General features: G+C 68.4%; 48 protein-coding genes and 2 pseudogenes (1 of these 50 only partly in view). 22 read left to right on the forward strand and 28 right to left on the reverse strand.

All coding sequences use genetic code 11. The features are described 5' to 3' along the window. Positions 1-764, reverse strand: a 764-nt coding sequence (locus tag DL990_RS33010) for a DUF222 domain-containing protein (protein ID WP_125801048.1), incomplete at its 3' end; no start/stop codon positions are given. 206 nt (positions 765-970) lie between these two features. On the opposite strand from DL990_RS33010, the pseudogene DL990_RS33015 reads away from it, so the two are divergent. After that, a pseudogene (locus DL990_RS33015) lies at positions 971-1,717 on the forward strand (transposase family protein); the annotation flags it as partial. A 91-nt stretch (positions 1,718-1,808) separates the two neighbouring features. On the opposite strand, the gene DL990_RS33020 reads toward DL990_RS33015, so the two are convergent. The 4 genes from DL990_RS33020 to DL990_RS33030 all read right to left on the reverse strand — a co-directional run bounded on the left by DL990_RS33020 (position 1,809) and on the right by DL990_RS33030 (position 5,436). After that, on the reverse strand, positions 1,809-2,252 hold the full coding sequence (locus tag DL990_RS33020; protein ID WP_125801049.1) for a GreA/GreB family elongation factor: 444 nt from the start codon (positions 2,250-2,252) through the stop codon (positions 1,809-1,811). A gap of 90 nt (positions 2,253-2,342) precedes the next feature. Then, positions 2,343-2,519, reverse strand: a complete 177-nt coding sequence (locus DL990_RS41580) for a hypothetical protein (RefSeq protein WP_199746711.1) — start codon at positions 2,517-2,519, stop codon at positions 2,343-2,345. Positions 2,520-2,525: 6 nt separating this feature from the next. Next, complete coding sequence (locus DL990_RS33025; RefSeq protein WP_125801050.1) at positions 2,526-3,788, reverse strand: FAD-binding oxidoreductase; 1,263 nt, start codon at positions 3,786-3,788, stop codon at positions 2,526-2,528. A 109-nt stretch (positions 3,789-3,897) separates the two neighbouring features. After that, entirely contained in the window at positions 3,898-5,436 is a 1,539-nt protein-coding gene (locus DL990_RS33030) for a CdaR family transcriptional regulator (protein WP_125801051.1), read from the reverse strand. A 181-nt stretch (positions 5,437-5,617) separates the two neighbouring features. Here DL990_RS33030 and DL990_RS33035 point away from each other — a divergent pair, with 181 nt between their 5' ends. From DL990_RS33035 to DL990_RS33045, 3 genes are all read left to right on the forward strand, one after another. Then, positions 5,618-7,186, forward strand: coding sequence for a discoidin domain-containing protein (locus tag DL990_RS33035; RefSeq protein ID WP_125801052.1), 1,569 nt, complete (start codon positions 5,618-5,620; stop codon positions 7,184-7,186). An 89-nt stretch (positions 7,187-7,275) separates the two neighbouring features. Continuing rightward, positions 7,276-8,835, forward strand: a complete 1,560-nt coding sequence (locus DL990_RS33040) for a discoidin domain-containing protein (protein WP_125801053.1) — start codon at positions 7,276-7,278, stop codon at positions 8,833-8,835. 17 nt (positions 8,836-8,852) lie between these two features. Further along, the gene (locus DL990_RS33045; RefSeq protein WP_125801054.1) at positions 8,853-9,884 is read left to right on the forward strand and encodes a hypothetical protein; all 1,032 of its coding nucleotides are present in this window, start codon (positions 8,853-8,855) and stop codon (positions 9,882-9,884) included. Positions 9,885-9,891: 7 nt separating this feature from the next. Here the strand turns inward: DL990_RS33045 and DL990_RS33050 are convergent, their stop codons facing one another. Further along, positions 9,892-10,884, reverse strand: a complete 993-nt coding sequence (locus tag DL990_RS33050) for an Lrp/AsnC family transcriptional regulator (RefSeq protein ID WP_125801055.1) — start codon at positions 10,882-10,884, stop codon at positions 9,892-9,894. Positions 10,885-11,044: 160 nt separating this feature from the next. Between DL990_RS33050 and DL990_RS33055 the strand changes: the two genes are divergently transcribed. The 3 genes from DL990_RS33055 to DL990_RS33065 all read left to right on the forward strand — a co-directional run bounded on the left by DL990_RS33055 (position 11,045) and on the right by DL990_RS33065 (position 14,734). Then, positions 11,045-12,553: an AbgT family transporter gene (locus DL990_RS33055; protein WP_125801246.1), complete on the forward strand. Its 1,509-nt coding sequence runs from the start codon at positions 11,045-11,047 to the stop codon at positions 12,551-12,553. 50 nt (positions 12,554-12,603) lie between these two features. Next, complete coding sequence (locus DL990_RS33060) at positions 12,604-13,698, forward strand: M20 family metallopeptidase (protein ID WP_125801247.1); 1,095 nt, start codon at positions 12,604-12,606, stop codon at positions 13,696-13,698. A gap of 91 nt (positions 13,699-13,789) precedes the next feature. Continuing rightward, the gene (locus tag DL990_RS33065; RefSeq protein WP_125801056.1) at positions 13,790-14,734 is read left to right on the forward strand and encodes a universal stress protein; all 945 of its coding nucleotides are present in this window, start codon (positions 13,790-13,792) and stop codon (positions 14,732-14,734) included. A 391-nt stretch (positions 14,735-15,125) separates the two neighbouring features. Here DL990_RS33065 and DL990_RS33070 read toward each other — a convergent pair whose 3' ends face one another. Then, entirely contained in the window at positions 15,126-15,512 is a 387-nt protein-coding gene (locus tag DL990_RS33070) for a hypothetical protein (RefSeq protein WP_125801057.1), read from the reverse strand. A 413-nt stretch (positions 15,513-15,925) separates the two neighbouring features. On the opposite strand from DL990_RS33070, the pseudogene DL990_RS41995 reads away from it, so the two are divergent. Next, positions 15,926-16,124: pseudogene (locus DL990_RS41995) on the forward strand (DUF6480 family protein). 27 nt (positions 16,125-16,151) lie between these two features. Here DL990_RS41995 and DL990_RS33085 read toward each other — a convergent pair. Beyond that, positions 16,152-17,045 carry an alpha/beta fold hydrolase gene (locus DL990_RS33085; RefSeq protein ID WP_125801058.1) on the reverse strand — a complete coding sequence of 298 codons (894 nt, stop codon included), beginning with the start codon at positions 17,043-17,045 and terminating at the stop codon, positions 16,152-16,154. A gap of 110 nt (positions 17,046-17,155) precedes the next feature. Between DL990_RS33085 and DL990_RS33090 the strand changes: the two genes are divergently transcribed. Next, positions 17,156-17,677, forward strand: coding sequence for a CGNR zinc finger domain-containing protein (locus DL990_RS33090; RefSeq protein ID WP_125801059.1), 522 nt, complete (start codon positions 17,156-17,158; stop codon positions 17,675-17,677). Between the two features lie 325 nt (positions 17,678-18,002). Here the strand turns inward: DL990_RS33090 and DL990_RS33095 are convergent, their stop codons facing one another. The 13 genes from DL990_RS33095 to DL990_RS33155 all read right to left on the reverse strand — a co-directional run bounded on the left by DL990_RS33095 (position 18,003) and on the right by DL990_RS33155 (position 32,581). Continuing rightward, positions 18,003-19,253, reverse strand: a complete 1,251-nt coding sequence (locus tag DL990_RS33095) for an ATP-grasp domain-containing protein (protein ID WP_125801060.1) — start codon at positions 19,251-19,253, stop codon at positions 18,003-18,005. Beyond that, entirely contained in the window at positions 19,243-20,541 is a 1,299-nt protein-coding gene (locus tag DL990_RS33100; protein WP_125801061.1) for a cation:proton antiporter, read from the reverse strand. The genes DL990_RS33095 and DL990_RS33100 overlap by 11 nt, the downstream gene beginning before the upstream one ends. Beyond that, the gene (locus DL990_RS33105) at positions 20,534-22,327 is read right to left on the reverse strand and encodes an ABC transporter substrate-binding protein (protein ID WP_125801062.1); all 1,794 of its coding nucleotides are present in this window, start codon (positions 22,325-22,327) and stop codon (positions 20,534-20,536) included. The genes DL990_RS33100 and DL990_RS33105 overlap by 8 nt, the downstream gene beginning before the upstream one ends. Positions 22,328-22,332: 5 nt before the next feature. Then, positions 22,333-22,677: a hypothetical protein gene (locus DL990_RS33110; RefSeq protein WP_125801063.1), complete on the reverse strand. Its 345-nt coding sequence runs from the start codon at positions 22,675-22,677 to the stop codon at positions 22,333-22,335. A gap of 132 nt (positions 22,678-22,809) precedes the next feature. Continuing rightward, a complete protein-coding gene (gene ddaH / locus DL990_RS33115; RefSeq protein ID WP_199746712.1) occupies positions 22,810-23,616 on the reverse strand; it encodes a dimethylargininase in 807 nt (268 codons plus the stop codon). Then, a complete protein-coding gene (locus DL990_RS33120; protein ID WP_125801064.1) occupies positions 23,613-24,863 on the reverse strand; it encodes an ATP-grasp domain-containing protein in 1,251 nt (416 codons plus the stop codon). The genes ddaH and DL990_RS33120 overlap by 4 nt, the downstream gene beginning before the upstream one ends. Then, positions 24,760-26,406, reverse strand: coding sequence for a class I tRNA ligase family protein (locus DL990_RS33125; protein WP_125801065.1), 1,647 nt, complete (start codon positions 26,404-26,406; stop codon positions 24,760-24,762). Before DL990_RS33125 ends, DL990_RS33120 begins: the two co-directional genes overlap by 104 nt. Beyond that, a complete protein-coding gene (locus tag DL990_RS33130) occupies positions 26,407-26,775 on the reverse strand; it encodes a cupin domain-containing protein (protein ID WP_199746713.1) in 369 nt (122 codons plus the stop codon). Between the two features lie 2 nt (positions 26,776-26,777). Continuing rightward, positions 26,778-28,100: a lysine N(6)-hydroxylase/L-ornithine N(5)-oxygenase family protein gene (locus DL990_RS33135; RefSeq protein ID WP_125801066.1), complete on the reverse strand. Its 1,323-nt coding sequence runs from the start codon at positions 28,098-28,100 to the stop codon at positions 26,778-26,780. Between the two features lie 16 nt (positions 28,101-28,116). Continuing rightward, complete coding sequence (locus DL990_RS33140) at positions 28,117-28,386, reverse strand: acyl carrier protein (protein ID WP_233599028.1); 270 nt, start codon at positions 28,384-28,386, stop codon at positions 28,117-28,119. Next, positions 28,370-30,223, reverse strand: coding sequence for an HAD family hydrolase (locus DL990_RS33145; RefSeq protein WP_125801067.1), 1,854 nt, complete (start codon positions 30,221-30,223; stop codon positions 28,370-28,372). Before DL990_RS33145 ends, DL990_RS33140 begins: the two co-directional genes overlap by 17 nt. Before the next feature lie 10 nt (positions 30,224-30,233). Next, on the reverse strand, positions 30,234-31,262 hold the full coding sequence (locus DL990_RS33150) for a 3-oxoacyl-[acyl-carrier-protein] synthase III C-terminal domain-containing protein (RefSeq protein ID WP_125801068.1): 1,029 nt from the start codon (positions 31,260-31,262) through the stop codon (positions 30,234-30,236). A gap of 275 nt (positions 31,263-31,537) precedes the next feature. Continuing rightward, positions 31,538-32,581 carry a ParB N-terminal domain-containing protein gene (locus DL990_RS33155; protein ID WP_233599027.1) on the reverse strand — a complete coding sequence of 348 codons (1,044 nt, stop codon included), beginning with the start codon at positions 32,579-32,581 and terminating at the stop codon, positions 31,538-31,540. Between the two features lie 482 nt (positions 32,582-33,063). Between DL990_RS33155 and pepN the strand changes: the two genes are divergently transcribed. Then, a complete protein-coding gene (gene pepN / locus DL990_RS33160) occupies positions 33,064-35,550 on the forward strand; it encodes an aminopeptidase N (protein WP_125801069.1) in 2,487 nt (828 codons plus the stop codon). A gap of 6 nt (positions 35,551-35,556) precedes the next feature. After that, complete coding sequence (locus DL990_RS33165) at positions 35,557-36,588, forward strand: FAD-binding oxidoreductase (protein WP_125801070.1); 1,032 nt, start codon at positions 35,557-35,559, stop codon at positions 36,586-36,588. 257 nt (positions 36,589-36,845) lie between these two features. On the opposite strand, the gene DL990_RS33170 is transcribed toward DL990_RS33165, so the two are convergent. Further along, a complete protein-coding gene (locus DL990_RS33170) occupies positions 36,846-37,271 on the reverse strand; it encodes a VOC family protein (protein ID WP_125787264.1) in 426 nt (141 codons plus the stop codon). Positions 37,272-37,356: 85 nt separating this feature from the next. Here DL990_RS33170 and DL990_RS33175 point away from each other — a divergent pair, with 85 nt between their 5' ends. Further along, positions 37,357-38,715, forward strand: coding sequence for a dipeptidase (locus tag DL990_RS33175; protein ID WP_125801071.1), 1,359 nt, complete (start codon positions 37,357-37,359; stop codon positions 38,713-38,715). Here the strand turns inward: DL990_RS33175 and DL990_RS33180 are convergent. Beyond that, entirely contained in the window at positions 38,705-38,941 is a 237-nt protein-coding gene (locus DL990_RS33180; protein ID WP_233620650.1) for a hypothetical protein, read from the reverse strand. The genes DL990_RS33175 and DL990_RS33180 overlap by 11 nt on opposite strands. 252 nt (positions 38,942-39,193) lie before the next feature. Here DL990_RS33180 and DL990_RS33185 point away from each other — a divergent pair, with 252 nt between their 5' ends. Continuing rightward, positions 39,194-41,128, forward strand: a complete 1,935-nt coding sequence (locus tag DL990_RS33185; protein ID WP_255431412.1) for an AfsR/SARP family transcriptional regulator — start codon at positions 39,194-39,196, stop codon at positions 41,126-41,128. A 3-nt stretch (positions 41,129-41,131) separates the two neighbouring features. On the opposite strand, the gene DL990_RS33190 is transcribed toward DL990_RS33185, so the two are convergent. The 4 genes from DL990_RS33190 to DL990_RS33205 are packed head-to-tail and all read right to left on the reverse strand — an operon-like array spanning position 41,132 to position 45,638. Then, positions 41,132-41,827 carry an NIPSNAP family protein gene (locus DL990_RS33190; RefSeq protein WP_125801074.1) on the reverse strand — a complete coding sequence of 232 codons (696 nt, stop codon included), beginning with the start codon at positions 41,825-41,827 and terminating at the stop codon, positions 41,132-41,134. A 27-nt stretch (positions 41,828-41,854) separates the two neighbouring features. Then, on the reverse strand, positions 41,855-44,059 hold the full coding sequence (locus DL990_RS33195) for a xanthine dehydrogenase family protein molybdopterin-binding subunit (protein WP_125801075.1): 2,205 nt from the start codon (positions 44,057-44,059) through the stop codon (positions 41,855-41,857). Then, positions 44,056-45,036, reverse strand: a complete 981-nt coding sequence (locus DL990_RS33200) for a xanthine dehydrogenase family protein subunit M (protein ID WP_125801076.1) — start codon at positions 45,034-45,036, stop codon at positions 44,056-44,058. Before DL990_RS33200 ends, DL990_RS33195 begins: the two co-directional genes overlap by 4 nt. Continuing rightward, positions 45,036-45,638 carry a (2Fe-2S)-binding protein gene (locus DL990_RS33205; protein WP_125801077.1) on the reverse strand — a complete coding sequence of 201 codons (603 nt, stop codon included), beginning with the start codon at positions 45,636-45,638 and terminating at the stop codon, positions 45,036-45,038. The genes DL990_RS33200 and DL990_RS33205 overlap by 1 nt, the downstream gene beginning before the upstream one ends. Before the next feature lie 114 nt (positions 45,639-45,752). On the opposite strand from DL990_RS33205, the gene DL990_RS42500 reads away from it, so the two are divergent. Beyond that, a complete protein-coding gene (locus DL990_RS42500; RefSeq protein WP_125787256.1) occupies positions 45,753-46,001 on the forward strand; it encodes a DUF1272 domain-containing protein in 249 nt (82 codons plus the stop codon). A 359-nt stretch (positions 46,002-46,360) separates the two neighbouring features. Here the strand turns inward: DL990_RS42500 and DL990_RS33215 are convergent, their stop codons facing one another. Further along, on the reverse strand, positions 46,361-48,682 hold the full coding sequence (locus DL990_RS33215) for an immune inhibitor A domain-containing protein (protein WP_125801078.1): 2,322 nt from the start codon (positions 48,680-48,682) through the stop codon (positions 46,361-46,363). A 224-nt stretch (positions 48,683-48,906) separates the two neighbouring features. On the opposite strand from DL990_RS33215, the gene DL990_RS33220 reads away from it, so the two are divergent. The 8 genes from DL990_RS33220 to DL990_RS33255 form a co-directional block, all read left to right on the forward strand. Next, positions 48,907-49,143 carry a ferredoxin gene (locus DL990_RS33220; protein WP_125795773.1) on the forward strand — a complete coding sequence of 79 codons (237 nt, stop codon included), beginning with the start codon at positions 48,907-48,909 and terminating at the stop codon, positions 49,141-49,143. A gap of 54 nt (positions 49,144-49,197) precedes the next feature. After that, positions 49,198-50,424, forward strand: coding sequence for a cytochrome P450 (locus DL990_RS33225; RefSeq protein ID WP_125787254.1), 1,227 nt, complete (start codon positions 49,198-49,200; stop codon positions 50,422-50,424). Positions 50,425-50,534: 110 nt separating this feature from the next. After that, positions 50,535-50,981, forward strand: a complete 447-nt coding sequence (locus DL990_RS33230; RefSeq protein WP_125801079.1) for a hypothetical protein — start codon at positions 50,535-50,537, stop codon at positions 50,979-50,981. Between the two features lie 85 nt (positions 50,982-51,066). Continuing rightward, complete coding sequence (locus tag DL990_RS33235; RefSeq protein ID WP_125801080.1) at positions 51,067-52,293, forward strand: amidohydrolase family protein; 1,227 nt, start codon at positions 51,067-51,069, stop codon at positions 52,291-52,293. 95 nt (positions 52,294-52,388) lie between these two features. Further along, on the forward strand, positions 52,389-52,637 hold the full coding sequence (locus DL990_RS33240) for a phosphopantetheine-binding protein (RefSeq protein WP_125787251.1): 249 nt from the start codon (positions 52,389-52,391) through the stop codon (positions 52,635-52,637). Then, on the forward strand, positions 52,634-54,190 hold the full coding sequence (locus tag DL990_RS33245; protein ID WP_125801081.1) for an amino acid adenylation domain-containing protein: 1,557 nt from the start codon (positions 52,634-52,636) through the stop codon (positions 54,188-54,190). Before DL990_RS33240 ends, DL990_RS33245 begins: the two co-directional genes overlap by 4 nt. 19 nt (positions 54,191-54,209) lie before the next feature. Continuing rightward, positions 54,210-56,627 (forward strand): condensation domain-containing protein, encoded by a 2,418-nt coding sequence (locus DL990_RS33250; protein WP_125801082.1) that lies wholly within the window; start codon positions 54,210-54,212, stop codon positions 56,625-56,627. Between the two features lie 13 nt (positions 56,628-56,640). Next, on the forward strand, positions 56,641-57,414 hold the 5' portion of the coding sequence (locus DL990_RS33255; protein ID WP_199746714.1) for an MFS transporter. 516 nt of this gene lie beyond the right edge of the window; the window shows 774 of its 1,290 coding nt (coding positions 1-774); its start codon is at positions 56,641-56,643; its stop codon lies beyond the right edge, outside the window.

Genomic DNA, 57,414 nt, shown 5'->3' on the forward strand with positions numbered 1-57,414 from the left:
GGCTGGTCCGGACAGGCGATCGCAAGGTCGAGGATGTCGACCCAGGCGTCTCCCATGCGTTCGCATTTCATCCGCAGGTCGGCTTGACCGAACTCGCCCACCGGCCGCGGCGCCGCATACGCCTCCAGCGCCGCCGCTGTGCGGGCACCGGTCTCGTCATCGAGCAAGCCGGTCAGTTTCCAGTAACCGTCTTTGCGGCGTTCCAAGGTGATTTCCCGGCGCGGCTCAGTAGGTTCGGGGTCTTTTGGTTCGTTACCGTCGGGGTCGAGCCAGGCGAGGAGGTTCTGCTCGGCGTCGACGAGCTGGCGGGGTCCGGCGTCGCGGGCGAGGTTGGCGAGGATCTTCTCCGCGCTCGCCCGATCCTCAGCAGAGGTATCGGCGGGGAGCTTTTTCAAGATCTCCAGGATCTGGTCGAGCCGCTCGTCCCCGACCAGCCCCTCGGCGGCGACAGCGGCGGTGGCGGGCGCGACAGCAGGAACTTCGGTGCCGTCCAACGCCCGGGTGGGGTTCAGGGCGATGGCCCGGTTCACCACCGCACGCGCCTCGCCGACCGACAATCCCGCTATATCGGCGAACCAGTTGGCCGTGCGGCCATACCCGTACAGGTCTTTGACGCCACGAGACTCGATCTCCGCCAAATACCGCCCCAGTCCGGCGGTGGCCATCCTGATCACCTGCAACGACTGTTGCACGCCGTGGGCAAGCTCCAGCTTGCTGGCGCGCCACAGTTCTTGCGGCAATTCGGGAAGGAAGGTCTCGGACACCCCTCAAGAATACCGCAAAACAATCGAACAGGCGTTCGTAATTTTAAGCAACAATGAAATCGAACGAACAACACTGAAGGGTGATTATGTAGCGAGCCTTTTTCATCCTGGTAGTGGGGTGGGTGTGTTGGGGCTGTGAACGTGGCGAAGCTCCCGGTAGATGGATCGTCGACCAAGATCAACCCAGGAGCCACCAGGAGCTTCGCGTGCTGTTCTATCCCTCGGCGATCGACTTGTCCACCACCACGCTGCGGTATGTCGTCAAGGTAATCCGTGATCACCTGAAGCGGATCGGATCGCCTTGGCGGCGGCTGAACCCGCATCAGCAGGCGTTGCTGGTGCTGGCGCAGCTGCGCAACGGTGACACCTACGCCCGGCTCGCGGCAGGGTTCGGTATCGGCGTGGCCACCGCGTTCCGGTATGTCCGCGAAACCACCGAACTGCTCGCTGCCTCTGCACCCACGCTGACCAGTGCGTTATGGCAACTCGCGTGGAGTCACAACAACTACGGCATCCTCGACGGCACGGTGATCCGGATCGACCGGCTCGCCGCGAACAAGCCCTACTACTCCGGCAAACACCGCTACCACGGCATCAACCTGCAAGGCTTAACCGATCCCTACGGGCGGCTGCCGTGGATCTCAGAAGGGCTACCCGGCGCCATCAACGACACCGCCGCCGCCCGCCACCACGCAATTCCCGACCTCGCCGCCCAGGCCGACATCCGGCTGCTGGCCGCCGCCGGCCATCACCACATCACCGAGGACGTGCTCACCCCCTACAAAGGACGCAAACACCTACCCCAGCACTACCTCGACGCCAACACCGAACACTCCCGCATCCGCTGCCGCGGCGAACGCGGCTTCGCCACCCTCAAAAACTGGGCCATCCTCCACCGTGCCCGCTGTAGCACCGACCGCGTCACCATCCTCGCCAAAGCCATCCTCACCCTCGAACACCAAGGAAGAAAAAGGCTCAGCGAAACAGCGATTACTCGAAGGCAAGTAGGAACCGCGAGCCCCTGCTGGCCTCGGCGCCGAACCGTCAGTGAGCGCCCTCCCGATGGCGGCTGTAAGGCTTGGCGTCGAGAAGCGTGACGCCCACGGCCCCGCCGCTGGGTACGCGATACTCCCGCCGGTCGCCCGGTTTCGCGCCGTGCAGTGCGCGGCCGAGCGGGGAATCGGGGGAGTAGACCTCGAGAGCGCCGTGTCCTGCCTCGTCGCGAGTGCCGAGCAGGAAGGTTTCGGTGTCGCCGTCGTCGTACTCGACTGTGAGCACCATGCCGGGCTCGGCGACGCCGTCGTCGGGAGGGTCTTGTCCGACGACGGCGCCGCGCAGCATGTCCTCGATCTGCCGGATCCGTGCCTGCCGGTGGAGGAGGTGTTCGATCTCGTCGTCGGTGCCGGGGCGCCGCAACGTCGCGAGCTCGCGCACCAGGCGTGCGTGCGCTTCCGGGGTGAGCCATGGGCCTGACGAGACGATGGTCATGAGGATGATCGCCTTTCGATCGTTACGTCTGTGGGGGCCGGGCGTGGAAAGGACCCGGCCCCCACAGACCTTCGGTGAGTCCCGCGTCGGTCAGCGGGTCTCTGGCTTGTCGTGCCGCCGCTGGAAGGCTCCCGCGTCGGTGGCGAACCCGATCGCGGCCTTCAGTAGAAGGTCCTTCTCGGTGCGCAGCAGGGTGTTCTCGGCGCGGAGCCTGTCCACTTCGGACTGTTCGGGAGGTGGGGTTTCGTTGTCTGGAAGCATCGTCATCCGAAATCAGCGAAGGGGATCGAAGGGACGCAGGGCCTCGGGCTGCTTCCCGGTGGTGATGTGCTCGGCCAGGAGGCGTCCGGTGATCGGGCCGTGGGTCAGTCCCCACATCCCGTGCCCGCCCGCGACGTAGAGGCCGGGTGTGCTCGTCGCGCCGATCACGTGCCGCCCGTCAGTGGTGACCGGGCGGGAGCCGACCCATTCGTCGGTGCGCCGGTCCCAGTCCAGGCCGGTGAGGAACGGTCGCGCCGAGGCGATGATCGCGTCGATCCGGGCGGGATCCAGTGGTGCGTCCGGTTTCCGGAACTCCATCGTCCCGGCCACGCGGAGGCCGCCCCGGTATGGCGTGCACGCCACGCGGATGTCGGGCAGGTAAAGCGGCCCGGGCACGGGACGGTCGGTCGGCACGGTGAAGGAGTAGCCGCGTCCGGCGCGCACGGGGACCTTGACTCCCCACTTCCGCCCCAGGTCACCCAGCCAGGCCCCGGTCGCCAGCACGACCGCGTTGGCGTTCACCGTCTGGCCCGTCTTGGAGCGCACGCTCAGCGCGTGGCGGTGCGCGCGCAGGGACGCGACTTCGAACCGGTGACGGATCGTGCCACCCCTGCCGACCACCGCTCGTGCCAGCGACTCGACGAATCGGCCCGGGTCCACGTAGCGCTGCCCGTCGATCCGGACACCGGCGCCGAGCCTCGCCGTGGCCTGGGGGAATCGCTCGGCGAGGTCGGCCGCGGTGAGCCGGGTGTAGGAGATGTCCTGTCCGGTCTCGCCGATGTGCCGCAGTTCGGTGATCAGCCCCGCGGCCTGGTCGGCGGTCTCGAACGCCGCGGTGATCGGCGCTTCGATGGTCGGCGCGTCCACCCCGTTCGCGGTGAGGACGTCGAAGGCCTCGAGGCATTCCTCGTTCAGTGGTGAGTTCGCCTCGACAGCGCGAGTCCACGAGCGCCCGGTGCAGTTCGCGGCGAAGCGGGCGAGGAACGACCAAAGCCGAGGATCGGGGGACGGCGGAACGTGCAGTGGTGCTTGCCGGTCGAGCAGCGTCCGCAGCCCGTAGCGCAGGACGCCGGGTTCGTTGAGGGGGATCGAGAGCCCGGGGGAGAGCCAGCCGGCGTTGCCCCACGACGCGCCCGCCGCGATTCCTTCGCGGTCCAGCACCGTGACGCCGACGCCGCGTTCCTGCAGGAACCACGCGGTCGACAGGCCGACCACGCCGGCGCCGATCACGATCGCCGAACGCGGGACGCCGTCGATCCGGTCGAGATCGCCCATGAATTCCTCCGCTGCACGAGTGGTGCTGTCGCGGTCAGGATGGCTCGGAAACGGAACGCGGCGATTGTCCGGATCCGACAAACAGGGCGGGCGGCTTTGGCCGGAACGGTCAAGTGCCAGGTTCGGACACGGCCAGCTCGATGATCATCGCCAGCCGTTTCGCGGGCTGGTCGAGCCGGAGTTCGGTCACCTCGGCCATCTTCCGCAGCCGGTAGCGGATCGTGTTGGGGTGCACGTCGAGCCGCTCGGCGGCTTCGGCGAGGTCTCCCTGCGCCTCGAGCCAGGCGCGCAGCGTCGCGACGTAATTGGTGGCGTTCGCGCTGTCGTGCCGTCGCAACTCGGTGATCGGGCCGCGGGCCGGTGCACGGCCGGACGCGGCGGCGGCTCGCAGCCGTTGCACCAGGATGTCGTCCCAGGCCTCGTCGTAGGCGATCGCGGACTTCGTGCCGGGCCGGACGTCGTGCAAGGCGAGACATTCGTCGGCTTCCCGCCTGCTCGCAGGCAGTTCCACGGACGTCGCACCGGCTCCGATCCCGGCCAGCATCGTCACCTGGCGGGGCAGTGCCTCGCGGATCGAACCGACCCACGCTCTGGCCGCCTCGACGTCGTCCCCTGGCAGGAGCGTGTAGACGGTGTTGCTGAACAAAGTGCTGCGCCCAGGCCGTGACCAGCCGAAACCGGTGGTCGCCCGCTCGAACGCGAGCAGGAGCGCGGCGTGGCGTTCGTCGCCGATGTGGGCCTGGAGTGCGATCACGCGGAATCGGCCGGGCGGCAGGCCGAGCCTGCTGAGCACGGCTGCCGCGTCCGGCGTGCCCTCCACCAGCCGGATCACCAGATCGGACTCGACCTGCCGTTCCAGGTCCGCGCTCGCCCGGGAGCGCAGCAGATGCAGGCCGACCGTGCGCGAGCTGTCCCGCAGGACCGCACGCCGGGTTTCGATCAGCGGCCGGTCGCATTCCACCCAGATCGAGCCCAGCGCCTCCCGGCCCGCGCGGACCGCGACGACCATGCGCCCGGTCAGCCCGTGCTCGGGATCGGCTTCGACGAACAGTGGCTCGTCGGACTCGGCGAGATGCCGGAACACGCCGCGCCGCTCGAACAGTTCGCGGACCGGTTCCGGGACCTTCCTTCCCAGGATCGTCTCCAGCCGCGCCCGGTCGGCCTGGTGCTGGCGGCTGGAGTAGGCCAAGACCCGGGAGAGCCGGTCTTCGATGGTCACCGCGCTGCCGAGCGCGTCGGCGAGGCTGTCGGCCAGCGCGAACAGGTCGGTCGGCCCGCGGCCGGACTCGGTCTCGCGACCTTCCAGCACCAGCCCGTAGACCACGCCGGCGAGCTGGCCCCAGGACACGTCCGGCTCCACCAGCAGCACCGCGACACCGCCGCGCTCTGCCCGCTCGGCCGCCTCCGGGTCCGGCGGCGCCGATCCGCGGACCAGGACGACCGACGCCTGTGCCGCGGCGGCGAGGTCCACGGCCGTCGTGACGGAGGCCGTGCCGACGGCGAGGTACACGTCCCCGCGCAGGTCGCGGGGGTCGGCGGCATCGTGCATCACCACGTCGCGCAAGGCCGCCTCGCGCGATACCGGGCAGCACCACAACCGCGCCCCGTATCCACCGAGGACGTTCACGAGCCGATCCAGTGTCACCATGACCGCGACCTTGCCACCAAATGGTGCCGGCCACCGGGCGCTCACCCGTTGACTGTGAGTTTAAGAACCTTTTACACTGCGATCGTTAGGAAACTTACTTAACTAATGTCAGGACGACTCCGGCCGACACGACGCCGCCCACCGCCGGTACTCGCCGACTCCGCAACGTCGAGGAGTTCGCATGAAACGGAGAACACCCCTGGCCGGTGTCGCGGTGGCGACCATGGTCCTGCTGGGGCAGACGCTGATCTCTTCCGGTACCGCCGCGCAGGCGGAATCCCTGCTGTCCGCGGGCAAACCGACCACGACATCGTCGGTCGAGGGCCCTGACTTCGCCGGCGGCAACGCCGTCGACGGCAACGCCACGACCCGGTGGGCGAGCGAGGAGATGGTGGATCCGCAATGGATCGCCGTCGACCTCGGCGGTACCGCGACCATCACCAAGGTCAAACTGAACTGGGAAGCCGCGTACGCCAAGACCTACAAGATCCAGGGCTCGGCCGACGGCAAGACCTGGACGGACATCAAGTCGATCGTCGGCGGTGACGGCGCCATCGACGAACACCTCGGCCTCAACGCCTCCGCGCGTCACATCCGCGTCCACGGGACTGCTCGCGGCACGACCTACGGCTATTCGTTGTGGGAACTCGAAATCTACGGCGACCGCGTCGGCGGCGGCGACACGCAGGCACCGACGGCGCCGACCGGCCTCGGCGCGACGGCCACCACCACCGACAGCGTCACCCTCGGCTGGACAGCGTCCACCGACAACGTCGGGGTGACCGAGTACGAGGTGCTCCGCGATGGGAACGTCGTCGGGACCACGGCGACGACCACCTACACCGACAGCGGGCTGGCGTCCGGAGCGGAATTCGGCTACTCCGTGCGGGCACGGGACGCGGCGGGCAACGTCTCCGCGGCGAGTGCGGCGATCAGGGCGGCGACCAAACCCGGCGGCACCGGGCCCATCACCATCGCGCTCGCGGGAGACATCGCCAACCCGGAGCTCTTCTCGACGCATCAGGCGACCGCGAACCAGGTCGCGAAGATGAACCCGCAGTACGTGCTGACCGTTGGCGACAACCAGTACCACAAGGGCACCATTTCCGAGTACCGCGCGCACTACGACAAGACGTGGGGCAGGTTCAAGAGCATCACCAAGCCCACGACGGGCAACCACGAGTGGGAAGACAGTCTCAAGGGGTACAAGGAGTACTTCGGCGCGATCGGGTACCCGCAGGGCCTGCCGTACTACAGCTACGACATCGGTGACTTCCATTTCGTCGCGATGGACTCGAATCCCATCTACAGCGGGGGCGGTTCCGAGCAGGTGACGTGGCTGCGCAACGACCTGGCGAAGAACACGAAGTCGTGCGTCATCGGGTACTGGCATCACCCGCGTTTCAACTCGGGGAATTACGGTGACAAGAAGCAGATGGCGCCCCTGTGGAACGAGCTGGCCAGTGCGAAGGCGGACGTGGTGTTCGCCGGGCACGACCATCACTACGAGCGGACCAAGCCGCTGGATGTGAACGGGCACGTCGACGAGGCCAATGGCGTGCGGTCGGTCATCGCCGGTATCGGCGGCGACTACCTCTACACCGACTACAAGGCGCGTGAAGGGGTGGAAAAAATCTTCGCCAAGCACGGCGTGATGAAGCTGGTGCTGAACGGGAAGTCCTACTCCTGGGAGATCTACGACACGAACGGGAATGTGCTCGACAAGGCGGGTCCGTACACCTGCCGCTGACGGCCGGGGTCCGGTGCCGTACGCGGCGCCGGACCCGGGTGTGTTTGTCCACGAAGACGTAGGTCCATCCAGGAGTACAGGTGAATCGAATGGTGAAGCCGGGCACCGCCGCGATCGCGGCGATCGTCCTGCTCGCTCAACCCGTGACCGCTTCCAGCGCCACGGCCGGACCGGTGGAATCCCTGCTGTCGGTCAACAAACGGACCACGACCTCCACCGTCGAAAACGAGAGCTTCAGTGGTGCTCTCGCCGTCGACGGTGATTCGACGACCCGCTGGGCGAGTCTGGAGGGGGATCGACAGTGGATCGCGGTCGACCTCGGCGGCCCCGCGGACATCAGCCGGATCAAGGTCTTCTGGGAATCGGCCCACGCGAAGGATTACCAGGTCCAGGCGTCCGACGACGGCCAGAACTGGCGGGACGTGAAAACCGTCGTGGGCAGCGACGGCGGCCTCGACGAGTTCACCGGCCTGAACACCTCCGCGCGGCACATCCGGATCTTCGGCACGGCACGGGCGACCGTTTACGGATACTCGCTGTGGGAGCTGGAGGTCTACGGCGTCCGGACGGGCGACGGCGACATTCAGCCGCCGTCGGTGCCGACCGGGCTCCGGCAGGCGTCGTCCACCACCGAGAGCATCACGCTCGGCTGGACCGCGTCCGCAGACAACGTAGGGGTCACGGAGTACGAAGTCCTGCGCAACGGCAACGTCATCGGCCGGACCGCGACGACGTCCTACACCGACACGTCGCTGGCGTCGGGCTTCGACTTCCAGTACGCGGTGCGGGCACGGGACGAGGCCGGGAACCTGTCCGGGGCGACCGTGCCGGTGAAGGCGGCCACTCGGCCGTCGGCGTCCGAGGGCATCGTCATCGCGCTCGCCGGCGACATCGCCAAGCCGGAGCTGCCGTCCGAGCATCAGCGGACGGCGGAGCTGGTGAGCAGGATCAAGCCCCGATACGTGCTGACGGTCGGCGACAACCAATACGTCGACGGCACCATCGAAGAGTTCCGGAATTACTACGACAAGACGTGGGGAAAGTTCAAGAGGATCACCAAACCCACGCCGGGCAACCACGAGTGGAACAACGAGCTGGCGGGGTACAAACAGTACTTCGGCAAGATCGCGACACCCAAGGGAAAGCCGTACTACAGTTTCGACGTCGGAGCCTTCCATTTCGTCGCGCTCGATTCGGACCCGGTGTACAACGGCGGTGGCGCCGAGCAGGTGGCGTGGCTGCGCAAGGACCTCGCGAAGACCAAGAAGTCCTGCATCGCCGGGTATTGGCACCATCCGCGCTTCAATTCGGGGAATTCCGGAGACGCGAAGAGCATCGCGCCACTGTGGAACGAGCTGGCCATGGCAAAGGCGGATGTCGTGTTCGCCGGGCACGATCACCATTACGAGCGGACCAAGCCGCTGGATGTGAACGGGCACGTCGACGAGGCCAACGGCGTGCGCTCGGTCATCGCCGGCATCGGCGGCGACAGTCTTTACCTCGATTACAAGGCCCGTGAAGGCGTCGAGAAGATCCTGGGCAAGCACGGAGTGATGAAGCTGGTACTCAAAGGAAAGACCTATTCCTGGGAGATCATCGGCACCAACGGGGAACTGCTCGACAAGGCGGGCCCGTTCCGCTGCCGGTGACGGGGAAAGGAGACCGGGTGAAGCTCCCGATGAAGTTCGTCGTGGCGCTGGCGGGTGTCGCCGCCCTCGCCGCCGCCTCGGTGGTGTACGTCGTGCAGGCCAAGGCGAACAGCCCTGAACGGCGGACGGCCGACGCGACGGTCGCGGTGGATTCCGCACGGCCGGTCGTACTGGGGGAGACGGGGCGGCTGCTGTTCCGCAACGGCGCGGCGGGGCCCGGCTACGGGAACGTCGCCTCGGTCCCCGTCTCCGATCCCGGGGGTCCGCGTCGGGTCAGTTCGCTGAGTTGCGAACGGTTCTACACCGCGGCGGACGGCGGCCTGTGCCTGGCGAAGGAACCCACGCCCATGCCCGGCGCGGTCGCCAGGTTCGTCGACGCCGCGCTCGGCGAGGTCAAGCGGGTCGACGTCCCCGGCATCCCCAACCGCGCGAAGCTCTCGCCCGCCGGCCGGATGGGGAGCTGGACCACCTTCGTCACCGGTGACTCGTACTCGACGCCCGGCACCTTCTCGACACGTACGGCCATCATGGATCGCGAACGGAACGAGCTTTCGAGCAATATCGAGGGCATCCCGCTGCGGATCGGCGACGCGGTCCACCGCGGCGAGGACGTCAACTACTGGGGCGTCACGTTCGCCGCCGACCAGCGGACGTTCTACGCCACGGTCGCCACCGGCGGGCGGGCCTACCTGGTGCAGGGCGACAACGAGGCCTGGAACGCGCGCACGCTGCGGGAGAACGCGGAATGCCCGTCGCTGTCGCCGGACGGCACGAAGCTCGCGTTCAAGAAGCGGGTGGCGGACGGCGACGTCCGGCCATGGCGGGAACACGTGCTGGACCTGGCCACGATGCGGGAGACCCCGCTCGCGGAAACGCGCAGTGTGGACGATCAGGTGGTCTGGCTCGACAACGACACGATCGCCTACGGCCTGCCGCGCGAGAACGGGAAGGAAAGCGACATCTGGTCCGTGCCCGCCGACGGCGGCGGCGCGGCTCGCCTGCTGGTCCCCTTTGCCTCGTCGCCGTCGGTCACCACGGCTGCTCGCTGAGCCGGGTTCAGTCGCTGTCCGGGGCGAATCTGCCATCTTCCCGATACAGCCAGTACCGGCGCAGCATGCGCAGCACCACCGAAACCTGCAGTGCGGTGATCCCGGGTAAGGGCGCGAGGTCGCGGGTGAGGAAGTCGGCCATCTCGTCCTCGTTGCGGAATACTCCCTGGTGGATGACCGAAGCGGTGCCGGCGACGATCGACACGTACCGCGCCGACGGATGCCGCGCCAGTTCCGCGGCCACGGCCTGGATGGCGCCCGGGGTGATGGTCAGCGCGATGACCGCTTCCAGTTCGTAGCCGAGCTGTGCTGGTTCGACCTCGACCCGCGGCCGGACGATGCCGCGCCGCAGCGTCGACTGGATCAGCCGGTAGGCGGTGGACTGGCTGAGGTCGAGGATCCGGCCTGCTTCGGCCGCGGTGATCCGGCCGTTCCCGGCCAGCAGCCCGATGAGCCGCCGCTCGTCCGGGCCCACTTCGTCGGCGTCGAATCCGTCCGGCGTGCCTGGCACCACCTGTTCGCGGGCGAGGATCTCCTGCTGTTCTTCGCTCAGCCGGTGCAACCGCCAGGAGTCGGCCCTGGTCAGCGCCCGTAGCACCAGCTCCGAATGCGTCCCGGCCACACCGGCGACCCCGGGGATGCGCTCGGCGAGCAGTTCGCGCGCCTGAGCCCGGTCCGGGACGTGCACGGCCAGGTAGACGTCCGAACGGCCCGCCGTCTCCGCCGCGAGCTGGACCTCGGGAAACCGTGCGAGCGCCTTCGCCGCCGAACCGGACGCGCCCGGTTCGGTCGTGACCCAGACGTGCCGCGGGTTCCCGCGAGCCCTCGCCCTCCACTCGACCTGGCCGATCACCCGGAGGATCCGCTGTTCCTCGAGGCGGGTCAGCCGTCGCCCCACCGTGCTGGCCGAAACGTCGAGCGCCTCGGCGAGCGCGGCGACCGACGCGCGTGGGGCGACCTGAAGCGCCGCGATCAGATCGAGGTCGGGTTCGGTCAGCATGAGGTGAATGTATCAGTCACTGAGTGCGCTCATGTGACTGATCCGAGCGGTATCGCATTCAGGGTTGCACTATTCGGTCGCTTGAGTTTGTAATGGGCCTCCGATCGCGAAAGGAGCCGCGCCGGTGAGTTCCAGCCAGGCCAGAACCACCTCACGTCCGATGAACCTCCTGCTGCGCGCGCTCGACGGGGTCGACCTGCTCGGCAACAAGCTGCCGCATCCGTTCTGGCTGTTCGTCCTCCTGAGCGGAGTGCTGGCGCTCGCCAGCTGGGGGCTCAGCGCGGCCGGAGTGTCGGCGGTGAACCCTGCGACGGGCAAGACCGTCGAGGCGAAGAACCTGTTGTCCGCCGACGGCGTGCGGATGATGGTGACCGACGCGGTCAAGAGCTACACGTCGTTCCCGCCGCTGGGCACGATCCTCGTGGTGATGCTCGGCGTGGCGGTCGCGGAGCGGTCCGGTCTGCTCGCGGCCGTGCTCCGGTCCGGTGTTTCGAAGGTGTCGCCGCGGTGGGTGACCTTCGCGCTGGCGTTCACCGGAATGGTGTCCCACGTCGCCTCCGACGCGGCCTACGTGGTGCTGATTCCGTTGGGAGCCTTGGCTTTCCGTGCGGTGGGGCGCAGCCCGATCCTGGGCATCGTGGTCGCGTTCGTGTCCATCTCCGCCGGTTACGACGCGAGTCCGCTGATCACGCCGACCGACGCCATCCTTTCCGGGCTGACCACGGCGGCGGCGCAGACGATCGATCCGGCTTACTCGGTCACCCCGCTGGCCAACTACTTCTTCTCGCTCGCCTCGTCGGTCGTGCTGGCCGCGGTGATCACGCTCGTGACCGAGAAGGTCCTCGCGCGACGCGCCGAGGCGATGCCCGTCGACGACGACGCGGAGGAAGACGATCTCGGCTCACTCAAGCTCAGCCGTGAGGAGCGGCGGGGCCTGCTCGCCGCGCTCATCGCGTTGGCGGTCTTCGTGGTCGCCTTGGTGCTGGCGGTGCTGCCCGCGTCGTCGCCGTTACGCGGCAAGGGCGGGAGCATCATCGAGTCGCCGCTGCTGACCTCCATCTCGATCTTCCTCGCGCTCGGCTTCCTGGCGGCGGGCTGGGCCTATGGCAAGGTCGCCGGGACGGTGACCAGCAGCCGCGACATCCCGGGGTTCATGGCCCACGGATTCCGCGAGATGGCGCCGATCCTGGTGCTGTTCTTCGCCATCTCCCAGTTCCTTGCCTACTTCAAATGGACCGGCATCGGGGAGATCACCGCGATCAACGGCGCCGGGCTGCTCAAAACCTCCGGCGTCTCCGGGCCGGTCATCATGCTGGGCATCCTCGTCGTGGTGACCCTGGTGAACCTGATCGTCACCAGCGGTTCCGCGCAATGGGCGCTGATCGGCCCGGTGTTCGTACCGATGCTGATGTTGCTGGACATCCCGCCGGAGACCACGCAGGCGCTGTACCGCATCGCGGATTCGTGCACTAACGCGATCACCCCGATGAGCCCGTACTTCGTGATGGCGCTGGGCTTCTTGCAGCGCTACCGCCGTTCGGCCGGTATCGGCACGCTCTTCTCGATGACCGTCCCGCTCGCGTTCTCTCTGCTGGTGGTGTGGACGTTGCTGTTCTTCGTGTTCTGGGTGTTCGGCATCCCGCTCGGCCCCGGTGCCCCCATTCGCTAGAAAGGATTCTCGTGTCACACACGGATTGGTCCCGGCAGGCGCTGCCCGGCATGCTCGACGATCTGCGGACGATCGTCGAGCTGGAGACCCACAGCTACGACAAGCCGATGCTGGACAAAGGACTCGACACCATCCGGTCCTGGGTCTTCGACCGCCTCGGCGCACCGGATACCGAGGCCCGGCACACCGACCTGGTCCGCGGCGACGTGCTCGAACTGAGCTATGCGGGTACGGCGCCGGGAACGGTGCTGCTCCTGAGCCACTACGACACGGTCTGGCCGACCGGGACGCTCGCCGAATGGCCGTACGCCGACGAGGACGGCCGCATCACCGGGCCAGGCGCGTTCGATATGAAACTCGGGCTGGTGCAGTCGGTCTGGGCACTGCGAGGCCTCCGCGAACTCGGCCTTCCGCATCCGTCGGTGAAGTTCCTCTTCAACGGTGACGAGGAGATCGGCAGCCCCCACTCGCGGCCGTACATCGAAGCGGCGAGTGAAGGCGCGCTCGCCACGCTCGTCTTCGAGGCGTCGCTGGACGGCAAGCTGAAGACCGCGCGCAAGGGGGTCGGCTTGTTCGACGTGACCGTCACCGGCGTCGAGGCTCATGCGGGCCTGGACCCGTACGCGGGAGCGAGCGCGATCCACGCCCTCGCCGAGGTCGTCGGACGGCTTGCCTCCGCGGGCTCACGCGAACACGGGACCACGGTCAACGTCGGCACCATTTCCGGTGGTACCGGTCGCAACGTCACCGCGGGCAACGCCGTCTGCGGCGTCGACGTCCGCGTCGCCGAACCGTCCGAAATGGACCGGATCGACGAGGTGTTCGCCGGACTGGCCGCCACCGATCCTCGGGTGACCGTCGCGGTGGAAGGGGAGTGGAATCGTCCGCCGATGACGCCGAACGACCCATCGCGGGCCCTGTTCGCGGCCGCGCGGAAGGTGGCCGCCGAAGCGGGCTGGGACCTGGACGAGACCGCCGTTGGCGGTGCGAGCGACGGTAACTTCGTGTCCGCGCTGGGCCGCCCGGTGCTCGACGGGCTCGGCGCCGTCGGAGGCGGCGCTCACGCGCGCTTCGAACACGTCCTCGCGACACACATCCCGGAACGGACGGCGCTGGCGATCGGCCTGATCACGGCACTGGCCTGACCGCGCGGGTCGATTCGCACGTCGTGTGTGAGTCGCGGCCGGAGTGGGTACCCGGATGGGTTCGCGAGCAGGGACCACTACGGGAGCAGCGATGTCAACACCGGAATCCACAGTGGACAAGGGAGCCGTCGTCGTCGGCTATGACGGCTCCGAGCAAGCGCGGAAGGCCGTGCGCTGGGCCGCGGGGGAGGCCGCCGCCCGCGGCCGCGGACTGGTCGTCGTCCATGTCGTCGGGTTCCCGCCCATGGCCGAGGCGGTGCCGGGTGGCGGGGCGTGGCCCCGTCCGGGGTTCCTCGAAGCCGGTCAGGAAACGGCGCGGCGCCACGCGGAAACGCTGCTCGGCGATGTCGCGCAGGAATGCCGCCGGACGTGGCCGGATCTGGCCGTCTCGACCCGGTTGCTGTCCGGCCGCGCCCCCGATGCGCTGGCCGACGCCGCGGCGAACGCGGAGCTGCTGGTCATCGGGTCATCCGGGCTCACCGCGCTGCCAAGGCTCCTGGTCGGGTCGACGGCCAACGAACTCCTGCACGACTGCCACCGGCCGATCGTGGTGGTGCGCGACAGCGACGAACCGTCGGCGGACGAAGAGAAAAAGGTCGTGGTGGGCGTCGATGGATCCGAGACCAGCGTCGAAGCCATCGGTTTCGCCTATGACTTCGCCGACCGGCACGAGTGCGTGCTGGTGGCCTTGCACGTCTGGTCCGACCTGCCACTCGAAGCGATGGCGGTCAACCCCACCGAGCACGACAGGGAGATCATCCAGGAACGCGGAAAGCCCCTGCTCGACGAATCGTTGGCAGGCTACCGGGACCGGTATCCGGACGTGCCCGTCCGTCGGGTGATCGCGATCGACCGGCCCGCCCATGCGCTTTCAGAGCAGGCCGAGGGGGCCACGCTGCTCGTCGTCGGCAGTCACGGACGCGGCCCGCTACGGCGTGCTCTTCTGGGATCGGTCAGCCGTGCCGTGGTGCACCACGCACCCTGCCCCGTCGCCGTGGTCCGTCACCACAAGGAACGTCATCCTGATGGCCGGTAAGTCTTACGCTTTGACGCGGCCGTGGCGCAGCCCCAGTTCGCCCGCGTAGTCCTCGACGAGATATCGGTCGTTCCGTACGGCGGAGACGTAGAGATGTGGTCGAGTCGGTGGCGGGAGTGGGGGTCGCGGGGATTCGCTCGCGGCCGTGGGCACCCAGGTGTCGCGAAAGTGGCTTTCGCGACGCATCTCGACCATGGGTTCAGCGAAGCCCCTCTTCGCTACCGAACCCCTGCCCCCGACGTTGCGAAAGCCACTTTCGCAACGTTGAACGTTGCGAAAGTGGCTTTCGCAACCCGCCACCTTTGCTTTACCCCTCAAGGCAAAGTCAGGCCGATGACCGGCCAGTCGACGAGCTCGGGCGAGGACTTGAGCTGGTGGCTGCCCAGCGTAATCAAACGGCGTCTTTCAACCAGCGGTCCGCCCGTTGCCAGATGACTCGCGAATCGACGTCATCGGTGCTCCAGGTGGTTGCGCGGGTGGTACCGAGTTCGCGGTACTTACGCATGATCGCCACGTGGGCAGGCAGCCCGACGAAACCGCGCATACCTTCATGGTCACGCCACACCGAGACCGAGCCCAGCCGCCGGCGCAGCGGTTCGGCCCACAGCCACTGGCCGACCGCGCCGGGCAGCCGGGGCCACGCGCGGCTGAGCAGGTACCCCGCCCGGTAGGCGCCCGGCGTGCTCCGAAAGTCGTCGAGTGTCAACGCGGTGACGCTGACCAGCACCTCTCCGGCGAAGTCCGCGGCCTGACCGGGGATCCACTTGACTCTGATCATGCTCGCTCCTCGCGTTACCTCAGCCCAAAATAGCTGCGTCCTGCGTATGATACGCATATGCGTATCATTGTGCGTCACCGGTTGGCGTGCGAATGAATTCAGCAGGAGCGGGTGAATGATCAAGTGCATGCTTCCCGGTGACAGCGACCCGGTGAGGCTGCCGGTCGCGTCGTCGCGTCGACAAAAATCGGTCCGGACGGCGGGTTCTGGGCTCTGCAAAAGCGACGGCGCGGCGGTCGGCCCCCGGCCGCGATCTGGTCGCAGAACTGCTCGCCGACGGACGGACCCTGACCGGTCCGCGCGTCGAACTCCTGCGTGCCGATCTAACCTCGGAGAAAGGGGGTGGTCGAGGCGCCGTCGGTGGTGAAGACACCGAGCCGGTACTTGCTGTACTACTCCGCCGATACGAGAAGATCCCCGACCTCGAACCGGGAGGCGGTGTGTCGCCGGGTGACACACCGCCCGACTCGGCTCAGACATCCGCTCTCGCATCCGCAGCCCATGCCGTCCAAAGCGATGCCTGTCGCCTGACTGGTGCTCATCGGCGTCCTCGTCGTGCTGGCGACCGGTTTCGTCATCGCGCTGGGCTGGGCTGACCTCAAGCTGGGCTGATCGGGCACGGAGTAGCCCAGATCGAGGTCAGTGCAAAGTACGGCCGAGGAAGTCTCGGATGAGGGTGGCGATTTCCGGGCCGTGTGTCTCCAGGGCGAAGTGTCCGGCGTCGAGAAGGTGCAATTCGGCGTCGGGCAGGTCGCGGAGGAAGGCTCGGGCACCGTCGGCACCGAAGATCTCGTCGTGCTCGCCCCAGGTGATGAGCGTCGGCGGGCGGTGCTCGCGGAAGTACTGCTGGACGGCCGGGTACACGTCGAGATTGAACTGGTAGTCCCAGAACAGCTGCAGTTGCACCTCCTTGTTGCCGGGGCGGTCGAGCAGGGCCTGGTCGAGGGTCCAGGTGTCGGGAGTGAGCCGGTTCAGCCGGTCGGCGGGGACGCCGTGGGTGTACTGCCAGCGGGTCGCCGCGGGCTCCAGGAGTTTGCGTACGGCCGCTTCGTGGGTTTCGCGGTCCTTGGCGTGCGCGAACAGAACATCCCAAAACGGGGTGAAGCCGTCGACGTAGGCGTTGCCGGATTGCACCAGCAGCGCGCTGACCCGCTCCGGTTGCCGGCTCGCGATGCGGAGCCCGATGGGCGCCCCGTAGTCCTGGATGTAAAGGGCGAAGCGGTCCAAGCCGAGTGCGTCGACGAGGCCGATCGTGATCGCGGTCAGGTTCTCGAACGAGTAGTCGAACCGGTCGACGGGCGGGGCGTCGGAGTGGCCGAACCCGATGTGGTCGGGGGCGATGACGTGGTAGCGGTCGGCCAGTGCGGGGATCAGCTTGCGGAACATGTGCGACGACGTGGGAAAACCGTGCAACAGCACGACGGTCGGCGCCGTGGGGTCGCCGGCTTCCCGGTAGAACACGCTGTGGCCGTCGACGGTCGCGGTGTGGTGGAACACCTCTCCGGATCTGGCAGGACGGGTGGCTTCGGACATGGAGGTACTCCTTGAGACTTGATCTAACCGGCTAAAGTCTTGAGAACGGTTAGAGACAAGCATGCGAGAACCTAACCTGTCAAGCGATCGACGAAGGGTAGGATGCCGGTGTGCTGCAACGTCCTCTGTCCGGCGAGCCCATCGCCTTGGATCTGCTGAACACCACGTGGCCCGATCGTGGTGTTCAGCAGGACGTCTTCGACGAACCCGGAGGGATCGGCGTCTGGCTGGCCGAGTGGGGTCTTCCGGATCAGCCGGGCGCGGAGGAACCGTTACGTCACACGCGTTCCGTCCTGCGCGAGCTGCTCGAAAGGCCCGGTGATCCCGCTGAACGCGCCCTGAACGCGGTGCTGGAGCGAGGGCGATTGCGGCCGGAACTGCGGCAGGGCGGCCCTGAAGAGGTGATCGAGGTCGGGGAGCCGTCCTGGCGCCCCGCGTGGCTCGCGGCCTACGGCTACTTGACTCTGCTGCGCGCGCGCCCGGAACGGATCAAGCGGTGTTCGGCGTATCCGGTGTGCACGCTGTACTTCGACGACACGACCCGTAACGGGACCAGGCGGTGGTGCTCCATGGAAACCTGTGGCAACCGGGCGAAAGCCGCTCGTCACTATCGCCGCGAACGTTCGACTTAGTGAGGAAAGGCAGAGGCGACGTGTCGGCTGCCGAAGGTCCGTGAAGGCCTCCTTGAGGGACTCTGGGTCCCTCAAGGAGGCCTTCATTTGTGTACCTACGTCTGACCTGCGGGTTGGTGGGTGGGTCGTGAGGTGATGCCACCACCAGGTCGATGGACGTCGCGCGTGACTGGACACCGATCTCGCGTGATTGAAGGCGGAACTCGCGTGATTAGCCTTCACGGACTTGAGTGCTCGAGTCAGCACGAAAACCGCCGGACCAGCGCCTTTGATTTCCTGGCATCGACCCCACCACCAGCCTCCCCGCGAACACGACACGTTCGACTTAGCCACGACGTGCGGTGGTGATGCGCAGTGAGGCCTGGGCGGCGTCGAGCGTCCGGGCGCATTCACCGATCGAGTCGGCGACCGCGGTGACGTAGGCGACGCGACCCCAAACGGTGCCTTTGGGCGGCGGGGAAACCACGGCGCCGGGCGCGGCGATGGTGACCGCGTGGTCCACTGTGGACGGAAGCGTCGTCGGGTCGAAATGGATCGAGGCGATGGTGGTGTCGTCGCGGTCGACGTAGCAGAAGCGGATACCCGCCACCCGCCGCCGGGTGAGACGCACGTCGAGATCGTGACCGCAGGCCGCCGCGGCGGCGAGGGCGCCGGGGTCGATGCCGGTCGCCAGCTTGCCGAGACACGGGATCAGGTCGCCGCCGAGCCTGCCGTTCACCTCGATGAGTTTCGGGCCCGTCCCGGTCAGCATGTACTCGGTGTGCGTCCACCCGTCCCGGAAGCCCAGCGCGGTGTGGGTGTCCTGCAGGAGCGCGGTGAACGTGGAGTCGGCGAGCAGCGGATCGTCCGCGTCCACGTAATGGCCGATCTCTTCGGCGTAGGGCGGGAAGCCGACCACCTTGCGGGCCAGGAAGAGCGGTGTCACCTTCCCGTCCTGGACGACCGAGTCGACGCTGATCTCCTCGCCGGTCACGCACTGTTCGACCAGGACCGGGTGATCACTGGCGTAGACGACCGGGTCGGGTGCCTTGGTGTCGCGGGTGAAGGCGAACATCTCGCGCAGCCGCTCGGGGTCGTCGACCCGGACGACACCGAGGCTGGCGCCGAGACCACGGGGTTTGAGGATGGCCGGGTATCCCACCTGCTCCGCCGCGGCCAGTGCCTGGGGGAGGGTGCGGACCTTGACCGACCGGGGCTGTGGCACGCCGGCCTTGGCCAGCGCGGCGCGGGTCTGCGCCTTGTCCCGCAGCCGCCAGATCATCGCCGGGTCGCCGCACCGCAACCCGAGCGCCTCCGCGACATGGGCGGTGGCGTGGATACGCCCTTCGTCCCAGCAGAGCACGCCGTCGATCGGCTCGGCTTCGTTCAGCCGGAGGGCCTCGCGGGCCATCGCGGGACCGTCGATGGTGCTGGGCAGCACGGACCAGCCGGTGATGTACTCCCGTTCCCATTGCGGTTCGGCGGTGTGGAACAGGTGGACCCGGTACCGGGCGCTGATCGACCGCAGCAGGTACTCCCGGAACACCTGCCAGCCGGTCGCGATCAGCAGCAGCCGCGGTCGCGTTTCACTGGACATGGAACCTCTTCTCCCGTACGCGTTCCTCGTCCGTGACGGCGATACGCCGCACCGCGTAGCGCAGTGTCGGCGGCGCCATCAGCGACGTCACGATCGCCACCAGCACGATGATCGTGTAGGTGGCGGTGCTCAGTACGCCGAGCCGCAGCCCGACGATCGCGACGATCACCTGGATCACGCCGCGCGCGTTGAGACCGCTGCCGAGCGCCAGTCCCTCCCAGTGACTCAGCCTTCCCACCCTGGCACCGAGATAGGCACCGGTGAACTTGCCGACGACCGCGACGACCAGCACCAGCACTGCCGAGCCGAGCACCGCGGGATCGCGAAGCGCGGTGAGGTCCATCCGCAGCCCGGCGGTGGCGAAGTAGATCGGGGTGAGCACCGCCAGCACGATCGTGCGCAACGGCGCCAGCCGCGCGATATCGATGTGCCGGGACGAGCCGATGAGGAGTCCGCACAGCAGCGTGCCCAGTACCGGTTCCATGCCCAGCGCGTGGGTGCCCGCGGCGGCCAGCAGGAGCAGGACCACGACCGTGGCGATGCCGGGGCCGGCCTCGGAGGAACGGGCCGCCAGTCGCAACGACGCGTTGACCAGCGGACGTCCGACGACGACCGTGAGCACCAAGACCACCAGCAGACCGCCGACCGACAGCGCCACCTGGCCGACGACCAGCCCGGTGACGGCCAGCGCGGACACCACCGAAAGCAACAGCCAGCCGATGATGTCGTCCACGGCCGCGGCGCTCACGATCAGCTGGCCGATGTCGCGGTGCAGCAGCCGCATCTCCAGCAGGGTCTTCGCGATCACCGGGATCGCGCTCACGCCCATCGCGACACCCATGAACAACGCGAACACCGCGCGGTCGATCCCTGCCGGGACCAGTGAATCCGGCAGCGCGAAGCCGAGCCCGATGCCGAGGCCCAACGGCACCAGCAGGCCGCCCGCGCTGGTCCAGGCCGCGGGTTTGCCCTTGCGTCGCACCAGCTTCAGATCCATGTGCAGACCGGTGATCCCGACAAGCAGCAGTACGCCGAGCTGCCCCACGGCGTCGAGCAGGTTGAGCTGCGCGGCCTCGCGCGGCAACAACCAAGCCGAGAGGCCGGGTGCCAGCTGGCTCAGCACCGACGGTCCGATGAGGACACCGGCGGTCAGTTCACCGACCACCGCCGGCATCTTGAGCCGGAGCGCGAGCCGTCCGAGCGCGAGCGCGAGCCCGAGCAGCAGTCCCAGCTGGAGCAGGAACAGCAGCATGGAGTGCGCGCCGATGGGGGCGACGGGGCTAGGCATCGACGTAGTACCAGTTCTCCGGGCTGATCATGCCGAACGGGTTGACCGGCTCGAAGCCGCGCAGGTTGTCGGCGACCTCGAACAACCGGATCGGGAAGTTGGGGTTGAAGACGACCGGCACCTGCTCGGCGATGTAGTCCTGGTACTCGTACAGGATTTCCGGGTCGTCGGTGGTGACCGTGCGCTCGATCAGCTCGTCGGCCATCGGGTCGTGGTAGTGGCCGAAGTTGCCGCCCGCGTCCGTCCTGAACAGGACCTCGCCGGTCGGGTGGTGATAGACCCAGCCGCCGTTCCAGCAGCACATCTCCCACTGGCACGGGGTTTCGTCGGTCGGGTAACAGGGCGCGTCCTCGGCGACCAGTATCGAACCGTAGACCTCCTGCAGCCGCAGTTCGATCCCCGCCGCGGCGGCGTCGTGCCGGTATTGCGTCATCAGCCTGGTCAGCGCCGGTCGCCCTTCGACGTAACGCAGCAGGAAGCTCAGCTTGGTGCCGCGCGGGATCCCGTCGCCCGCCCGCTCCGGATCGACGCACACCGCCGGCGTGACGCTGGTGTCCCAGCCGTGCTCGGACAGCAGTTCCCTGGCCCGGTCGGGATCGAACGGCAGTGGCCACGCCCCGCCGCGCTGCGGCGGTGACACCAGATCGGTGACCGGGAGCATGGGCATCGGGCCGTTCTGCCGGTAGGCGTAGCCCTGGTAGATGTCCCGGACAGCGGAGTCCTGGTCGAGGGTGCACTGCAGTGCCTGCCGGAGGTAGGTCTGGGCGAACATCTTGCCGACCACGGTGGGATTGTTGAAGTTCAGGCTGGTGTACCGGATGCAGTACGCCACCTGCGGCACCATCGTGTAGCGCAGGGCCAGCGGGTTCACCCCGCCCTTGGCCGGATCGTCGGTGTGACCGGTGGCGAAGCTGAGCGGCAGGTAGCCGACCTGGACCGCGTCCTCGCCGTCCGGCCCGTTCTCCAGCCGTCGGTACTCCTCCTCGTCGGAGGAGAACGGGATCTGCCGGAACTCGTCGAGACGCGGTTTGTTCGGGCCGGAGTAGTGCTCGTTGGGCACGAACGTCACCACACCGTCCAGGGTGTAGCTCTTCAACCGCCATGCTCCGCTCACGACACTCCAAACAGGACTTTCGGCCCAGCGGGTGCGGTGTTCGTTGCGCTCGTCGATGATGTCGCCCTGTTCGGCCATCAGGTAGTCGTAGACCGCCTCGACGTCGGCGAGATCGCCGGAGGCGTTGGCCGGGCCCTCCGCGGTGCGGTCCCATGCCTTCGGCAGCGGAATGATCAGGCTGAGCTGGTTCATCAGCACCCAGCGCCGGGAGTAGACCTTGTCGAAGGTGAAGTAGCAGGTGTCCTCGGACAACTTGCCGTACTCGGTGCAGTTGTCGGGGAAGTAGCCGGGGGTGTACTCGCCGTACCGGTCGCCCTTGACCTTGAGCAGGTTCACCCAGAACAACACGTTGTCGGCGCACAGAGTCTCTCCGTTGGACCATTTCCACGGCTTGATCTTGACCGTGACGGTCAGCCCGTCCTCGCTCCACACGGGCGGCTCGCCGATGCTCGTGGCGTAGTCGACCTCGGGTGTGCCGTCGCTGCCGAAGAAGTACAGGGTGCGGTACATCAGGGCCTGGAACTCCAGGACGTTGCGCATGCCCATGCGTTCCGCCGGGGTGAACGGGAAGATCACCGCCGGCGGGAAGCCCGGCGCGCAGGCCCAGGTGACCGTGCCGCCGCGGCGCGCCTTCTCGCCTCGAGTCGCGGGTTTCGAGGTGGTCCGGGTCATCGCCATCACCGGATCTCTTGGAGGCGGGAGACCCCGACGGACTGGTGCGGGCCGTAGCGCTGCCACACCTCGTCGAGCTGGATCCGGCCGTCGTCGAGGATCCGCGGGACGCTGGTGCAGTGACCGGAGATCACCTCGCCGCTCTCCAGGACCATGCAGTACGCGAAGTCGAGTTTGCCGTCGGGGCCACAGGTTCCGGTCAGCGAGCCGCGCCGGGCTCTGCCGCCGGTGAACTCACCCCAGATCAGGTCGCCGTTCTGCCGGTAGACCGCGACCCGGTCGCCGCCGTCGTCGTCGCCGGTGTCGTCGACGGCGACCGGACGGAACCGCCGGCCTTCGTAGTTGATCATGTTCACTCCTTTGTGGAGGGATGCACGGTTCCCTCGTGAGTGGCAAAGAGGGTTAGTGAGGGGGTGAGGCGAAGGTGGCGTGGTCGGTGCAGGGTCGTGAGTGGCGTTTCGGGTTCTAACCCGAAACGCCACTCACGACCCGCGGAGCTCCAGCGCGCAGCATTTCGCCGCGCCACCGGCCTTCAGCAGTTCGGACAGGTCGACGTTGATCGGCTCGAAACCTGCCGCCCGCAGGCTTTCGGCGAGGTGAACGGCCGCCTGGGGGAGCAGCACATGCTTGCCGTCGGAGACGGCGTTGAGACCGAAGACCTCGGCGTCGGCCCGGTCCGCCCGGATCGCGGTCGGGTACAGCTCGCGAAGCAGGGCCTGGCTGTCCGGCGAGAACGCGCCGGGGTAGTACATGATCTCTTCGTGGTCGAGTACCGCCAACGCCGTGTCCAGGTGGTAGAAGTACGGGTCGACCAGGCGCAAGGTGACCACCTGCACGCCGAAATGGTCGGCGGCCTCGGCGTGCGCGCGCTCGTCGGTGCGAAAGCCCGTGCCTGCCAGGATCCGGGTGCCGGTGGGCAGCATGTCGCCTTCGCCCTCGTTGACGAACCGGGCGCGCCGGACCGGGTAGCCGTGCTCGGCGAACCAGGCCTGATAGGCGGGCGCCTCGCCGAACCGTTGCGGATGCCGGTACCGGGCGGCCAGCACCTGACCGCCGAGCACGGTGGCCGCGTTCGCGGCGAACACCATGTCGGGCAGGCCGGGCCGCGGCGGTACCACGTCGACCTGATGGCCGAGCGCGACCAGCCGGGCACGCAGCCGGTCCCACTGCATGATCGCCAGTGGCGTGTCGGTCGGCTTGTCCGGCTCCATCCACGGGTTGATGGAGTAGCTGACCTCGAAATGGTCGGGCGGGCACATCAGGAACCGCCGGGGGCTGGCCACTCTCATCGGTCACGCTCCAAGGTGACGGTGATCTTGTTCGCCAGTTCGGTCATCAGCTCGTAAGCGTCCTCTTTGGACGTACCGGTGGTGCCGAGGAAGCCGAAGATGGTGTTGCCGTCGGGCGGCCGGAGGATGACGTCGCCGGGGCGGGCGGTGATCTGCAGCAGGAAGACCCGGTCCGATTCGCTGACCTCCGGCGGCACCTCGATGTGCTCGACCACACCGCTCTCGCAGATCAGGCACATCGCCGTGATGTGTGTCCCGGTCGGCCAGTAGTGGCGGACGGGCGGCTTGACCCCCCGGCCGACGTCGACCACGGCACGGATCGGATCGTGGTCCGCGGTGAGCCGGGCGATGGTGTCCAGCCCGCCGCCGCCGACCCTGGCCGCGATCTCCAGCAGATGCGGTTTGCCGTCGTGGTAACGCACTTCGGCGTGCATCGCGCTGCGCCGCAGTCCTTGCGCGCGGGCGGCCGCCTTGACCACGTGGTGCACCCGGGCCAGTTCTTCGGCGGGCAGGGAGGTCGGCGCATGGTGCACGTCGTCGTCGAAACTACGGCCCTCCGCGGTGATCCGGTCGACCACCGAACCGAGGTAGAGCTCGTCGTCCCAGGCGAGCGCCTCCATCAGGTACTCCGGTCCATCCAAAAAGGACTCGACGAGCAGCCCGATCGGGCCGAGGTCGACGTCGTCGGCCTCGGCGTTGATCCAGAACATGTTCCGAAGTCCTTCGCTGGCCGTGGTGAAGTCACGGGTGAGCTCCTCCGGGCCGTCCACTCGGTACACCAGGTGACTGCCGGCACCCAGGGTGGGTTTGAGGATGACCGGGTAACCGAATTCGGCGGCCGCCGCGAGCGCGTCGTCCAGTTCGGTGACGAACCGGAAGGCGGGAATGGGCACCCCCGCCCGTTCGTACGCCTGGCGCATCAGCAGTTTGTTGCGGCTGTTGCGGGCACCGTCGACGCCGATGCCTGGCAAGCCGAGGGCTTCCGCCACCGAGGCGACCGCGATCACCGCCGCCTCGGAGAAGGTGATCACCCCATCGAAATGCTCGGTCGCATGCCATTCCTCGGCGCAGGCGATCATCTCGTCGATCTTCTTCGAGCCGACCAGCCGGTAGTGGTCGGACGGCCAGAAGTCGGCCGTCCCCTCACCGTTCATCACGTACAGGTCGACGCCGAACGCCTGCACCTGCCGATAGCGGGAGTGGTAGTAGGTCAGGTACTGACGGGTCTCGATGGTCAGCAGCTTCATGGCTCGCCTCCTCGGGCAGCCGGGGGAGTCGGAACACGGGAACGGATGCGGGTGGTTCGGCGGTGAGGGACAGGTCGACCCCGTCCTCGCCCGCCGCCTCGGCCGCGTCGATCAGGATCGGGGCGGCCCCCGCGAGCAACGTGCGGGTCTCGAGCACCAGATCACCCGGGGTGATCGCCGAGCCGTCGTCGAGGCCGCGCAGCCGGTCAAGCTGGGTGAGCACCGTCTCGGCGGCCCGGTTCATGCTGTAGCCGGGCAACTCGTAGCAGCCGCGGAACCGCGCCAGCATGGCCGCGGCTCGTCGCCGTCCGGCGGGGGACACCGGCAGCGTGCCGGAGAGCCCGTGCAGCGCCGACGACATCGCCTCCGCCAGCGCGTTCCACGGCGCGCTGAGCCGCCGGTACCCGGTGTCACGCAACCCTTCCCGGCTGAAGTCGGTGCGCGCCTGCTCCGGTGCGGTGTGCGCCAGATGGAACCGGACCAGGTCGCGCGGGACCTCGGCGAGCAGCTCGGCCGCCCGGATCAGATGACCGCGGCTGGTGGAGAACTTCTCCCCGGCCATGTTGTAGAACTCGTTGCAGACGTTGGCCGACGGTGTGACGTACCGGTCGCCGTGGGCCAGCAGGAACACGAGATCCATCAGGCCCCAGTGGTAGACGTTGTCGTAACCGTGGAAGTAGACGACGTCGGCGTCGTGTTCGGCGCGCCAGTGCTCGTCCACCGGCACCGTGGTGTCGCCCGCCGACCACCAGGTGCTGTACATGACCGCGGGCATCGCCTCGATCCACGGGTACAGCATCTGGCCGGGTGTCTCCGGGAACGGCGCGGGAACGCCCCACCCGGCCGGGATCGTCACGGGAATCTCCGGCAGCGGCCCGGCCAGCAGCTCACCGATCAGCTGCGTCGCGTGCGGACGCCACCGTCCCGCCTGCGCGGCGTAGTAGGCGGTGAGCCGTTCCCGATACTCCTCCATCGGCAGCACCAGGATCTCCGTGTCCCGGTAGGACACCGGGTCGTCCGGGTCCATTGTGGAGCGTGGATCGAGCAGCTCGTCGTAGTTGTTCGGGTGCCCGCAGGCCTCGCAGACCCCGCCGCTGCTGACGGCCAGGCAGACCGGGCAGGTGCCGGTGACCAGTCCGTCGAACAGGTACGTGCCGGACCGCGTCGCGACCGGCAGCCGCACCGTACGTTTCCGGAACCGGCCGGCCTCGTACAGGGCGGTGACGAATTCGAGCACCGTGCGCCGGTACACGTCGTCGATCGGCGGGAGACCGGCCATCGAGATGCCCATCGCGGAAAGCGAACGCCCGATCGCCGCGGTGGAGCCGTCGCACAGCGCCCGCGGGGTGGTGCCCGATCGCCGGGCGGTGGACACCACGTAGCTCTGGCTGTCGTCGGTGCAGGTCGTGTAGATCACCGAGGCGCCGGTGGCCCGCAGGTACCGGGCGTACACGTCGCCCGCCAGGTAGGGCCCGGCCAGATGTCCGATGTGCAGGTCGCCGTTGGGCGTCGGGGTCGCGGCGACCACGATGGTCGTGGACATCTACACGCCGGCCTCGTCGCGGGTGGCGAACCGCCCTGCCATGTCCCTGTCCCACCAGACCGCGTACATCCGGAACTCCTCGGTGCCGGTGTTCACCACCTGGTGCCGCGACCCCGGGGGGAAGTGCACGATGTCGCCTGCGGCGAACGGCACCCGGCGTCCGTCGCAGACGATCTCCGCGGCCCCGGTCATGGCCACCCAGATCTCGTACTCGTGGTGGCTGTGCGCGCCGGACTCCGCGCCCGGCGCCACCACACACCAGGAGCCCTCGAACGGTGCGTTCAGCTCCGGCCACGGCAGCAGCCGGGTGGCGGCCAGCCCGTTGTCCGGCTTGAGGTTCGCGGGATCGAGCCTTCGGATCTCCATCATGGTCACTGCGCTCCTTGGGTGGCGGCGAGCAGGCGGGCGGCGGCTTCGGTGATGGCGGGCAACGGCGGCGTCCGGCGTTCGGCGAGCAGGTCGGTGACGATCTCCGCCGCGCGCGCGGCCAGCACACTGAGCAGAGAGTCGGCGATGCCGTGGGTGGCCTCGTTCACCCCCTGCAGGTGACAGGTCCCGCTGAACGACGGGGGCAGGCTCATCCGGTAGCTGCGGTTGACGGTGATCTCGTCGATCCCGACGGCGGAGGCCATGTCGTCGACGATCCGTGGCATCCGCTTGGTGAAACCGGTACCGAGCAGCACCACGTCACAGCGGAGCGTGGAGCGATGGCCGGATTTGCGGTCGACGAGAGTGAGCACGATCTCGCGGCCGTCCATCTCGGCCTCGGCCACGTCGACCATCGGGATCATCTCGATGCGTTCGGTCCCGGTGAGCCGTTCGATGTACATCTGCCGGTACAGGGTGTCGAGCATGTCGGTGGTGAGACCGGCGTAGTTGGTCCGGTGCATCTCGCGCAGCAGCTGCGCCCTGGCCTCCGGCCGCGCCGAGTGGAACTCGTCCACAAAGGACGGGTAGAACAACTCGTTCGTGAACTTGCTCGTCTCGTAGGCGTTGAGGCCGATCGAGCGCATCACCATCGTGCACTGTGTCCCGGGGAACGTCTGGTGTGCCGTCCAGAGCATCTCGGCCGCGCTCTGCGCCCCGCCGACGACCACGATCCGGCGTGTCTGCTCGGGGTCGATCTCGCCGATCCGCGCCGCGAACTCGGTGCTGTGGATCATCAGCTCGCGCGGGATGGCCGCGAAGGTCTCCGGGATGTACGGGTCCCGCCCGGCCGCGACCACCAGGTGACGGCACACCACGGCACTGCCGTCGGCCATCTGGACCAGCCACTCGCCGGTCCCGTCCGCGATACCGAACGGCCGGACCGAAACGCAGCGCCGTCCGTAGTCGATCCGCACGTTCGGCAGGGATCTCGCGACCCAGCCCAGATAGCCGGAGATCTCCATCCGGTACGGCGTGAAGCTGCCGAGGTTGATGAACTGGTCCAAGCGGCCGACGGAATGCAGGTAGTTGACGAAACTGAAGGGGCTCCGCGGGTTGCGCTGGGTCACCAGGTCCTTGAGGAAGGAGACCTGGCTCTGCGTCCACGGGATCAACATGCCGCGCTGCCAGACCACGTCGTCCTGCTGTTCGACGATGAGCGTTTCCTTGGCGAGCTCGGACTTCGCGAGCTCCTCGACCGCGTCGGCGAGCGCGAGGCCCGACGGGCCCGCTCCGATCGCCAGCAACTCTACTTCTTGAAATCGCACCGCAAATCCTCCCCGGCTATTCGCGCCGACCGGCGCCCGTGTTGGTCGTCGCGGCGACCGCGACGAGATCGATCAGGGCCGTCACCGTGTGCGCGGCGTGGTAGCTGCGCAGATCGAGCGTTACCGACAGCCTGCTTTCCAGCTGGGAAAGGACTTCCAGCGACGAGAGGCTGTCCCAGCCGTGGGTGGCGAGCACGGGGCGGGCCCGCAGGTCGCCGTCCGGTTTGTTCAGCACTTCGCTCAGCGTGTTCAGCACGACGGACGCCGTGTCATCCATGTCGGTCATCACTCGTCTCCGGGTAGGCGATCCAGGTGGGCAGGCAACTCGGCGCGGTGGCGGGCACCACGGTGTACAGGCCGTCCTCGTCGGACGGGGTGAAACCGGCCTTCTCCCAGAAGCCGTCCGCCACCTTGTTGCGTCCGGTCGGCACGTAGCGGCCGGCCAGTGCGGTGGCCCCGGCGTCGCGGGCCCGCCGCACGATCCAGTCCGTGATCGCGAACTCGATGCCCCGGCCGAACACCCGGCAGCTCAGCACCAGGTTCAGTACCCGCCAGACCTGTCCTCGGCACTCGATCCACGCGGCGCCGACGATCCCCTCGTCGCCGAACCGGTCCGAGACGGCGAACGAGGCGACGAGCCGGTCCGGATCGGCGCACATCGCGGTGGTGGCGGCTTCGTCGAACCGGTGCCCGGTCAGGTTGAACTGGTTGGTACGGGCGGAAAGCTGGGCGACCCGGCCCACCTCGAAGGTGGTGGCCGGATGCGCTGTCACCCGCGTCCGCAACGCGTGCAGGTAGTCCTCCGAGGAGGCGAACCCGGTGGAGAAGTCGGTGCGCAGCGCGCGTGAGCGGTACAGCGCCGGACGCTTCAGGTCGGTGCCGGTGAGTTCCGGAACGTCGAACCAGCCGGGCCGCAGCAGCGCGCGGACCAGGTGGGCCGGGTCGCCGTCGGCCGCCACCAGCGCGACGTCGGGTAGTTCGGCGGCCACGTGCCCGCGTTCGAACGGGGAGTCGTCCATGAAGACGAACGCGTTCCCGGCCAGGTTGAGCGTCTCGGCGGCTTGCCGCAGGTTCTCCGCCTTCGCCGACCAGTTCACCGCGCGGACCGCGAAGTCCTGAGGGCGCAGCAGCATTTCCGGATGACCGATCAGTACCTCGTCGACCGCGCCGGCGTCGTTCTTGCTGGCCAGTACGAGGACGACCCCCTGCTCACGCAGCCGGCGCACGGCCCGCTGCAGGTCCTGATAGCAGTTCCCCGGGTACAACCCGCCGAGTTGCAGCCCGGCCTCGCCCGCTTCGCCGAGCACACCACCCCACAGCGTGTTGTCCAGATCGACCGCGAGCACCTTGCGGGACAGGCCCGACCTGGCCGCGACCACCCTGGCGACCTGCCGCGCCAGCGCGAGCAGCGCGCCGTCGGTGTACGGCAGGTCCGCGTACCGGTGCAGTCGCTCGTCCCTCGCCGTGACCGCGAGGTCGGCGAGTTCACCGGCCAGGTCCACCACCGTGATCCGCCCGTCGTCCTCCGCCAGTCCTAGAAGGTCCGCGTTGAGCCGGTGCCAGGCCCGGCCGATCGCGGCCCGTGCCCGCCAGCTGATCACCGAATCCCGCAGTTCGGCGGGCATCGGCACGGTGTGCAGCACGAACGCGCCCGGTGTGCGCCGCAGGCAGGCGAGGATCAGTCCTCGCAGTTCGGCGAACCGGGCCGTCAGGTGTTCGGTCAGGCCCGCCGTGTCGACGGCGCTCCAGTCACGGGGCACGAAGTACCGCTCGTCCAGCAGACAGGTGACGACGTCGGGGGAGCCGTCGATCTCGCCCGCGGCCAGTGACAGCTCGAATGTGCCGTAATCACCGAGGAGAAGGGTGGGCCGGGTGCCGGTGGTGACCAGCGCGGCGCGGAGCAGATGTTCGAACGGGCCGATCGTGCAGGTGGCCAGCACGGCCACCCGGACCGGTCGCAGGTCCGGCCCGGCGGGCGGGAGATCGGCGAGGATGCGACCCGCCCGGCGGACCGTCGCCGGATCCTCGACCTCCCCGAGCCGCTGTCGCACGCCCGGCGACGGCGTCGAGTGGGTGGCCATCGCGGCGCGCAGGCAGCCGAGCAATTCCGTGAAATCCTTCATCGACCCCTGCCTAGACTCGGAAAATCGTGCAATACCAGCGCATACCGATGGAGATTCCGGCCAGCGCGACGAGATCCCCCGAATTCAGTTCGCCGCGATCGAGGTACGTCCCGAGCGCGACCAACTGATCCGCCGCGCCCATATGGCCGTGGTCGCTCGCCAGCTCGTGGTTCGTCCTGGCCAGTGGGAAATCGATCGAACCTGCGACGTCGGCGATGCCGTCCGGGTCATTGATGTAGATGAACCGGGCGAGATCTTCGCGCCGTACAGCTGCCCGGCGGCAGGCCCGCTCGACCACTTCGACGACTCGCGCGTTGAGCTGTTCGCCGAATTTCTGGAGCTGCCGGGGGTCTTTCCGGAAATGGGCCTGCACGCGTTCGGTCCCGCTCGGCGCGTTCGCACTCGACCATCCGGGTGGCGGTATCGGCGTGACGCTGCCGCCGATATCGGTGCGGAACCAGTCGCAGAAGTCGGAATCCGTGAACTGCTCGGTGGCCAGCCAGGTGGTGCGGTCGTGGCCTCGGCGCAGCACCACGGCGACCGCGCCGTCGCTGTGCACGGCGTTGTTGACGTTCATCCGGTTGCGATGGAATTCGCTGACCCGGTTGACGGCGGTGAACAGCACCGTGTCGAGCTCCGGCTGGAGCGCCAGCTGCCCGGCGACGGCGCCGAGTCCGGTCACCCCGCAGGCGCAGCCTTCGGTCAGCAGCATCGTCTGCCGCTCCCGGATCTTCAGCTCCCTGGCGAGCGCCGCGGAAGAGTCCCAATACGGGTACTCCGCCAGTTCGGAATTGGCCAGTACCACCAGATCGACATCCGCGGGGTCCATCGCGACCCTGGCCAGCGCGGCGCGGGACGCCTCCGCCGCCAGCGCGGTCGACGTCACCCCGTCCGCGGCACGGTGGAAGGTCCGATAACCCCACTGGACGACACGCTCCGGGTCCGTGACATAAGTGCCGGCGACGTGTTCGACGTCCTGGTCTTCGCCGAAGGCGTAACCGAAGCCGGCGATACCGAATTCGGCGAGCGGTGCTGCCATTACTTCTCCTCTTGCCGAATCCGGTCGGCGACAGGTTTTCCGCGGAAATCATGAACCGATGTCGATGGCGGCTTGATTCGAATCGATCGGGCGACGGCCGCTTTCGGCGATGACGGTCACTCGCCGAGGTCCGGTCCGATGGAATTCGCGAATAGTTCTCGGCCCCCATGGCGTGCTGCGTGGGAATACTGCCGCACACTTCGCCCTTCGACAACCGCTCGTCGTTCAACTGAGTTCCGATGCTCGGTTGAACACGTTGTCGTATTCACGGCGGGCTACGACTTCTGTGAGCCGACTCGCTGTTCCAGTTGGTGCGCGAACTCGATCCACTCGTTGGCGCACCGGCGTGCCAGTGCGGCGAGGACGTAGACGCTGTGCGGCGGGACCGTGTCGACCAGTTCACGCCACTCCTCCTCGGCGATCACCCGGTGGACGAGCCAGCGCAGCGTCCGGGTACCGGTCTGGGCGAAGCGCAGGGATGGATCGCGCTCGAGGTTCCGAAGGACCGCGTTGCGCTCCTTCGTCGAGAGACGTTCGGTGTGGTCGTGAGCGGGCTGGCTGGTCTCGCGGCGTTCGGTGCGGCCGTCCCGGACGGTGCGTGGCCGGCGCGGTGGCACCGGGTCCTCGCCGCGCTGGATCCGCTCGCGCACATCACGAACGGTGGCCGGGGCGATGCCCGCCGCGCGTGCGATGGAGCGCAGTGACGCGTCCGGAAAGGCCGCGATCAGCCGGCTCGCGACACGTCGTCCGTCGGTGCTGTCCAGCGGGCGGACCTTCCCGTCGCGGCCGAGCCGGGCCGTTCCTTGCGGAAGCCCGTCGATCCGGCCGCGAACCGTGGCGACGGTGCGGGGGCCGAGTCCGGCGGCCGCGGCGATGGCGCGATCGGACCAGTCGGGGTGGGAGATGACGATGCGGGCGACCGCGGCCTCGCGGTCCGCGTACGACAACGGCAGGCCGTGCGCGACGTTGGCCTTGACCGCCAGTACGAACGCGTCTTCCTCACTGCCGTCGAAGAAGACCACGTCGATGGTGTGCTGGCCGCGCAGGCGGGCCGCGCCGAGCCGGTGCATCCCGTCGATGATCCGCATGGTCGAGCGGTGGACCAGGATCGGCGGCAGCGCGCGATCCGGTTCGGCCAGCACCCGGATGTGCTCGGCGTCCTCACCGATCAACCGCGGCGAGTCCGCCGGTCGCAACGCGGCCAACGGAACGGCGCAGGTGACCTGGTCCGCCTTCGGATACTCGGTCGACGGTTCGTCCAGTTCTTTCGAATCAGCCGAATGCCCCTGGCTGGAGCCGTGGTCAGCTTGCCCGGTCAATGGGCACCCCCGTCGGGTTGTGGATGGCAAACCTGCGACTTACCCTGAATGAGTCCTGGCGCCCCGCCCCGATTACCGACTATCGACTCTTCGCTGTTTTCGGGCGTCGTCGCCTCAGACCTGAATTACGATTTGTGCGGCAGCACGAGGATGCAAAACCGTCGCCGACCGCGTCCCCCATTAAAATGTCCCCATTGAACCAGGCGTCGTTCAACTCATGAACTGCGTCATCACTGTTACCCTCCCCGTCTCCTGGTCAGAGGGTAGGTCGTCGATCGACCACGAACTAGGTGTTCAAGCGAGTTCCAGTGCGCCAAGGGGCCGCCGACGGAACCAACGGGCGGTCCGCGCCGCCCGTTCAACTGCTTCACAGGACGCGGTTGAGCGTCGAATGCGCTATTCGGCGGCTCGGAAGATTGTCTGCCCGGCGGCCGCCTGAGCTGTTCGGCGGCGGCGATACAGCTATTTGGAGGGTCGTGGAAATGCCCAGTCTCACGCAGGCCGAAGCGCAGGGGCGCGGCGCATTGCTGCGGGTACGTTCGTATCGGGTCGATCTCGATCTGACACTAGGGGACGAGATATTCCGATCGACCACGAGAATCGTTTTCGACGCGCGTTCCGAAGCTGACGGCACGTTCCTCGACGTGCGTCCCCGCGCGCTGCGCTCGGCGAGCCTCAACGGGCGTGAACTGGACGTCGCCGCGCTCGAGGACGGACGGCTCACGCTCACCGGCCTCGCCGATGAGAACGAGATCGTCGTGGTCGCCGATATGGCCTACTCACGGGAGTGCGAAGGCCTGCATCGGTACACCGATCCCGCGGACGGCCGGGTCTACCTGTACGCCTTCGTGTTCATCGACAACGCGCCCCGGATCTTCGCCTGCTTCGACCAGCCGGATCTCAAGGCGCCCTTCACCTTCACCGTCACCGTTCCCGACGACGATTGGCAGGTGCTCGGCAACGCACCGGCGACCAGGCTCGGCGCGGGGCGCTGGCGACTCGCCGAGACCGCGCCCCTGGCGACCTACCTCACCACGCTGGCGGTCGGTCCGTACGAGTCCTTCCACGCCGAGCACGACGGAGTGCCGCTGGGCCTGCACTGCCGGGCCTCGTTGGCCGACGGGCTCAAGGACGACATCGACGAGGTCTTCGAGATCACCGGGCAATGCCTCGACGAGTACGGGCGGATGTTCGGTGTGCCTTATCCGTTCGGCAAGTTCGACCAGGTCTTCGTCCCGGAGTTCAGCGTGCTCTCGCTCGACCACCCCGGTTGTGTGCTGCTGCGCGAGCTGTACCTGTTCGGCTCCGCCGTGCCGGCGAGCGAACGGGAGACCAGGGCCGTGGTCATCGCACACGGCCTGTCCCTGATGTGGCTCGCCGGACTGGTCACCAACACCTGGTGGGACGACCTCTGGCTCGGTCAGGCCTTCGCCGACTACATGGCCCACCGGGTCACCAGCGACGTCACGAGGTTCTCCGGGCCGTTGACCACGTTCGCCGTGCGGCGCAAGGCCCAGGCCTACGTCGCCGACCAGCGGCCGTCGACCCATCCGGTGAGCCTTGCCGGGCCGGACGTGCGGACGGTGTTGCTCGAACTGGACCGGATCTCCTATTTCAAGGGCTCCTCGGTGCTGCGGCAGCTGGCCGCCCGCGTCGGCACCCCGGCCCTGCGCGAGGGCCTGCGCGTCTACTTCACCCGCCACGCGTACGGCACGGCGACGTTCTCCGACTTCCTCGCCGCGTTGAGCGAGGCCACCGGAACCGATCTGACCGAATGGGCCCGGGTGTGGTTCTCCACCTGCGATGTCAGCACGGTGACCCCGGAGCTCACGGTGACCGACGGGGTGATCACGGCGGCCGCCGTGCGACAGGACGTCCCGTCGGGCCACCCCGTGACGCGGCCGCACACACTGGACGTGGGCTGCTACGGCGACGAGTCCACGACGGTGCGGGTCGCGATAGAGGGCCCACGGACCGAGCTGCCGCAGCTGGTCGGCCGTCCGGCGCCGAAGTTCGTCCTGCTCAACGATGGCGACCTGACCTACGCGAAGATCCGCTTCGACGACCGCTCACGCGCCGCGCTGCCCGAGTTCCTTCCCCGGTTGTCCCCGGTCAACCGCGCCATGGTGTGGTGTGCGCTGCTCCTGGCGGTGCAGGACGGCGCCTACCCGGCCGCCGACCACCTCGACCTGGTGACCGGGATGCTCGCCGTGGAGCCGGAACCGTCCATCGTCGTCGAGGTGCTCGAACAGGCCCGCCTCGACGTCGCCGACCGCTTTCTTCACCCGGCGCGGCGGTCCGTCGCGCTCGCCGCCATCGCCGGCGCGATTCGCGACCGCATGGCCGAGGTCGCGCCATCCGACGAGATCTGGCTGTGCCTGTGCAGGGGGCTCGTCGAGTTCAGCGCCGACGTCGTCGAGCTTCGTGGCTGGCTGGACGGCACCCGGCTGCCCGCCGGGCTCGTGCTCGACGCGGATCTGGCCTGGCGGACCAGATACCGGCTCGCCGTGCTCGGCGGGCTTTCCGAGGACGAGATCGACGCGGCGCACCGGGCGGATCCCAGCACCCGGGGTGAACAGTTCGCCGCGAAATGCCGGGCGGCCAGACCGGATCCGGCGGCCAAGAGCGCGGCCTGGGAGGCGATCCTCGGCGACACCGGGGTTTCGAGCTACGGCCTTTGGGCCCTGGCCGAGGGATTCTGGCAACCGGAGCAGGCAGACCTGACCGCGGAGTACGTCCCGCGGTTCTTCGCCGAGATGCCCGCGGCCGCCAGGCTGCGTGGTGACCTCGTGCTGGACGTGCTGGTGCGGTTCCTTTACCCGCGTTACGCCGCCTCGCCGGAGACCCTGCGGCTGGCCGACGAGCTGCTGGCCCGTGCCGACGTCGAGCTCCCGCTTCGCAGACGGGTCGCGGACTTCACCGACGACCTGCGCCGGGCGGTGGCCGCCCGGTCCGACGGCACCGATTGAGTCGCCATGCGCGTGGGAATCGCCGGTGGCGGCGTCGCGGGCACGATGCTCGCCTGGCGGCTCCTGCGGTCGGTGCCGCGGATCGCGGTCGACCTGTACACCACCCGGTCGGCCGACGGCGACGCGACCAGCGCGTCCGGCGGTCTCGTCCGCGGTTTCGAGCGGACCGCGCCGGAGTGCCTGCCGGCCGCGCGCAGCCTCGCGGAACTGCGCGGAGACCCCGCGCTGCGGACGGCGTCGGACTACCGGGAGGTCGGAGCGGTGTACCTCCTGCCCGCCGGAGCCGAAGTGACCGAGCCGGTCCGGGTGCTCGAAGAGGTGCTGCCCGGCTCGGCGACCTTGCTCACCGGCCCCGAGCTGGCAGGCCGATATCCGTTCCGCGGCCTGCCCACCGGGGTGACCGCGGTCGTCGAACGGCACGCGGGTTACCTGTCGCCCGCCGGGTTGCGGGCCGCCGTGCTGGGCTGGCTCACCGACCGCGGTGGGACCGTCCGGCGGCTCCCGGTGACCACCGTGGGTCCAGGGCCGGCCCTGCGGCTGGCCGACGGCACGACCGCGGGATACGACGCGGTCGTGCTCGCCGCCGGCGCGTGGACGCCCGCCTTGCTGGCGGCGAGTGGGTTGCCCGCCGACGGGATGCGCGTCAAACAGATCCAGTACACCGTGTACGAGGGGCGGCCCGCCCGGCTGGGCGCGTTCGTATGGGAGGACACCGGCATGTGGGGCCGCCCGGCGGGTGACGCGGGGTTCCTGCTCGGCCTGCCGAGCGACCGCTGGGACGTCGACCCCTCCTGTCCGCGGCCGGGCGCCGCGCTCGCCGAGCGGGTCGCGGAGGAGGCCCGCCGCCTGCTGGGCCATCCACCGGCCGCCCACTGTCCACATCGGACCACCGCGTCGTCCGACTGCTACCACGACCCGCCGGGCCTCGAACTACGTGAGGCGGGCCCAGGGGTGTTCACCTTCACCGGCGGCTCGGGCGGCGCCGCCAAGACCGTGGTCGCGGCGAGCCGGGTGGCGGCGGCCGCCTTGGTGCGCTGACTGGGTACACGGACCAACGCAAGACGGCCCATACACCTCAGGTCGGCGGGGAGGGATGTTGCGAAAGCCACTTTCGCAACCTTGAACGTTGCGAAAGTGGCTTTCGCAACGGCGGTGGAGGCGGTCGTGAGGGGCAGGTCGAGTGGTTCGCGGTCCGGCGGTTTTCGTGCTGACTCGAGCAGGTAAGTACGTGATGGCCCCCTTCCTTGCGCTAGACGCAAGGAAGGGGGCCATCACGTACTTGAGGATATCGCCACTCACGACCCGCACGCCTCGTACTGGACCAGCTCCAGCAGCAGTCCGGCGGGCCTGGCCAGGTACGTGAAGGCGACCAGCATCCCGGGGCGGGCACCGGCGCAGGGCTCGCGGTCGACCATCGTGAACCCGGCTTCGCGCAACCGGTTCAGCTCCGGCTCCAGGTCGTCCACCTCGATGGCGATGTGATGCAGTCCTGGCCCGAAGCGGGTGAGGTGGCCGTCGAGTGCCGAGCCGGGGCCTGCCGGGGAGACCAGTTCGATCAGGGGTTGGCCGTCCCGTCCCGCCGGCTGCCAGAACTCGCACGCCACGCGATATCCGGCGGCGGTTCCACTATCCAGTTTGGACATTCCGAGCGCGGTCATGGCGGGGCCGAGAGCCGAGGGTTCTTCGGTCACGAGTCCGATGTGGTCGATTCCGAGCAGCATGGTCCGAGCGTAGCGCCGTGGCGTTCGATTTCACGCGCGGTTGACCGGCTCCTTTTCTCATCGGCCGCGCCGTACGATCCGGGTCATGACGACCAAGGACCTGACGGAAGCCGAATTGAGGACGGCCGTCGAACGGGAAATGTCCCGTGCGCGAGCCGATCTGGAAGATCTGGTCCGAATTCCCGGTATCGCCTTTCCCGAATTCGACCACGCGGAGGTGGACCGTTCCGCGGAAGCGGTGGCGGCCTTGGTGCACGGCTGCGGGCTGGACACCCAGATCGTCCGTGCCGGTGGCAGGCCGGCGGTCATCGGCCGCAGGCCCGCGCCGCCCGGCGCGCCGACCGTGCTGCTCTACGCGCACCACGACGTCCAGCCGCCTGGGGACGAGGCGTTGTGGGACAGCGACCCGTTCGAGCCGGTGGAGCGTGACGGCCGGCTCTACGGACGCGGCGCGGCGGACGACAAGGCTGGGCTGATGGCGCATGTCGTGGCGCTGCGGGCGCTCGGTGACGCTCTGCCGGTCGGGGTGGTGGTGTTCGTCGAAGGCGAGGAGGAGTACGGCTCGGCGTCGCTCGCCGAACTGCTCCGGCTGCACCACGACAAGTTGCGCTCCGACCTCATCGTGATCACCGATTCGGCCAACTGGGACATCGGCGTTCCCGCGCTGACCACCTCGTTACGCGGAATCGTCAACTGTGTGGCCGAGATACGCACCCTGCACGCCGCCGTCCACAGTGGAATGTTCGGGGGAGCCGTCCCGGACGCGTTGACCGCGCTCGTCCGGTTGCTGGCAACGCTGCACGACGAAGCGGGCGACGTCGCGGTGGAAGGGCTCGAGACCGGCCGCGAGTCCACACTGGAGCTTTCGGCCGATCGGGTGCGCGCCGAGGCGGGGATGGTCGACGGTGTCCGGTTCACCGGCACCGGTTCGATAGCGGACCGTTTGTGGACCAAGCCGTCTCTGTCTGTTCTCGGTATCGACGCCCCGTCGGTTCTCGAGTCGGGCAATGCGCTCGTTCCGGTGGCGCGGGCGAAGATCAGCGCCCGGCTGGCCCCCAGTGACGATCCGGTCAAGGCCTTCGCCGCGCTCCGTGACCACCTCGAGGCCTACTGTCCTTGGGGTGCCGCGATCTCGGTCGACTTGGACGGTGGCGGCGCACCGTGCGTCATCGACACCACCGGGCCGCACTACGAAACGACCCGGTCCGCGATTCGCGCCGCGTGGGACGGGGTCGCGCCGGTGGAGATCGGCGTCGGCGGCTCGATCCCGGCCGTTTCGACGTTCCAGGCGGAGTTCCCGGACGCCGAGATCGTGGTGACCGGAGTCGAGGACCCGCATACCCGGGCACACGGCCCGAACGAGAGCCTGCACCTCGGCGAGTTCGCCCGGGTCTGCCTCGCCGAGGCGCTCCTGCTGAACGGGGCGGCCCGCCCTATCGGATGAGACGGCCGAGTTCGGCCGGATCCGCCGGGAAGACCGAGGTGTCGTAGTCCTCGATCATCGCGGTGACCGGGCCGTCGTACTCCGCCAGCCATTCGTCCGTGGCGTAGACGGCCTGGGATCGCTGGACCCGTTCCTGCTCGGAAGAAAAGGCGCGCAGCAGGAAATAGCCGTTTTCGTTGTTCAGGGACGGGCCGTGCGCGAGGACCGTGATACCCAGCCGCCGCATCAACGGAATGGTGCCCTCACGGCTTATACGATCGAATTCCTCTCGGCTGCCCGGCTTTACCTTGAACAGCCGAATCTCCAGCAACCATGGTTTAGCGTTATCCATCCTGCACCTCACCCTCGGTATTCTCCGAAGGGCGAGTAGAGCACCGGAGAATGGTGGACGTCAATTAACGGCGAATCGAACGCGTCACCGGTCAGGTTCCGGTTCCTCGGCCCGCTCGAATTCTTCGACGGCGGGCAGTGGGTCTCGATCGGTGCCCCGAAGCAACGGGCCCTGCTGGCCGTCCTGCTGATCAACGCCAACCGCGCGGTGTCGGCGGATCAGCTCATGGCGGAGCTGTGGGGCGAGCGGCCGCCGCCGAGTGCCGCCGGCCTGCTGGCCGGGTACGTCTGGCGGTTGCGCAACGGCCTCGGCGATCCGGGAGGACGGATGCTGAGCACCAGGGCACCCGGCTACCGGCTCGTGCTTCCGTCCGGCGCGACCGATGTCGACGAATACGAGGGGCTGGTCGCGGCGGGCCGGAAGAGCCTTGCCGAGGGAGACCTGTCCTCGGCGGTCGCGGCGCTGACCGAAGGGCTCGGGATGTGGCGCGGGACGCCGATGGCGGACGTGGCGATGGTCCCCTCCGTCCTCGCCGAGTCCGCGCGGCTCGAGGAGGCGCGCCTGGCGGTGGTCGAGGCGCGGATCGAGGCCGAGATCGGGCTCGGCGGGCACGAGACGCTGCTGCCCGAGCTGAAGTCGATGGTCTCGCAGTTCCCGCTGCGCGAGCGGCTGCACGCACATCTGATGGTCGCGCTCCACCGGTCCGGGCAGCAGGCCGAAGCCCTTGGCGCGTACCGGGATCTGCGCAGGCTGCTGGTCGACGAACTCGGTGTCGAGCCGAGCAAACCGTTGCGGGAGCTGCAGGGCCGGATTCTGCGGGACGACCCGCTGTTGCTGGAGGCACCGCGTCGCACCACGACGGCGACCGCGGCCCCGCGGCTCGCCGTGCCACGCACCCTGCCTCCCGACGTGCCGGCCTTCATCGGCAGGGAACGCGAGCTGGCGTGGATCACCGCCCGGCTGACCGGCGGAGGCGGAGAGCAGCGCTGCGCCGTGCACGGCATGGCGGGCGTCGGCAAGACCGCCTTGGCGGTACACGCCGCCCACCGGGTGGCCGGGTCCTTTCCGGATGGTCAGGTGTATCTGGATCTCGGGGCATCCGCGACCCATGGCCCGACGCCGCCGGTCGACGCGATCGGACGGCTGCTCGCGGTGCTGGGCGTGCCGGCCGCGGACATCCCGCCGGACGAGGAGAGAGCCGCCGCGCTGCTGCGCTCCGCCTTGGCCGACCGTCGGGTGATCGTCGTGCTCGACGATGTCGCCGACTCCGAACAGATCCGGCGGCTGCTGCCCTCCGTACCGGGCTGCGCGGTGATCCTGACGAGCCGCCCGGCCTCCACCGCGGTGGACGGATCGGGCCTGCTTCGCCTCGGCAGGCTCCCGACGACGGCCGCGACGGCACTGATCCGCCGCTACGCCGGAGCTCCCCGAGTCGACACCGACCTCGCCGCCACCGTCCGGCTCGCCGGGCTCTGCGACCATTTGCCGCTCGCTCTGCGCATCGCCGCCACCAGGCTCGCGCGGCGTCCGGAATGGACGGTCGGCGAATTCGCCGCGCGGCTGGCCGATCCGATGCGCCGGCTGGACGCGCTGACCTGTGACGGGCTCAGCGTCCGCGACGGCTTGCGAGCAGGTGTCCGGTTGCTTCGCCGCTTCGCCGATCCGTTCGCGACGTGCGCCCTCGGCCAGCTCGACGTGCTGGACCTGCCGGTCGTCTCGACGGCCGCGCTCGCGGCCGCGCTCGACATCCCCGTCGCCTTGGCCGAATCGGCGGCGGAACGGCTGGTCGACGCCGGACTCATCGAGACGGTGCGGATGGACCGGTACCGGGTTCCGGGGCTGGTGCGGCTGTTCGCCACCGACGAGTACGTCACGGCCGACGAAGAGCGCACGTCGACGCACCGCATCGTCGGGTACTACGAGGGCGCGGTGCGTGACCAGCTTTCCCGGCTCGCGGCAAACCGCGGCGCCGGGCTCGCGTGGTATCGCGAGGAATGCCTGACGTTGCGCGCACTCGCCGCCCGGGCGCCGGGCACCGAGCTGCCGAGGCTGGTCAATCGGCTGTCTTCCGCGTTGCGGTGACGATCAGCGCAGCATCGACCGGTCGGTGGGGGTCAGCAACAGCCGGTCGACGGAGTCCGGCAGGCGGGGCCGCACGTCGTCACGCCACTCGGGGAGTCCGGCGAGCCGCTCGGTGTGCTCGGCGTAGGCGTCCTGCCCGGGGAACGAGGCGAGCACGACGAGTACGTGCTCGCCTGTGCGGACCGGCAGCCCCTTGAAGTCGTTCTTCGCGTATTCGGTCCGCAGCAAGGCGAGTGGAGTCGCTCCGGCTTTCTCCATCAGCGGAAGGACGGTTTCGCCGAAGAACCGGACGTCCTGCTCCTCCGGCGGCGACGGCAGATGGTAGATCGTGGCCGTGACCAACGACGAGGCGGGCGTGTCCCGCGTCGCGGGGTCGAGGCCGGCCAGCGCTCCCTGCCGGACCGGCCGCAGCAGCAGGACATCGTCCGAGTCGATCATGGTGGCGTTGGCCGCCGCCGCGTTCGCCTTCCACGCCGGCCCCGTGTAGAAGCTCGTCAATGCCTGAAGCCTGGCCGGCATGTCGGGGAAGCTTCGCAGCCACACGAAATGATCCGGGCGGTCGAGATCCCGGAACTGCCCCAGGACGCGCATCCCGGTGGCTTCCTGGGTCTCGACGAACTCCCGGTCGAACAGCTCGATCAGAACCTCGCGCTGTCCCGGGTGAAGCGTGTACTGCCGTAGCTCGACAACATCCGTCACGCGAAGAACCCTAAGGCATCCGACAGGTCAAGTCTCCATCAGTTTGTCGAGGGTGATGGGGAGGTCGCGGACACGGCGGCCGGTGGCGTGGTGGACGGCGTTGCCGATGGCGGCGGCGATACCGACGGTGCCCAGCTCGCCGATCCCGCGGACGCCGAGTGGGTTGAAGACGGTATCGGGGTGGCTGAGGAAGCGAACGTCGATCGGTGGGACGTCGGTGCCGACCGGAAGGACGTAGTCGGCGAGGTTCGCGTTGGCGATGCGGCCGGTGTCCGGTTCGACGTGCGTGTTCTCCAGGAGGGCCTGGCCGACGCCGAAGATCACGCCACCGGTGATCTGGCCGCGCGCGGTCTTCTCATTGACGATCGCACCGGCGTCGATGACCGTTGTCACGCGTCGCAGGCGGGGTTCTCCGGTCCATCGGTTGACCGCGATTTCGCAGAAGTGCGCGCCGAACGAGGTGAAGGCGAACCGCTCGCGCTCAGACCCCAGCGCTGTGGTCTCCGTCGCGTCGATCCCGGCGAGATTGACGACGCCGAGCAGGGTGCCGAACGCGATTCGCCGCCGTGGCCCGACGACGTCACCGCGTTCGTAGCGGACCTGGTCCCGGTTCAGCCCGTGGAAGGGGGAGCGTTCGTGTGTCACGGCGAGTTCGAGAAGCGCGCGCGTCGCGGACAGGGCCGCCGCGTGGACGGCCGGCGCGGAGCTCGCCGTACCCGCGGAGGCGAACGCGCCGGGGTTGTCGGCCAGCGCGGAATCGCCGAGAGCGGAGCGGACGCGGCCCACCGGGATACCGAGTGCGTCGGCACCGACCATCGCCAGCACCGTCCACATCCCGGTGCCCAGATCCGACGTCGCGGTGGACACCGCCGCGGTGCCGTCGGCCTGGAGCCGGACCTTTCCCGTGGTGCGGTACCGCGAGGCCGGATAGGCCGCGGTCGCCATCCCGGTGCCGATCAGCCATTCGCCGTCGACGACCGACCTGGGCACCGCGGCACGCCGTGACCAGCCGAACGCCTCGGCGCCGACGCGGTAGCACTCGTCGAGATGCTTGCCGGACCAAGGCACGCCGCGTCCCGGGTAGGTGGTGGCGTAGTTGCGCATGCGTAACTCGACCGGGTCGAGGCCGAGCCGTACCGCCAGTTCGTCCATGGCGGTTTCCAGCGCGAACGAACCGGCTTCCGGCCCGGGTGCCCGCATCGGCGTCTGGGGCGGGACGTCCAGCGTCACCAGGCGTTGTCCGACATGGATGTTGGGGGAGGCGTAGAAGTACCGCGAAGTGGTGTGCGGCGCCGCCTCGTAAAGGAAGCCGTCGCCGCCGCCCGACAGACTGGCGTAGGCGTCGTGCTTGATGGCGGCGAGGCGCCCGCCGCGGTCGGCGCCGAGGGAGACCGTCTGGGACATGGCCGAGCGGTGACCGGTGACGCCGAAGGTCTGCTCCCTGGTGAGCACGATCCGGACCGGTCGGCCGAGTGCCTTGGCCGCGGCCGCGGCGAGCACGGGGTGCCCCCAGGTGAGGATCTTGTTGCCGAATCCGCCGCCGACGTGCGGGCTGAGCAGGTGTACCCGGGAGGGATCCACGCCGATCGTGGCCGCGATCGTCCCGGCGAACAGCTGCGGAGCCTGTGCTCCGCTGTAAAGGGTGAGGTAGCCGTCGCGCCACACCGCGATGGCGGCGTGCGGCTCCATGGCGCTGTGGTACTCGATCGGCTGCGTGTAGGTGGCTGTGACGACCACCGGGCTCGCACCGAGGGCTTCGTCGATGGACGCGACCCCGTCGGCGAGCAGGTCGAGCTGTGCCGGCTCGCCGTTGACGTCGTCCGGCAGGGTGGCGCCGGGTATCCCGTCTCGCAACGACGTCCGTGCCGGGACGGCGGCGTAGTCGACGCGGACCAAGGCGGCGGCGTCGCGAGCTTGCTCGAAGGTTTCGGCGACCACCATCCCGACGATCTGCCCGTGGTGACGAACCTGGTCGTCCTGCAACGGAAGCCAGTTGTAGCCGATGCCGGATTCGGCGCCGCCGAACAGCGGGAGCGGGTTCGCGTGACTGTAGACGGCGAGCACCCCGGGGGAGCGCCGCGCGGCCGTCGCGTCGACGGCGCGGATCGTGCCGCGCCCCACCGTGCTGAGCAGCAGGTGGCCGTTGGCGAGGCCATCGACCGGGTAATCGGCGGAGTACCGGGCTGCCCCGGTGACTTTGAGCCGTCCTTCGACGCGGGTGAGTGAGGTCATGTCCGGTCCGCCAGCTTCATCAGGGCACGGGTGATGGTGCGTCGCAGTAGCGGCACCTTGAACCCGTTGTGGGCCAACGGCCGGGCTCCTTCGGCAGCCAGCGCCGCGGCCTTCTCGACGACGTCGAGCCGCAGTGGGTTGCCGCGCAAGGCGTCCTCCACCGCGGCCAAGCGCCATGGCCGGGTGCCGACCCCGCCCGCCGCGAGCCGCACGTCACGCACGACACCGCCGCGTACCAGTACCGCCGCCGCTGCCGAGGCGAGCGCGAACTCATAGGAGGACCTGTCCCGCACTTTCACGTAGGTCGACCGGTTCGCCCAACCGAGCAGGGGCACCGTCACCTCGGTCACGAGCTCGCCCGGCCGTAGGTCGTTCTCGAGGTGCGGGGTGGTGCCCGGCAGCCGGTAGAACTCGGCGAGCCGGACGTCTCGGGAGCCATCCCGGCCGGTCAGCCGCACCGAGGAGTCCAGCGCCACGAGGGCCACCGCGAGATCGCTCGGATGGGTGGAAACGCAGGAGTCACTGGTCCCCAGGACGGCGTGCGCGCGATTGGCGCCCTTGATCGCCGGGCAACCGGTGCCGGGCGTCCGCTTGTTACACGGCGTCGAAGTGTCCCGGAAGTAGCCGCATCTGCTGCGTTGCAACAGATTCCCGCCGATGCTGGCCATATTCCGCAGCTGCGGCGACGCACCGGCGAGCAGCGCCTCGGAGAGCATCGGATACCGCGAAGTCACCACCGGATGCACGGCCACGTCGCTCATCCGTTCCAAGGCCGCGATATGCAGGCGATGCCGATCCGTCCACACACCGGTCAGCGGCAAGCGGCTGATGTCCACCACCCGGCCAGGCGTCAGCACTTCGAGCTTCATCAGGTCCACCAGCGTCGTGCCGCCCGCCAGGTAGGCCGAGCCCGGCGCGCCGGCGCGGTCGAGTGCCTCGGCCACGCTGTGCGTGATCGCGAAGTCGTACGGCCGCATCAGTCCGCCGCTCCCGCGGCCCGGACCGCGTCGACGATCCCGTCGTACGCGCCGCAGCGACAGATGTTGCCGGACATGAGCTCCCGGACCTGCTCGGCCGAGCGAGGACGCCCTTCCCGGAGCACGGCGACCGCCGACATGATCTGGCCGGAAGTGCAGAAACCACACTGGAAACCGTCGTGATCGAGGAACGCCTGCTGCACCGGATGCAGTTCGCCGCCGCGCGCCAACCCCTCGATGGTGGTGACCCGCCTTCCGGTCACGGAGCCGGCCAAGGTCAGACAGGACAGCACCCGCCGTCCATCGACGTGCACTGTGCACGCTCCGCACTGACCGCGGTCACAACCCTTCTTCGTGCCGGTCAGCCGCAATTCGTCGCGCACGGCATCGAGCAACGTCACCCGTGGATCCAGCCGCAGCCGCTCCATACGCTCGTTGACCCGTAACTCCACGTCGACGAGGCCGCTTCCCCCGGCGTCCGGCTCCGCGCCCGCCGCCTCCGTATCGGCGAGCTGCCCGCCGACCGCCAGCACCGCCGACGCCGTCGCGGTCCGCCCCAGAAAGCCGCGACGGGAGATTCTGCCCTCATTCGAATCGTCCATGCTCTGATCGGTCTGCACTGAACCTCCAGTAACCTCTCGGCGGCCGAGTCTCGTGGATCTCGTCCGGTTTCGATATCGCTCAGCTGAACAGCGGTCTCGGGTAGAGTTCGCGCCATGCTCGAGCTCAGGCCCAATTGCGAATGCTGCGATCGAGACCTGCCGCCCTCGGCGGACGCCCGCATCTGCACCTTTGAGTGCACCTTCTGCCCTGCGTGCACCGAAGGGCGCTTCGGCGGCGTCTGCCCCAACTGCGGTGGTGAGCTCGTGCGCCGGCCCGTCCGGCCAGAGGCCCTGCTCGAACGCCACCCGCCCTCGCCGCTGCGAGTGGTCAACCCGCACGCGGCCTGTTCACCGGCGGGGTAGTTTCACGCTCGGTGAGTTTGTACGTGGAGGACCCCTTCACGGCGCTGTTGCGGTGCACGTTTCCTCGCAGCCTGGTCCATGCTCGCGTCGCGAAAGTGGCTTTCGCGACAACATCCCGGCAGCGCCGGGCCTCACGTCAAGATTGACCCTCACTCGACCGGCCACACATCCCCGCCGACGTTGCGAAAGCCACTTTCGCAACCTTCAACGTTGCGAAAGTGGCTTTCGCGATACGCCACCTTTGCCTTACCTCTCAAGTAAAACGCGCTTGGCCCTAGCGACTCAAACTCTCATGATGGTAGCCGTGGCCATACCGTGAAAGTCACTTTCGCGACCCGCGACCCGCGACGCCGGCCGCCCTACTTGTGCCCGACACGCACCCGCATCGACGTACCGCTCTGCGACAGCACCCGGATCGTGGTCCCGGTGGCCGGGAGGGCCACTCCGGCGTTCGGCTGTTCGGGGAACAGGAACGTCCCGGTGTCGTCGAACAGCGGCACGGCGTTCCGCCCGCGGACGTAGCTGGGCTTTCCGTTGACGTGCAGGGTGAACGAATCCGCCTTGCGGAGCGAGAACGGCATGTCGTAACCGGCGATCCTGGACCGCCAAGGCACGCCTTCGATGTTGTAGATCGGCTCGGGGTGCGCGTCGATCGGGAGGATCAGCCCGGAGCCGAGGTGTTCACTGGTGTTGTTGTCCATTTCGGACGTGTCCCAATAGGACACCACCAAGCCGGTCTGATACGGGAAATGCTCGACGAAAGCAGGCCGGTCCGGGAACCCGAAGTTGTAGGGGCCCGTGCGCAGATATCGGCCGTAGGACTCGTAGGTGCGGTTCGACGCGAGGTAGAAGTTGTCGAACAGCCGGGTCTCGGTGGCGGCCGCCGTCCGGAAACCGTCGAGGGCCCAGCCATTCGCGCCGTTCTCCGCTCCGTCGGTCAGCAACGGCGCGCCGTCCGCGGTGATGGTGATGTCGTCGGCGAAGAACCCGCTCCGTGCCAAAGCGCCGTCGGTCCGATACTGGAATCGGAGCAGGGCCTTGCTGCCCGCGATCGAGTCGAGCGGCACGTCGATGTCGACCCAGTTCCCTCCCGTGGTGCTCGACAGTGCCGGCAGCCCACTGAAATCCCGCTGGAACGGTGCGCCGGCGGCGAGGCCGTCCACCGCGGTCCATGTGACGCCGCCGTCGGTCGACACCTGCGTGTAGAGGAAGTCGAAGTCCGGCTGGATGTCGTAGCGGGCTTTGAGCGTCAGTGACGCCGAGGTCTTGCCGGTCAGGTCGAGCGGACGGGTCATCGTGGTGGACAGGTTGTTGCCCTTCGTGCTCCACCACTGGTTCGGACCCGTGAACGGCTGTCCATGGTGGAACGTCTTCGGCTTGTCCGGCAGCACGACCACGACGGCCTGGGCCTTCGCCGAGTTGTATTCGTGCGGGCCGAGGTCGAGGGTGCGGGTCTGACCTGCCACCACGACCTCGTAGTCCAGCCAGCCGAGCTGCAGCTTGGACCATGCGTCCAGGTCGTTGATGCGGGTGCCGATGACCTCGCCTGGTCCGGACACTCGCTGCTGCGCCATCGGCGACCACCAGCTCACGTTGTTCGCGCCACCGTTGGTGTCGTACAGGTCGGGCAGGCCGAGGTCGTGCGCGAACTCGCGGCAGAACACGCTGATACCGCCGTTCTCCGGCTGGACGGTGTAGTTGCCGACCCAGATACCGCTGTCACCGATCTGGGTGCCGCCTCGCGGGTTGCCGTCCGGACCAGTGGTGGTGTTGGCGAACGCGTAAGCGCTGTGGCTGTAGATCGCGTCCTCGCCGTGGAGGGGATCCGCGTCGGCCTGGTCGGCGCCGGAGTGCACGATCTGGAAGTGGTCGAGGTAGCCGTCCGGTTCGTTAAAGTTGCCGTCGCGGTCGAAGTCGTCGCGATCCCAGACGTCGAACGTGGCGAGCTGCGCACGGATCTGCGCCGGTGTCCGGCCGGCGGCGAGTTGCCCGCCGTACCAGGCGTTGACGGCGTCGGTCACCAGGTCGAAGGAGTTGGCGCAGACGACGCCGGCGCACGGGAAACCGTTCGAGCGCCCGTAGCGGGCCTCGTTGAACGGCACCGTGGTCCAATCGGTGACCATACCCTCGACCGAGTATCTGCCTGAGGACTGCTTTCGGTAATAGGCGGCTAGCGAGTCGGCGCCGGGAGCGGTGGAGAAATACAGATCCTGGTAGTGGCGGCGGTCGTAGTCCGGTTGCCAGATGGTGGTGTTGTTCGTTCGCCGGTCGGGCTCGGGGATCTGATTGTGCCGCGGACCGTCGAAAACTACCGGGCCCGGGATGGCCGGATCGGTGTCGACGTCGGGGTAGGACGGATGCCGCTGGTCGCCGAACTCGGCGAGTACCACGAAGATCCGGTCGGTCGATTCCCTGGCCAGCTCGACGTACTCGTCGACGGGGCCGCCCGTCCTGACCACGGTGCTCGCGCCCCGTCGCTCGGCGACTTCCTTGCCCTTCAGGACATCCGCGATCCCTTGCTGCCGCAGCTTCCGGCGTTTCACGTCGTCGGGGCCGGGCAGATCATCCCCGCCGCGGGCTTCGGCGACGGCCGCGGGTGCCGCGATCGCGGCCGGAGCGCCCGCCGTCGAACCGGCGACCAGGGTGGAGACGCACAGGGCGGCACAAAGTCTTCGTAACAAAGGAGATCCCCTCTCGAACTGACTCGTGAGTGGCGATTCGTGTGCTGACCCTGACTACCACTCACGACCACCCCGACCAACCGTCCGCTGGAGCCATAACCGCTCAAGCGAGAGAACACCTTGCGCCACAAGACGTTCCCGTGAACGATCGGCTCCTTCGTTCAACTGGTTCCGGAGCGGCAGTTGAGCGCTCCAAGGCGCCGTTCGATTCCAAGGAGACTGACATGACCGAGAGCGGTCGCCGCTGGCGGATCCTCGTGGACCAGGACCGCTGCATAGGTTCCGGGGTGTGCGTGGGAGACCTTCCGCACCGGTTCCGGATCGTCGACGACAGGTCACAGCCGGTCGACGTCGAGATCGGTGCCGACGAGGAGGTGCTCGCCGCGGCCGATTCCTGTCCACGGGAAGCGATCCGCGTCGTGGACGTGGCGACCGGTGAGGTACTGGCACCCCTCGAATGACCGTGGCTCGACCAAGACACCGTGTCCGGCCCGCCGGACACGTGGAGGATGTTGATGCAAAGCCGTCGAACGACGAAGGTCGAAAGACTCTCGGCCGACTTCGTCCAGGATTCCTACACGTTGTACGCGCGGTTGCGGGAAGCGGGCCCGCCCCGGGAAGTGCTGATGCCACACGGTATCAAGGTGTGGATGGTGACCCGCTACCGTGACGCCCGCGCCCTGCTGTCGGATCCGCGGATCAGCAAGGACGGACGGCGGGTCAACGAGCTGTTCGCCCGGCACGCCGAGTCGCCGGACAAGACCCCCGCGGCGGTCGACGACGAGCTGGCCGCGCACATGCTCAACAGCGATCCGCCGAACCATGTCAGATTGCGAAGACTGGTCGGCAAGGCCTTCACCGAACGCCGGGTGAAACTCCTGCGGCCGCGGATCGAGGAGATCACCGAGGAACTGCTCGACCGGATGGCCGGCGCGCGGGAGGCGGAACTGATCGAGGATCTGGCCGCCCCGCTGACCATCACGGTCCTCGCCGAACTGCTCGGCGTGCCGCCCGAGAATCGCGAGGTCTTCCGTGCCTGGACGAACACGCTCGTCGGGGCGGACCACACGCCGGAAGAGGTCGCCACGGCTTCGGCGGCGGTGGCCAGGTTCACCGAGGACCTGATCGACGCGAAACTCGCCGATCCCGGCGACGACATGTTCAGCGCGCTGGTACTGGCCACCGAGAAGGGGGACAGGCTCAGCAAGGACGAGCTGGTGGCGATGGTCTTCCTGCTCGTGGTGGCCGGGCACGACACCACGTTGAGCATGCTCGGCAACGGGGTGTACACCTTGCTCCGCCATCCGGACCAGCTCGCCAGGCTACGGGCGGACCCGGCGTTGCTTCCCGCCGCGGTCGAGGAACTGCTGCGGTACGAGGGTTCGGTCAGCCTGGCGACGTTCCGGTTCACCACCGAGGACATCGCACTGGACGGCGTGACGATTCCCGCCGGCGAGATCGTGGTGGTGGCGCTGGGCTCGGCGAACCGCGACGCGGAGAAGTTCGAGCACGCGGACAGCCTGGACATCACCCGCGGACTCGGCGGTCACCTCGCCTTCGGCCATGGCATCCACTACTGCGCGGGCGCGCCGCTGGGCCGTCTGCAGGTGGAGATCGGCATCGGCGGGTTGCTGGAACGGTTCCCGGACCTCGCGCTGGCGGCGGAACCGGAGCAGCTCCGGTGGAAGACAAGCACGATCATGCACGGCCTCGTCTCGCTGCCGGTCTCCCTGCACGGCTAGGCGCTGTCCTGCAAGACCCGCCCCGCCGCGAAAGGCCCGACAAGCCTTCGCCGCGGGGCATCGGCGTCTTCGGGCGCCGATGCCCCCTGACCGCGTGATACCGTTGCGGAATGGGCGAATTCGATTTCCTCGTAGGCTCGTGGAATGTCCTCAACCGCCGTCTGACAAAGCGGCTTGCCGGTAGCGACGATTGGGTCGAATTCACGGCACCCGCGAAGAGTTGGAGCCTTTTCGAAGGAAAGGCGAACGTCGACGAAATCGTCTTTCCCGACGGAGTGCGGGGACTGACCCTGCGGTTGTTCGATCCAGTGGCCCGGAAGTGGTCGTTGAACTGGTCCAGCAGTGACACCGGGCGGCTCTTCCCGCCTGTCATCGGCGAGTTCACCGATGGACGCGGCGTCTTCTACGGCGAGGACACCGAGGGTGATACGCCCGTACGGGTCCGGTTCATCTGGTCGGACGTCACCGAGAATTCGGCCCGCTGGGAACAGGCCTTCTCGATCGACAACGGTGAGAGCTGGGAGGTCAACTGGATCATGACCTTCAACCGTTCCTGACGATCATATTTCCGCGAGCGGCGATCGGCGGTGCGCAATCGTCGCCGCGTGACCGAACCGGCCGCTGTCTGCTTCTCTGGGCCGCATGCAGCAACGCATCGAAGCCTCCCAACTGATTCCCGGACGCGGCACGCCGACCATGGACGCTGTCGTGATCGTCGAAGGCGACAGGATCCGCTACGCCGGTCCACGCGACGGGGCGCCGGCCACACCCGGCGCCGACGTCACCCGTGGGCATACCGTGATGCCCGGAATGTGGGACTGTCACGGGCATTTCATGGGCCTGCGCAGTGCGGACCTGCACGATCTGATGCACGAGCCGATCGCCTTGCGGTCGGCTCGGTGCGTGTCGGACCTGCGGGCCTGCCTCGACTCGGGCTTCACTTCCATCCGCGAGGTCGGCGGTCTCGGTATCCACTTGGTCCGCGCGGTCGCCGAGGGCACCATCGAGGGACCGACGATCTACAGCGCGGGCACGGCCTTGTCGACCACCGGTGGACACGGCGACGTGCACGGCTTCCCTGTTCCGTGGATCAACGACTTCGGCCACCTCGGCGGGGAACTGCGGCTTGCCGACGGACCCGCCGAGTGCGCGCGGGCCGCCCGTGAACAGCTGCGCAACAACGCGAAGCTGATCAAAGTGTTCGCCTCCGGCGGAGTTCTGTCCGAAGTGGACCATCCGCATCATCAGCAGTTCACCGACGCCGAACTGGCCGCGATCGTCGAGGTGGCGGGACAGGCCGAGCGGGTGGTCGCGGCGCACTGCCACGGCAAGGCGGGCATCATGGCCGCGCTGAAGGCGGGTGTTCACACCATCGAGCACGGCACCTATCTCGACGAGGAAGCCGCCGCGGCGATGCGTGAGACCGGCGCGATCCTGGTGCCCACCCGCGCGATCATGCACCTGCTGCTCACCAGCGATCTGCTTCCCGCCTACGCCAAGCGAAAACTGGAAGAGGTGGCCGGGCGGCATCTCGACGCGATCGCCTTGGCCCGCGAGGCGGGTGTCACCATCGCGCTGGGCACCGACCTCGCCATGACCGGCCCCGACCGGCCCACCCAATGGGGGAAGGGCGGCATCGAGCTTTCGCTGATGGTGAAGAGCGGTGCCACCCCGCTGGAGGCGATCGAAATGGCCACGGCCACCGCACCCGCCACCCTCGGACCGCAGGCTCCGCGCTCCGGGCAGCTGCTGGCCGGCTACGACGCGGACGTGCTCCTGCTGGACGCGGACCCGGTGCTGGACATCGACGTCCTCGCCGATCCGGCGCACGTGACCGATGTCTGGAAGTCCGGCCGTCAGGTGAAGTGAAGGCAACAACGGCCGTAGAACCCGAGTACATCGAGAGAACACTCGCGGCGGCGATGGTCTCGGTGACGAAGCCCCGGCTCCATGGAGAAATGCCCATGAGTGACACGATTGTCGATTTCGACGCCATCATCACGCGGTATGCGACCTTCACCTTCGACGACTCGACGCCCCTGCTCGACGCGGGGCTGGAATCGCTGGCCTTGCTGCGTCTCGCGGTCGACGTGGCGGGTGACGACGACGCCGAGATCGACGCCACCCGGCTGGTCGATCTGCACACGGTCGCCGATCTGAAGCGCTGGCTGGCCGATCTGGCCGCCGCCGGTCAGGACGGGGGCGCGCGATGACGACCCGCAGACTCTTCGACTGGTTCGACGATTCGGTGGCGGTTCACGGTTCCTCGACGGCGATCGAGGTCGCCGGGCTCACGCTGACCTACGACGAACTGCGGGCCGCCGTCGAGCGGATGGCGGTGCGCTTGGTGTCGGCCGCGGGCAGACGACCGGACAGGGTCGGCCTGCTGACCTCGCGCAGTCTCGCGAGCTACGTGGGCTACCTGGCGATCCAGCGGGTCGGCGCGGCCGTGGTGCCGCTCAACCAGGGCGCGCCGGTCGCGAGGAACCTGGCGATCACCAAGGACGCGGGCCTGGACGTGACGATCGTCGACGACACGTCCGCCAAGCAGTTGCCGGAGTACCCGCGGCAGTCGGGTATCCCGATCGTCGACCTGACCGGTGACCGGTGGCGTGGCCTGCTGGACGGCGGCGAGCCGCTGCCCGAGATCGGTTCCGGCGACGGGGACGTCGCCTACATCATCTACACCTCCGGCTCGACGGGGAGCCCGAAAGGCGTGCCGGTGACGCACGAATGTGTGTCCTCGTTGCTGGAGGACAACATCCGCCGGTTCGGCTTCACCGACGACTGCCGGGTTTCACAGACCTTCGAGCTCTTCTTCGACGGATCGATCGTCGAGCTCTTCGCCACCTGGGGGACCGGCGCGACGTTGTGCGTCCCGCAGCACAGCGAAGTGTTCGCGCCGGTGCGCTTCGTCAACGAGAAGCGGCTCACGCACTGGCTTTCGGTGCCGTCGATCATCTCCTTCGCACGCAGGCTGCGGGCCCTCGCCCCGGGCAGTATGCCCAACCTGCGCCGGGGGATGTTCGGCGGCGAACCGCTGAACCTCGAACAGGTCGAGGTGTGGCGGGCCGCCGCACCCAACGCGACCATCCACAACTGTTACGGGCCGACGGAACTGACCGTCATCTGCACCGGATACGAGGTGCCCGCCGCACCCGCCGACTGGCCGGTCACCTCGAACCGTTCCATGCCGATCGGTGAGCTCTTCCCGCATCTGGACTATGTACTGCTCGACGAGGAATTCCGGGAGTGCGAGGACGGCGAGCTGTGCGTGCGCGGCCCGCAGCGCTTCCCCGGCTACCTGGACCCCGACGACAACGCCGGGCGCTTCCTTGCCTTCGACGGCGAGCAGGGCACGGTCTACGACGGTACCGAGCCGCTGACCCCCGGGCACTGGTACCGCACCGGTGATCGAGTGCGCCGCGAGAGCGGTGAGCTGGTCCATCTCGGCCGCGTCGACGACCAGATCAAGGTCCGGGGCAACCGGGTCGAACTGGGCGAGATCGAGTCGGCGCTGCGACGGCATCCGTCGATCGCCGAGGTGGTCGTGGTGGCGCTCACCGCCGCCGACGGCGAGGTGGACCTGCACGCCGTCTACGCGGGCGATCCCGTGGACGAGACGGAGTTCGTCCGCCTGCTCGAGGACCTCCCGGTCTACATGCGCCCGAGGGGTTACCACCAGCGCGACAGCATCCCGTTGGCCGCCAACGGGAAGGTCGATCGCAAAGGGTTGACCGAAGAGATCCTGCCGATCGTCCGCTGAACACCGGAAAGGAATTCCGTTGAACGCTCCCGTCGCGACGGACACCGGCATGTTCCCGGCCAGTGCCCTCATGGAGATGCTGTGGTGGATCCATCAGAGGGCCAGGAACAAGTCCGTCTACAACCAGACCTGGCCGCTGAAGGCCGACCGGCCGCTGGACTTCGACGCCCTGCGGGTCGCCTGGCAGGCCGTGGTGGACCGATACGAGGCGATGCGTGCGAGTCTGCACCATCGTGACGGCGCGATCATGGTGTCCATTGTGGACCACATCGACGTCGAACCGCAGTGGATCGCGATCGAGGATCCCGGCTCCGTGCCGGTCGAGCCCCTGCTCAGGTCGATCGCGGGGGAGATCCAGGAGCGGCCGCTCGCGCTGGACGTCGCGCCGGCGGCACGGCTGGTGGCGGTGACCGTCGGAGATCAGCACGAGTTGCTGGTCACCGTCCACCACGCCTTCGTCGACGGATGGGGGATGCAGCTGCTGATGGACGACTTCGCCAAGGCGTACGCGGCGGCTGTCGCGGGTGAGGAGCCGGACTTCGGTGCCGAGCCCCCGGTGTCGTTCCGGGAGCACATCCTCGCCTCGAACGCGGCCCGCGCCGACGGCCGCTGGGACGCGAGCCTGAAGTACTGGCGCGAGAAGCTCGACGGCGCGGTGACCACGACCCTGGTCGCGGACCGGCACACCTACACCGGCACCGGCAACAAGGGCGGGATGGTGCGGTTCGTCTTCAGCAAGGAGGCCGTCGACGGCATCGGCGAACTCGCGAAGCGGTACTTCACCACACCGTTCAGCGTGCTGTTCGCCGCGTTGCAGACGGTGCTCGCCCGTGGCGGCGCCGGACCGGAGGTGTGCACGGGCCTGGTCAGCGCCAACCGTATGACGCCCCAGGACCAGGCGCTGGTCGGGTATCTGGCCAACGTCCTGGTGACCAGGACCGTCATCGAGGACGGCGACTCGTTCGGCACGGTGGTCGAGCGGGTCCGTGACGGCATGTGGGACAGCCTCGCCCATCAGACCGTGCCGTTCTCCCTGGTGTACGGCGCACTCACCGAATCGGCGCAGGCCCGGCTGCGGGACGCCATCCCGCTCCTGGTCACCTGGTACGGATCGATCGGCGTCGGGCTGCGCCTCGGCGACGTCTCGCTGAAGCTGCAACGCGCGCCGAACCGCGCGGCCCGCACCGACCTCGGGTTCGGGGTGTTCGACGTCGACGGCGAGTACGTCGTCGAGTCCGAGTACAACGTCGGCCGGTTCGACCACTCGACGGCGCGGCGCCTGTTCCAGGACATCGACCGGGTCCTCGCGGAGGGCGGCCTCGATCCGGAGCTGCCGGTGGGCACCATCGAGGTCGGCTCCAGGACCGCACCCGCCTATCTGGAACACACCATCCCGGCGGCCGAACCGGACACCACGGAGATGCCGCGATCCGCGGCGCTCGACCAGGTCCGCAGGGTCTGGACCGAGGTGCTCGGCACTCCGCCGGCCGGAGCGGACGAAGACTTCTTCGCGACCGGAGGCCGGTCGCTCAAGGTCGTGCAGTTCGCGTCGGCCATCGAGTCCGAAAGCGGCGTGACGCTGGACATCACCGGGTGGCTCACCGAGCCGACCCCGCGGCGGGCGGCCGAGCAGCTCGACGGCGGCTCCGGCGCCGACGACGGCAGCACTCTTGTCGTCCTACGGGAAGGCGGTGGCCCGCATCTGCATCTGCTGGCCGGCGCGGGCGGCAGCGTGCGGGACTACCACGAACTCGTGGCCGAACTTCCGCCGGACTGGCTGGTCACGGCATCGCAGGAACGCACGCCGCTGGACTCGATACCGGCGATGGCGGCGAGGTTCCGCGCCGATCTCGATGCCGAGGACCTGCGTCCCGATGTGCTCGGTGGCTGGTCGATGGGCGGCCAGATCGCGTTCGAGATGGCGGCGACCGGCCGGGGCGCCCCGCCGCCGGTGGTGCTGCTCGACTCGACACCACCGGTCCGGCACGACATCGCCCCCGAGGTGCGGGACGCCGTGGTGTACGAGGTCTTCTCCGAGAACATGGCAGCGACGTTCGGCGCGACCCTCGACGGCACGCCTGCCCGGACCACACCGGGGGATCCCGAGCTGGCGATGCGGGTGCTGGCCGCCCGGCTGGCCACCGCGAGCGGGCAGCCGGTGTCGGTGCCGATGCTTCTCGAGCGCTGGACGACGTTCAACCGGCACACCGACGCCGTCGGCTCGTACCTCAACGAACGGCCGCTCGCGGTTCCCGCACTGCTCGTCCGGGCGGACCTGGCCGAGCACCAGGTGGTTCAGTGGACCACGCAGTTCACCGCACCGCCGCGCCTGATCCGGGTCGAGGCCGACCACTACGGCGTCCTCCGAGCCCCGGTGATCGCGGAGATCGCCGGCGAGATCGTGCGACTCCGTGACACCGCAACACAATCAGTGTGAACTTGGAGGAGCTGTGTCCGAGCGACCCTCGACCGTTCCCGCCGTCGCGACCGAGCCCCGGCCGTCGCAGCGGCGCAACGAGTGGCTGCTGATCTCATTCACCGGGACGACCAACACCGCGGACGCCGTGATGCGGGTGGCGCTTCCGTTGCTGGCGACCACGGTCACCGATTCACCGGCGCTGATCGCCGCGGTGGCGATCATGCTGACCCTGCCGTGGCTGATCACCGCACTGCACATCGGTGTGCTGGTGGACCGCAAGAACCGGCGCTCGCTGATGGTGGGGGCCGAATTCGCCAGGATGGCCGCGATGGCGGTGATGCTCACCGCGGTCGCGGCGGGCTTCGTCAACCTGCCGTTGATCCTCGCCGTGGCACTGGTACTGGGTGTCGCCGAGGTGGTCGCGCAGCTGTCCGCGATGTCGATCATCCCGACGGTGACGCCGAAGAGCCGATGGCAGTCGCTGAACGCGCGGCTCACCGCGACCGAATACGTCACGTTCAGTTTCCTGGGCGCGCCGATCGGCGGATTCCTCGTCGCCGCCGGATTCGCGGTCGCGCTGGGCGCGAGCGGCGCGGTGTACCTGTTCGGAGCGGTGCTGCTGACCATGCTGGCCGGCGACTTCGCGGTGAAGCAGGCCAAAGAGCGCCGTCCGGCAAGAGTGGAGATCCGCGAAGGTCTGTCGTTCCTGTGGCGGCACCGGTTGCTGCGGACGATGGCCGCGCTGATCACGGGCATGGCGGGCTGCTGGGCCGCGTGGTACGCGCTCATCCCGGCGTACGCGGTC

Origin of the sequence: Amycolatopsis sp. WAC 01416, from assembly GCF_003947485.1 — a bacterium.
In the GTDB taxonomy this organism is placed as follows: domain Bacteria; phylum Actinomycetota; class Actinomycetes; order Mycobacteriales; family Pseudonocardiaceae; genus Amycolatopsis.

What these genes read in the sequence shown, in the direction of transcription:
- DL990_RS33020 (WP_125801049.1), bottom strand. Translation starts at nt 2,252, where the DNA reads ATGACCATCGTCTCGTCAGGCCCATGGCTCACCCCGGAAGCGCACGCA.
- DL990_RS41580 (WP_199746711.1), bottom strand. Translation starts at nt 2,519, where the DNA reads ATGACGATGCTTCCAGACAACGAAACCCCACCTCCCGAACAGTCCGAA.
- DL990_RS33025 (WP_125801050.1), bottom strand. Translation starts at nt 3,788, where the DNA reads ATGGGCGATCTCGACCGGATCGACGGCGTCCCGCGTTCGGCGATCGTG.
- DL990_RS33030 (WP_125801051.1), bottom strand. Translation starts at nt 5,436, where the DNA reads ATGGTGACACTGGATCGGCTCGTGAACGTCCTCGGTGGATACGGGGCG.
- DL990_RS33035 (WP_125801052.1), top strand. Translation starts at nt 5,618, where the DNA reads ATGAAACGGAGAACACCCCTGGCCGGTGTCGCGGTGGCGACCATGGTC.
- DL990_RS33040 (WP_125801053.1), top strand. Translation starts at nt 7,276, where the DNA reads ATGGTGAAGCCGGGCACCGCCGCGATCGCGGCGATCGTCCTGCTCGCT.
- DL990_RS33050 (WP_125801055.1), bottom strand. Translation starts at nt 10,884, where the DNA reads ATGCTGACCGAACCCGACCTCGATCTGATCGCGGCGCTTCAGGTCGCC.
- DL990_RS33055 (WP_125801246.1), top strand. Translation starts at nt 11,045, where the DNA reads ATGAACCTCCTGCTGCGCGCGCTCGACGGGGTCGACCTGCTCGGCAAC.
- DL990_RS33060 (WP_125801247.1), top strand. Translation starts at nt 12,604, where the DNA reads ATGCTCGACGATCTGCGGACGATCGTCGAGCTGGAGACCCACAGCTAC.
- DL990_RS33065 (WP_125801056.1), top strand. Translation starts at nt 13,790, where the DNA reads ATGTCAACACCGGAATCCACAGTGGACAAGGGAGCCGTCGTCGTCGGC.
- DL990_RS33070 (WP_125801057.1), bottom strand. Translation starts at nt 15,512, where the DNA reads ATGATCAGAGTCAAGTGGATCCCCGGTCAGGCCGCGGACTTCGCCGGA.
- DL990_RS33085 (WP_125801058.1), bottom strand. Translation starts at nt 17,045, where the DNA reads ATGTCCGAAGCCACCCGTCCTGCCAGATCCGGAGAGGTGTTCCACCAC.
- DL990_RS33095 (WP_125801060.1), bottom strand. Translation starts at nt 19,253, where the DNA reads ATGTCCAGTGAAACGCGACCGCGGCTGCTGCTGATCGCGACCGGCTGG.
- DL990_RS33100 (WP_125801061.1), bottom strand. Translation starts at nt 20,541, where the DNA reads ATGCCTAGCCCCGTCGCCCCCATCGGCGCGCACTCCATGCTGCTGTTC.
- DL990_RS33105 (WP_125801062.1), bottom strand. Translation starts at nt 22,327, where the DNA reads ATGACCCGGACCACCTCGAAACCCGCGACTCGAGGCGAGAAGGCGCGC.
- DL990_RS33110 (WP_125801063.1), bottom strand. Translation starts at nt 22,677, where the DNA reads ATGATCAACTACGAAGGCCGGCGGTTCCGTCCGGTCGCCGTCGACGAC.
- ddaH (WP_199746712.1), bottom strand. Translation starts at nt 23,616, where the DNA reads ATGAGAGTGGCCAGCCCCCGGCGGTTCCTGATGTGCCCGCCCGACCAT.
- DL990_RS33120 (WP_125801064.1), bottom strand. Translation starts at nt 24,863, where the DNA reads ATGAAGCTGCTGACCATCGAGACCCGTCAGTACCTGACCTACTACCAC.
- DL990_RS33125 (WP_125801065.1), bottom strand. Translation starts at nt 26,406, where the DNA reads ATGTCCACGACCATCGTGGTCGCCGCGACCCCGACGCCCAACGGCGAC.
- DL990_RS33130 (WP_199746713.1), bottom strand. Translation starts at nt 26,775, where the DNA reads ATGATGGAGATCCGAAGGCTCGATCCCGCGAACCTCAAGCCGGACAAC.
- DL990_RS33140 (WP_233599028.1), bottom strand. Translation starts at nt 28,386, where the DNA reads ATGACCGACATGGATGACACGGCGTCCGTCGTGCTGAACACGCTGAGC.
- DL990_RS33145 (WP_125801067.1), bottom strand. Translation starts at nt 30,223, where the DNA reads ATGAAGGATTTCACGGAATTGCTCGGCTGCCTGCGCGCCGCGATGGCC.
- DL990_RS33150 (WP_125801068.1), bottom strand. Translation starts at nt 31,262, where the DNA reads ATGGCAGCACCGCTCGCCGAATTCGGTATCGCCGGCTTCGGTTACGCC.
- pepN (WP_125801069.1), top strand. Translation starts at nt 33,064, where the DNA reads ATGCCCAGTCTCACGCAGGCCGAAGCGCAGGGGCGCGGCGCATTGCTG.
- DL990_RS33165 (WP_125801070.1), top strand. Translation starts at nt 35,557, where the DNA reads ATGCGCGTGGGAATCGCCGGTGGCGGCGTCGCGGGCACGATGCTCGCC.
- DL990_RS33170 (WP_125787264.1), bottom strand. Translation starts at nt 37,271, where the DNA reads ATGCTGCTCGGAATCGACCACATCGGACTCGTGACCGAAGAACCCTCG.
- DL990_RS33175 (WP_125801071.1), top strand. Translation starts at nt 37,357, where the DNA reads ATGACGACCAAGGACCTGACGGAAGCCGAATTGAGGACGGCCGTCGAA.
- DL990_RS33180 (WP_233620650.1), bottom strand. Translation starts at nt 38,941, where the DNA reads ATGCGGCGGCTGGGTATCACGGTCCTCGCGCACGGCCCGTCCCTGAAC.
- DL990_RS33195 (WP_125801075.1), bottom strand. Translation starts at nt 44,059, where the DNA reads ATGACCTCACTCACCCGCGTCGAAGGACGGCTCAAAGTCACCGGGGCA.
- DL990_RS33200 (WP_125801076.1), bottom strand. Translation starts at nt 45,036, where the DNA reads ATGCGGCCGTACGACTTCGCGATCACGCACAGCGTGGCCGAGGCACTC.
- DL990_RS33205 (WP_125801077.1), bottom strand. Translation starts at nt 45,638, where the DNA reads ATGGACGATTCGAATGAGGGCAGAATCTCCCGTCGCGGCTTTCTGGGG.
- DL990_RS42500 (WP_125787256.1), top strand. Translation starts at nt 45,753, where the DNA reads ATGCTCGAGCTCAGGCCCAATTGCGAATGCTGCGATCGAGACCTGCCG.
- DL990_RS33220 (WP_125795773.1), top strand. Translation starts at nt 48,907, where the DNA reads ATGACCGAGAGCGGTCGCCGCTGGCGGATCCTCGTGGACCAGGACCGC.
- DL990_RS33225 (WP_125787254.1), top strand. Translation starts at nt 49,198, where the DNA reads ATGCAAAGCCGTCGAACGACGAAGGTCGAAAGACTCTCGGCCGACTTC.
- DL990_RS33230 (WP_125801079.1), top strand. Translation starts at nt 50,535, where the DNA reads ATGGGCGAATTCGATTTCCTCGTAGGCTCGTGGAATGTCCTCAACCGC.
- DL990_RS33235 (WP_125801080.1), top strand. Translation starts at nt 51,067, where the DNA reads ATGCAGCAACGCATCGAAGCCTCCCAACTGATTCCCGGACGCGGCACG.
- DL990_RS33240 (WP_125787251.1), top strand. Translation starts at nt 52,389, where the DNA reads ATGAGTGACACGATTGTCGATTTCGACGCCATCATCACGCGGTATGCG.
- DL990_RS33245 (WP_125801081.1), top strand. Translation starts at nt 52,634, where the DNA reads ATGACGACCCGCAGACTCTTCGACTGGTTCGACGATTCGGTGGCGGTT.